Annotated in this window: 57 protein-coding genes and 1 tRNA gene (1 of these 58 only partly in view); 45 read left to right on the top strand and 13 right to left on the bottom strand. The window is 41.2% G+C overall.

From position 1 onward, the window contains the following. Positions 1-50: 50 nt before the first annotated feature. From A0765_RS06175 to A0765_RS06165, 3 genes are all read left to right on the top strand, one after another. Positions 51-2,015 carry a peptide ABC transporter substrate-binding protein gene (locus tag A0765_RS06175; RefSeq protein WP_062005339.1) on the top strand — a complete coding sequence of 655 codons (1,965 nt, stop codon included), beginning with the start codon at positions 51-53 and terminating at the stop codon, positions 2,013-2,015. 124 nt (positions 2,016-2,139) lie between these two features. Then, positions 2,140-2,211 (top strand) — tRNA-Arg (locus A0765_RS06170). A 57-nt stretch (positions 2,212-2,268) separates the two neighbouring features. Then, a complete protein-coding gene (locus A0765_RS06165) occupies positions 2,269-2,691 on the top strand; it encodes an NUDIX hydrolase (protein WP_062005337.1) in 423 nt (140 codons plus the stop codon). Between the two features lie 42 nt (positions 2,692-2,733). On the opposite strand, the gene A0765_RS06160 is transcribed toward A0765_RS06165, so the two are convergent. Further along, positions 2,734-3,720, bottom strand: coding sequence for an L-lactate dehydrogenase (locus tag A0765_RS06160; RefSeq protein WP_005591942.1), 987 nt, complete (start codon positions 3,718-3,720; stop codon positions 2,734-2,736). A gap of 206 nt (positions 3,721-3,926) precedes the next feature. On the opposite strand from A0765_RS06160, the gene gyrA reads away from it, so the two are divergent. Then, entirely contained in the window at positions 3,927-6,377 is a 2,451-nt protein-coding gene (gene gyrA / locus A0765_RS06155; RefSeq protein ID WP_062005335.1) for a DNA gyrase subunit A, read from the top strand. A gap of 7 nt (positions 6,378-6,384) precedes the next feature. Further along, positions 6,385-7,131 carry a class A sortase gene (locus A0765_RS06150; protein WP_062005332.1) on the top strand — a complete coding sequence of 249 codons (747 nt, stop codon included), beginning with the start codon at positions 6,385-6,387 and terminating at the stop codon, positions 7,129-7,131. Between the two features lie 623 nt (positions 7,132-7,754). On the opposite strand, the gene A0765_RS06140 is transcribed toward A0765_RS06150, so the two are convergent. Continuing rightward, the gene (locus A0765_RS06140) at positions 7,755-8,579 is read right to left on the bottom strand and encodes a hypothetical protein (RefSeq protein WP_062005329.1); all 825 of its coding nucleotides are present in this window, start codon (positions 8,577-8,579) and stop codon (positions 7,755-7,757) included. Positions 8,580-8,846: 267 nt separating this feature from the next. On the opposite strand from A0765_RS06140, the gene radC reads away from it, so the two are divergent. Beyond that, positions 8,847-9,530, top strand: a complete 684-nt coding sequence (gene radC / locus A0765_RS06135) for a RadC family protein (protein ID WP_062005327.1) — start codon at positions 8,847-8,849, stop codon at positions 9,528-9,530. On the opposite strand, the gene A0765_RS06130 is transcribed toward radC, so the two are convergent. From A0765_RS06130 to A0765_RS06105, 6 genes are all read right to left on the bottom strand, one after another. After that, the gene (locus A0765_RS06130; RefSeq protein ID WP_048764348.1) at positions 9,527-10,219 is read right to left on the bottom strand and encodes a gamma-glutamyl-gamma-aminobutyrate hydrolase family protein; all 693 of its coding nucleotides are present in this window, start codon (positions 10,217-10,219) and stop codon (positions 9,527-9,529) included. The genes radC and A0765_RS06130 overlap by 4 nt on opposite strands. A 24-nt stretch (positions 10,220-10,243) precedes the next feature. After that, positions 10,244-10,891: a redox-sensing transcriptional repressor Rex gene (locus A0765_RS06125; protein ID WP_062005325.1), complete on the bottom strand. Its 648-nt coding sequence runs from the start codon at positions 10,889-10,891 to the stop codon at positions 10,244-10,246. A gap of 133 nt (positions 10,892-11,024) precedes the next feature. Further along, positions 11,025-11,372 carry a DUF1831 domain-containing protein gene (locus A0765_RS06120; protein WP_005590386.1) on the bottom strand — a complete coding sequence of 116 codons (348 nt, stop codon included), beginning with the start codon at positions 11,370-11,372 and terminating at the stop codon, positions 11,025-11,027. A gap of 1 nt (position 11,373) precedes the next feature. Further along, complete coding sequence (locus A0765_RS06115; protein ID WP_062005323.1) at positions 11,374-12,486, bottom strand: cysteine desulfurase family protein; 1,113 nt, start codon at positions 12,484-12,486, stop codon at positions 11,374-11,376. 11 nt (positions 12,487-12,497) lie between these two features. Next, positions 12,498-13,454 carry a ribose-phosphate diphosphokinase gene (locus tag A0765_RS06110; RefSeq protein WP_081105361.1) on the bottom strand — a complete coding sequence of 319 codons (957 nt, stop codon included), beginning with the start codon at positions 13,452-13,454 and terminating at the stop codon, positions 12,498-12,500. A 78-nt stretch (positions 13,455-13,532) separates the two neighbouring features. Beyond that, positions 13,533-14,093 carry a CYTH domain-containing protein gene (locus A0765_RS06105; RefSeq protein ID WP_062005321.1) on the bottom strand — a complete coding sequence of 187 codons (561 nt, stop codon included), beginning with the start codon at positions 14,091-14,093 and terminating at the stop codon, positions 13,533-13,535. A 95-nt stretch (positions 14,094-14,188) separates the two neighbouring features. Between A0765_RS06105 and yjbM the strand changes: the two genes are divergently transcribed. The 5 genes from yjbM to mutY are packed head-to-tail and all read left to right on the top strand — an operon-like array spanning position 14,189 to position 18,765. Beyond that, positions 14,189-14,860 (top strand): GTP diphosphokinase, encoded by a 672-nt coding sequence (gene yjbM / locus A0765_RS06100; RefSeq protein WP_048764356.1) that lies wholly within the window; start codon positions 14,189-14,191, stop codon positions 14,858-14,860. Continuing rightward, positions 14,844-15,662 carry an NAD kinase gene (locus tag A0765_RS06095; protein ID WP_048764358.1) on the top strand — a complete coding sequence of 273 codons (819 nt, stop codon included), beginning with the start codon at positions 14,844-14,846 and terminating at the stop codon, positions 15,660-15,662. Before yjbM ends, A0765_RS06095 begins: the two co-directional genes overlap by 17 nt. Continuing rightward, a complete protein-coding gene (locus A0765_RS06090) occupies positions 15,659-16,552 on the top strand; it encodes an RluA family pseudouridine synthase (RefSeq protein ID WP_062005319.1) in 894 nt (297 codons plus the stop codon). The genes A0765_RS06095 and A0765_RS06090 overlap by 4 nt, the downstream gene beginning before the upstream one ends. 18 nt (positions 16,553-16,570) lie before the next feature. Further along, positions 16,571-17,545: a phosphate acetyltransferase gene (gene pta, locus A0765_RS06085; protein WP_062005318.1), complete on the top strand. Its 975-nt coding sequence runs from the start codon at positions 16,571-16,573 to the stop codon at positions 17,543-17,545. A 56-nt stretch (positions 17,546-17,601) separates the two neighbouring features. After that, entirely contained in the window at positions 17,602-18,765 is a 1,164-nt protein-coding gene (mutY, locus tag A0765_RS06080) for an A/G-specific adenine glycosylase (RefSeq protein WP_062005316.1), read from the top strand. Between the two features lie 790 nt (positions 18,766-19,555). Here mutY and A0765_RS06070 read toward each other — a convergent pair. From A0765_RS06070 to A0765_RS06050, 5 genes are all read right to left on the bottom strand, one after another. After that, entirely contained in the window at positions 19,556-19,903 is a 348-nt protein-coding gene (locus tag A0765_RS06070; RefSeq protein WP_062005312.1) for a DUF6568 family protein, read from the bottom strand. 116 nt (positions 19,904-20,019) lie between these two features. Further along, complete coding sequence (locus A0765_RS06065) at positions 20,020-21,738, bottom strand: phospho-sugar mutase (protein WP_062005310.1); 1,719 nt, start codon at positions 21,736-21,738, stop codon at positions 20,020-20,022. Positions 21,739-21,932: 194 nt separating this feature from the next. Then, on the bottom strand, positions 21,933-22,496 hold the full coding sequence (locus tag A0765_RS06060; RefSeq protein WP_062005308.1) for an ECF transporter S component: 564 nt from the start codon (positions 22,494-22,496) through the stop codon (positions 21,933-21,935). Next, the gene (coaC, locus tag A0765_RS06055; RefSeq protein ID WP_062005306.1) at positions 22,480-23,031 is read right to left on the bottom strand and encodes a phosphopantothenoylcysteine decarboxylase; all 552 of its coding nucleotides are present in this window, start codon (positions 23,029-23,031) and stop codon (positions 22,480-22,482) included. Before coaC ends, A0765_RS06060 begins: the two co-directional genes overlap by 17 nt. Continuing rightward, the gene (locus tag A0765_RS06050) at positions 23,028-23,720 is read right to left on the bottom strand and encodes a phosphopantothenate--cysteine ligase (RefSeq protein WP_062005304.1); all 693 of its coding nucleotides are present in this window, start codon (positions 23,718-23,720) and stop codon (positions 23,028-23,030) included. Before A0765_RS06050 ends, coaC begins: the two co-directional genes overlap by 4 nt. A 207-nt stretch (positions 23,721-23,927) precedes the next feature. Between A0765_RS06050 and A0765_RS06045 the strand changes: the two genes are divergently transcribed. The 34 genes from A0765_RS06045 to lplA all read left to right on the top strand — a co-directional run. Further along, positions 23,928-25,598: a formate--tetrahydrofolate ligase gene (locus tag A0765_RS06045; RefSeq protein ID WP_062005302.1), complete on the top strand. Its 1,671-nt coding sequence runs from the start codon at positions 23,928-23,930 to the stop codon at positions 25,596-25,598. Between the two features lie 133 nt (positions 25,599-25,731). Next, positions 25,732-26,274, top strand: coding sequence for a hypothetical protein (locus A0765_RS06040; RefSeq protein WP_062005300.1), 543 nt, complete (start codon positions 25,732-25,734; stop codon positions 26,272-26,274). Next, positions 26,271-26,882 carry a DUF5052 family protein gene (locus A0765_RS06035; RefSeq protein ID WP_142325644.1) on the top strand — a complete coding sequence of 204 codons (612 nt, stop codon included), beginning with the start codon at positions 26,271-26,273 and terminating at the stop codon, positions 26,880-26,882. Before A0765_RS06040 ends, A0765_RS06035 begins: the two co-directional genes overlap by 4 nt. A 3-nt stretch (positions 26,883-26,885) precedes the next feature. Beyond that, positions 26,886-27,539 carry a DNA alkylation repair protein gene (locus A0765_RS06030; RefSeq protein ID WP_062005296.1) on the top strand — a complete coding sequence of 218 codons (654 nt, stop codon included), beginning with the start codon at positions 26,886-26,888 and terminating at the stop codon, positions 27,537-27,539. Further along, entirely contained in the window at positions 27,536-28,060 is a 525-nt protein-coding gene (locus A0765_RS06025) for a GNAT family N-acetyltransferase (RefSeq protein WP_062005294.1), read from the top strand. The genes A0765_RS06030 and A0765_RS06025 overlap by 4 nt, the downstream gene beginning before the upstream one ends. 649 nt (positions 28,061-28,709) lie before the next feature. Then, positions 28,710-29,786 (top strand): aspartate-semialdehyde dehydrogenase, encoded by a 1,077-nt coding sequence (locus A0765_RS06020; RefSeq protein ID WP_062005292.1) that lies wholly within the window; start codon positions 28,710-28,712, stop codon positions 29,784-29,786. Positions 29,787-29,865: 79 nt separating this feature from the next. After that, the gene (dapA, locus tag A0765_RS06015; RefSeq protein ID WP_062005290.1) at positions 29,866-30,801 is read left to right on the top strand and encodes a 4-hydroxy-tetrahydrodipicolinate synthase; all 936 of its coding nucleotides are present in this window, start codon (positions 29,866-29,868) and stop codon (positions 30,799-30,801) included. A gap of 53 nt (positions 30,802-30,854) precedes the next feature. Continuing rightward, positions 30,855-31,454: a hypothetical protein gene (locus A0765_RS06010; RefSeq protein ID WP_062005289.1), complete on the top strand. Its 600-nt coding sequence runs from the start codon at positions 30,855-30,857 to the stop codon at positions 31,452-31,454. 237 nt (positions 31,455-31,691) lie between these two features. Beyond that, positions 31,692-32,192 (top strand): GNAT family N-acetyltransferase, encoded by a 501-nt coding sequence (locus A0765_RS06005; protein ID WP_062005287.1) that lies wholly within the window; start codon positions 31,692-31,694, stop codon positions 32,190-32,192. A 15-nt stretch (positions 32,193-32,207) separates the two neighbouring features. Beyond that, positions 32,208-32,546, top strand: coding sequence for an ATP cone domain-containing protein (locus A0765_RS06000; RefSeq protein WP_005590355.1), 339 nt, complete (start codon positions 32,208-32,210; stop codon positions 32,544-32,546). A gap of 301 nt (positions 32,547-32,847) precedes the next feature. After that, entirely contained in the window at positions 32,848-34,056 is a 1,209-nt protein-coding gene (gene fadE / locus A0765_RS05995; RefSeq protein ID WP_062005285.1) for an acyl-CoA dehydrogenase FadE, read from the top strand. Positions 34,057-34,150: 94 nt separating this feature from the next. Beyond that, complete coding sequence (locus A0765_RS05990) at positions 34,151-34,999, top strand: 3-hydroxybutyryl-CoA dehydrogenase (RefSeq protein WP_061908982.1); 849 nt, start codon at positions 34,151-34,153, stop codon at positions 34,997-34,999. A 17-nt stretch (positions 35,000-35,016) separates the two neighbouring features. Next, positions 35,017-36,195, top strand: coding sequence for an acetyl-CoA C-acetyltransferase (locus A0765_RS05985; RefSeq protein ID WP_062005283.1), 1,179 nt, complete (start codon positions 35,017-35,019; stop codon positions 36,193-36,195). A 287-nt stretch (positions 36,196-36,482) separates the two neighbouring features. Next, the gene (locus A0765_RS05980) at positions 36,483-37,262 is read left to right on the top strand and encodes an enoyl-CoA hydratase/isomerase family protein (protein WP_015604980.1); all 780 of its coding nucleotides are present in this window, start codon (positions 36,483-36,485) and stop codon (positions 37,260-37,262) included. 16 nt (positions 37,263-37,278) lie between these two features. Beyond that, on the top strand, positions 37,279-38,004 hold the full coding sequence (locus A0765_RS05975) for a CoA transferase subunit A (RefSeq protein ID WP_005590349.1): 726 nt from the start codon (positions 37,279-37,281) through the stop codon (positions 38,002-38,004). A gap of 1 nt (position 38,005) precedes the next feature. Beyond that, positions 38,006-38,659 (top strand): 3-oxoacid CoA-transferase subunit B, encoded by a 654-nt coding sequence (locus A0765_RS05970; protein WP_061422823.1) that lies wholly within the window; start codon positions 38,006-38,008, stop codon positions 38,657-38,659. 183 nt (positions 38,660-38,842) lie between these two features. Beyond that, on the top strand, positions 38,843-39,757 hold the full coding sequence (locus tag A0765_RS05965; protein WP_166492635.1) for a LysR family transcriptional regulator: 915 nt from the start codon (positions 38,843-38,845) through the stop codon (positions 39,755-39,757). A gap of 12 nt (positions 39,758-39,769) precedes the next feature. Further along, on the top strand, positions 39,770-40,882 hold the full coding sequence (locus tag A0765_RS05960) for an acyl-CoA dehydrogenase family protein (protein WP_062005281.1): 1,113 nt from the start codon (positions 39,770-39,772) through the stop codon (positions 40,880-40,882). Positions 40,883-40,885: 3 nt separating this feature from the next. Then, positions 40,886-41,800: an MBL fold metallo-hydrolase gene (locus A0765_RS05955; RefSeq protein ID WP_062005278.1), complete on the top strand. Its 915-nt coding sequence runs from the start codon at positions 40,886-40,888 to the stop codon at positions 41,798-41,800. Positions 41,801-41,905: 105 nt separating this feature from the next. Beyond that, entirely contained in the window at positions 41,906-42,757 is an 852-nt protein-coding gene (gene ylqF, locus A0765_RS05950) for a ribosome biogenesis GTPase YlqF (RefSeq protein WP_045497395.1), read from the top strand. After that, a complete protein-coding gene (rnhB, locus tag A0765_RS05945; protein ID WP_062005276.1) occupies positions 42,744-43,511 on the top strand; it encodes a ribonuclease HII in 768 nt (255 codons plus the stop codon). Before ylqF ends, rnhB begins: the two co-directional genes overlap by 14 nt. A 28-nt stretch (positions 43,512-43,539) precedes the next feature. Further along, positions 43,540-44,103 carry a sugar O-acetyltransferase gene (locus tag A0765_RS05940; RefSeq protein ID WP_062005274.1) on the top strand — a complete coding sequence of 188 codons (564 nt, stop codon included), beginning with the start codon at positions 43,540-43,542 and terminating at the stop codon, positions 44,101-44,103. Between the two features lie 105 nt (positions 44,104-44,208). Then, positions 44,209-45,051 carry a DNA-processing protein DprA gene (gene dprA / locus A0765_RS05935; RefSeq protein WP_062005272.1) on the top strand — a complete coding sequence of 281 codons (843 nt, stop codon included), beginning with the start codon at positions 44,209-44,211 and terminating at the stop codon, positions 45,049-45,051. Between the two features lie 84 nt (positions 45,052-45,135). Beyond that, a complete protein-coding gene (topA, locus tag A0765_RS05930; RefSeq protein ID WP_142325643.1) occupies positions 45,136-47,229 on the top strand; it encodes a type I DNA topoisomerase in 2,094 nt (697 codons plus the stop codon). Between the two features lie 41 nt (positions 47,230-47,270). Then, on the top strand, positions 47,271-47,762 hold the full coding sequence (locus A0765_RS05925; RefSeq protein ID WP_062005268.1) for a hypothetical protein: 492 nt from the start codon (positions 47,271-47,273) through the stop codon (positions 47,760-47,762). Positions 47,763-47,858: 96 nt separating this feature from the next. Then, positions 47,859-49,193 carry a methylenetetrahydrofolate--tRNA-(uracil(54)-C(5))-methyltransferase (FADH(2)-oxidizing) TrmFO gene (gene trmFO / locus A0765_RS05920; protein ID WP_062005266.1) on the top strand — a complete coding sequence of 445 codons (1,335 nt, stop codon included), beginning with the start codon at positions 47,859-47,861 and terminating at the stop codon, positions 49,191-49,193. 115 nt (positions 49,194-49,308) lie between these two features. Beyond that, the gene (locus A0765_RS05915; RefSeq protein WP_062005264.1) at positions 49,309-50,133 is read left to right on the top strand and encodes an alpha/beta hydrolase; all 825 of its coding nucleotides are present in this window, start codon (positions 49,309-49,311) and stop codon (positions 50,131-50,133) included. A 26-nt stretch (positions 50,134-50,159) separates the two neighbouring features. Next, positions 50,160-50,900: an esterase family protein gene (locus A0765_RS05910; protein WP_062005262.1), complete on the top strand. Its 741-nt coding sequence runs from the start codon at positions 50,160-50,162 to the stop codon at positions 50,898-50,900. A 27-nt stretch (positions 50,901-50,927) separates the two neighbouring features. After that, positions 50,928-52,094, top strand: a complete 1,167-nt coding sequence (locus A0765_RS05905; RefSeq protein ID WP_062005260.1) for an ATP-grasp domain-containing protein — start codon at positions 50,928-50,930, stop codon at positions 52,092-52,094. A 391-nt stretch (positions 52,095-52,485) separates the two neighbouring features. Then, positions 52,486-53,454, top strand: coding sequence for a thiamine pyrophosphate-dependent dehydrogenase E1 component subunit alpha (locus A0765_RS05900; RefSeq protein WP_062005258.1), 969 nt, complete (start codon positions 52,486-52,488; stop codon positions 53,452-53,454). Positions 53,455-53,473: 19 nt separating this feature from the next. Further along, positions 53,474-54,466, top strand: coding sequence for an alpha-ketoacid dehydrogenase subunit beta (locus A0765_RS05895; protein ID WP_048764424.1), 993 nt, complete (start codon positions 53,474-53,476; stop codon positions 54,464-54,466). Between the two features lie 337 nt (positions 54,467-54,803). Next, a complete protein-coding gene (locus A0765_RS05890) occupies positions 54,804-55,847 on the top strand; it encodes a dihydrolipoamide acetyltransferase (protein WP_062005256.1) in 1,044 nt (347 codons plus the stop codon). Between the two features lie 45 nt (positions 55,848-55,892). Next, positions 55,893-57,596 carry a dihydrolipoyl dehydrogenase gene (gene lpdA / locus A0765_RS05885; protein WP_142325642.1) on the top strand — a complete coding sequence of 568 codons (1,704 nt, stop codon included), beginning with the start codon at positions 55,893-55,895 and terminating at the stop codon, positions 57,594-57,596. A 14-nt stretch (positions 57,597-57,610) separates the two neighbouring features. Continuing rightward, positions 57,611-57,671, top strand: the start of a protein-coding gene (gene lplA / locus A0765_RS05880) for a lipoate--protein ligase (protein WP_062005254.1). The gene runs 929 nt beyond the window's last position; 61 of the gene's 990 nt are visible here — the first part of the coding sequence; the start codon lies at positions 57,611-57,613; its stop codon lies off the right edge, out of view.

The raw sequence follows: 57,671 nt of genomic DNA, 5'->3' as shown, positions 1-57,671 counted from the left end.
TTTTTACTTCTCTTATTCTTAGGCTTCTCTCGATTTTTGGAGGTGTATTTATGAAAGTATCAAAAATGCTTTTAGCTACTGGAGTGGTACTTAGTGCAGGCGTGTTCTTGTCAGCTTGTGGCAAATCCTCATCTAGTACATCAACGTATTCTTATGTTTATGCCAGCGATCCTGATAGCTTGAACTACCTGACAGCCAACCGTGCTACCACGTCAGACGTTATTACAAACCTTGTTGATGGTCTTTTAGAAAATGACGAATATGGAAATTTAGTTCCCTCTCTTGCAGAATCATGGACAGTTTCTCAAGATGGCCTGACCTATACATATAAGCTCCGTAAGGACGCTAAGTGGTTCAATGTTGATGGCGAAGAAGTTGCAAATGTGAAAGCTCAAGACTTTGTGACTGGACTTAAATATGTGGCTGACCAGAAGTCTGAAGCCCTTTACTTAATTCAGGACTCGATTAGTGGCTTGGATGCCTATGTCAAAGGTGATGAAAAAGACTTCTCCAAAGTCGGAGTAAAGGCAGTGGATGATTATACGGTTCAATACACGCTGACACGCCCAGAGCCTTATTGGAACTCTAAAACGACGAATAATATCTTGTTCCCTGTCAATGAAGAATTTTTGAAATCTAAAGGAAAAGATTTTGGTTCTGTTGATCCATCAAGTATTCTTTACAACGGTCCTTTCCTTTTGAAATCCTTGACCTCTAAGTCTTCTATGGAATTTGTTAAAAATCCAAATTATTACGATAAAGACAAGGTCAGTCTAGAACATGTTAAATTAACCTACTATGATGGATCAGACCAAGAATCTTTAATTCGCAACTTCAGTGATGGTGCTTATAGTGGTGCTCGTCTCTATCCGAATACTTCAGGATACGCGGCAGTTAAAAAGAAATATGCGGATAATATCCTTTATAGCCCACAGGATGCGACCTCATATTACTTTAATTTCAACTTCAACCGTCAATCTTACAATCACACTTCCAAAACAAGTGATGCTCAAAAGAATGCAACAAAAGAAGCAGTTTTAAATAAGGACTTCCGTCAGGCCGTCAATTTTGCCCTTGACCGGACTTCTTATGGTGCGCAAAGTAATGGTAAAGATGGAGCTACCAAGCTGTTGAGAAATACGCTTGTCCCTCCAACATTTGTTCAAATTGGCGATCAAACTTTTGGCCAAGTAGTTGCTTCTAAATTAGTGAATTATGGTACAGAATGGGAAAATATCGATCTGACAGATGCTCAAGATGCTTATTATAATCCAGAAAAAGCCAAGGCAAGATTTGCTAAAGCTAAGGAAGCTTTAGAGTCTAAGGGAGTTCAATTTCCAATCCATTTAGACCTTCCTGTGGACCAGGCTGACAAGGTGGGCATCCAATGGGCAAGCTCAGTGAAACAATCTATCGAATCAACCTTGGGTGCAGAAAATGTAGTGATTGACCTGCAGAAGATTAGTGTGGATGATTTGAACAACATCACCTATTTTGCAAATACTGCAGCTCAAAAGGACTATGACTTCTATACAGGGGGCTGGTCAGCTGACTATCAAGACCCATCTACCTACTTAGATACTCTAAATGTAAATAATGGCGCTAGCTTGCAAAACTTTGGTTTTGAGCCAAGCCAAGATATGGACAAGATGAAAGAGTTGGGCTTGGACACTTATACTAAGATGTTGGAAGAAGCAAATGCTGAAACGACAGATGTGAAAGTTCGCTATGAAAAATATGCGGATGCACAAGCTTGGTTGCTTGATAGTGGGATTATCATGCCGACCATTTCAGGAGGCGGTAGTCCTTCTGTAAGTAAGTCCAAACCTTTCAGTCGTGCCTATTCACTCGTTGGAATCAAGGGATCTGGCTTCAACTTTAAATACACAAAACTCAGAAGTGAAATTGTAACGACCAAAGAATATGAAGAAGCTAAGAAGAAATGGCAAGAAAAAACCTTAGAATCTAACAAAAAAGCCCAAGAAGAGCTAGCAGATCATATCGAAAAGAAATAAAATATATAAAAGATTAACTTTCTTTGAGAGTTAATCTTTTTGATTTGATCTACATTAAGAATTTTATAAAAGGAGCTATTTAGGCTTGTTTTTTTATGAAAAATTAGTTATAATGAATAAGTTGCCACCCTTAGTGTAATGGATATCACGTAAGATTCCGGTTCTTGAGATGGGAGTTCGATTCTCTCAGGGTGGATGACTTAAGCTTGGACTCAAGAGAGTCCTTTTTTATTTTCTAAGAGAGGAGACAGCTATGGTGGTGAAGTTAATCGCCCATACCTTGATTGAGAAAGACGGAAAGTATTTGCTGATCAAACGCTCAAAAATAAAGCGCGGCCTTCCTAATGTCTATCCATGCTATTGGGATATTCCTGGCGGAAGCGTAGAAGAGAGCGAACTACCCAGAGAAGCAGCTCTACGCGAGGCTATGGAGGAGGTTAATCAAAAGATTCGGATTGATAAGATTATCCATGAAGATAGTCAGTTTGACACAAGTAAAAATACTGTTTTTACACGCTTGGTTTATGGGGCTAGGATTATAGATCAGCGCGATATCCTATTGGATCCAGAAGAGCATACAGACTTTATTTGGCTTTCTTCTTTGGAGGACTTAGAGGGAGAGCTGATTGTTCCTTATTTAATTGATATTTTTTCTGATAGATTCCACATAAGATAACAAAAAAACATCCCCTTTTTTATCAGGAGATGTTTTTTCTGATTAGTTTTTAGATGCTTCTTGGAATTCTGGATTTTTCCAAGCTTCGTCAATAATTGCTTGCAATTCTTTAGCAGATGCTTGCATTTTTTGAGTTTCTGCATCGTTCAATGGGATATTTACTGGACGAACGATACCGTGAGCACCAACAACTGCTGGTTGACCGATGAAGACATCTTTCACACCGTATTGGCCTTCTTGGAAGACTGAAAGTGGAAGTACGGCATTTTCATCGTCAAGGATAGCTTTTGTGATACGAGCAAGGGCTACAGCGATACCGTAGTATGTAGCACCTTTCTTGTTGATGATTGTGTAAGCAGCATCACGAACACCTTCGAACAATTCGATCAATTCAGACTCTTGAACATTTTGAGTATCTTTAAGGAATTCTTCAAGGTTTACCCCTGCGATGTTGGCATGTGACCAAACGGCGAATTCTGAATCACCGTGCTCACCCATGATGTAGGCGTGAACTGAACGAGCATCAACATCCAATTTTTCAGCAAGTGCTTGACGGAAACGAGCTGAGTCAAGTGAAGTACCTGAACCGATAACGCGTTCTTTAGGGAAGCCTGAGAATTTCCAAGTTGAGTAAGTCAAAACGTCAACTGGGTTAGCAGCAACAAGGAAGATACCATCGAAACCTGATTCAACAACTTGTGTTACGATTGATTTGTTGATGGCAAGGTTCTTACCAACGAGGTCAAGACGAGTTTCACCTGGTTTTTGAGGCGCACCCGCAGTGATAACAACAAGGTCAGCGTCTGCACAGTCAGAGTATTGAGCTGCGTAGATCTTTTTAGGTGAAGTGAAGGCAAGGGCGTGGCTAAGGTCAAGCGCATCACCTACAGCTTTTTCGTGTAATTGTGGAATTTCGATAATTCCAAGCTCTTGTGCAATTCCTTGGTTAACAAGCGCGAAAGCGTAAGATGAACCTACGGCACCGTCACCAACAAGGATGACTTTTTTATGTTGTTTAGTAGCAGTCATTTCTAAACATCTCCTTATTATTTTTGGGGTTTTCCCCATACAATTACATTCTACCACTTTTGATACAGTTTGTCACGGCTCACCGTGGTATTTTGACCCCTAAAAGGCTATGTAAACGTTTTTATATTCGGTTTTAAATACTGAAAATATAGCTAAAATGTGATATAATGAGATAGTGATTTAATATTGAAATGAGGCATTGTTTAATGCAAGATAGAAACTTAGTAGATGTCAATTTGACCAGCGAAATGAAGACCAGTTTCATCGATTATGCAATGAGTGTTATCGTGGCTCGGGCTCTTCCAGATGTTCGCGATGGTCTTAAGCCGGTTCATCGCCGGATTCTTTATGGCATGAATGAGCTAGGCGTTACGCCTGATAAGCCTCACAAGAAATCAGCTCGTATCACAGGGGATGTCATGGGTAAATACCACCCGCATGGCGATTCCTCTATTTATGAAGCGATGGTGCGGATGGCTCAATGGTGGAGCTATCGCTATATGCTTGTAGATGGCCATGGAAACTTCGGTTCGATGGACGGAGACGGGGCCGCTGCCCAACGTTATACAGAAGCACGTATGAGCAAAATTGCTCTTGAGATGCTTCGTGATATTAACAAAAATACTGTTGATTATATTGACAACTATGATGCCAGCGAGAGAGAGCCTATGGTTCTTCCTGCTCGCTTCCCTAACTTGCTTGTAAATGGAGCGACAGGGATTGCAGTTGGGATGGCGACTAATATCCCACCTCATAATCTTGGTGAGTCTATTGATGCCGTTAAGCTTGTCATGGACAATCCAGAAGCAACGACTCGCGATATCATGGAAGTCCTGCCTGGACCAGATTTCCCGACAGGAGCACTGGTGATGGGGAAATCTGGTATTCACCGGGCTTATGAAACAGGTAAGGGATCAATTGTCCTTCGTTCTCGCACTGAAATCGAAGAGATGAAAAATGGCCGTGAGCGAATTGTTGTAACCGAGTTCCCTTACATGGTGAATAAGACTAAGGTCCATGAGCATATTGTTCGTTTGGTGCAGGAAAAACGCATTGACGGTATCACAGCTGTTCGTGATGAGTCCAACCGTGAAGGGGTCCGTTTTGTCATTGAGGTTCGTCGTGATGCTTCTGCTCATGTCATTCTAAATAACCTTTTCAAGTTGACTCAGATGCAGACCAATTTCAGCTTCAATATGCTGGCCATTCAAAATGGAGTACCGAAGATTCTGTCTCTGCGTGAGATTTTGTTGGCCTACATTGAACACCAAAAAGAAGTGGTGACTCGACGGACTGCCTTCGATAAAGAAAAGGCGGAAGCTAGAGCACACATCTTAGCTGGTTTGCTAATTGCGCTGGATCATATTAATGAAGTGATTCGCATCATCCGTAATAGCGAAACAGATGCAGAAGCTCAGGCTGAATTGATGGCTAAGTTTGAACTGTCTGAGCGCCAGAGTCAGGCTATCCTCGACATGCGTCTGCGTCGTCTGACTGGTTTGGAACGCGATAAGATTCAGTCAGAGTATGACGAGCTGATTGCCTTGATTGCGGACTTAGCTGATATCTTGGCTAAGCCAGAGCGCGTTGTCGCTATTATCAAGGAAGAGTTAGACGAGGTCAAGCGTAAATTTGCGGATGACCGCCGAACTGAGCTGATGGTGGGAGAAGTTCTTTCTCTTGAAGATGAAGATTTGATTGAAGAAGCGGATGTTTTGATTACCCTGTCTAATAAAGGCTATATTAAACGTCTGAATCAGGCAGAATTCACTGCTCAGAAACGTGGTGGCCGCGGTGTTCAAGGAACGGGTGTCAAAGATGATGACTTCGTTAAAGAGCTGGTTTCAACAAGTACCCACGATAGACTGCTCTTCTTTACCAATAAAGGCCGAGTCTATCGTCTCAAAGGATATGAAATCCCTGAGTACGGCCGGACAGCCAAGGGCTTGCCAGTGGTCAATCTCTTGAAGCTGGATGAAGGAGAGAACATTCAGACCATTATTAACGTCCAGCAGGACAGTAGCGATCATTCCTACCTTTTCTTTACAACCCGTCTAGGTGTGGTTAAACGAACCAGCGTAACAGAATTTGCTAATATCCGTCAAAACGGTCTCAAGGCCTTGAATTTGAAGGATGAAGACGAGCTTATCAATGTCTTTCTGACGGACGGTGCTGCAGATGTTATCATTGGTACTAAGTTTGGTTATTCGGTCCGTTTCAATGAGACAGCTGTTCGGAGTATGAGCCGTAGTGCGACTGGTGTTCGCGGAGTCAATCTGCGGGACGGCGACCAGGTCGTTGGAGCAGGTGTGATTGCTGAGGGAGACGAAGTGCTTATCATCACTGAAAAAGGCTACGGTAAGCGAACTCTTGCCAGTGAATATCCAACCAAGGGACGTGGCGGTAAAGGTATTAAAACTGCCAATATCACTGATAAGAACGGACCTCTGGCAGGTTTGATGACTGTTACTGGCGAGGAAGATTTGATGATCATCACTAATACAGGCATCATCATTCGGACCAGTGTGGCCAATATTTCTCAGACAGGTCGTTCCACCATGGGAGTTAAGGTTATGCGTCTGGATCAAAATGCCCAGATTGTCACCTTTACAACGGTTGCGCCTGACGCAAAAGATGATGAGGAAGAAGTAGAGTAAGAGGAGGATGAATGTGAAGAAATCTAAGAAGAAATTCAAGCTCAGAAATTTCATCATTAACTGTGCAGTTTTCCTTTTATTTCTAGTTGCCCTAGCTCTGATTTTTAACTCCTCTATCCGAAATATGATCATGGTTTGGCACACAAACCAATATCAGGTTAGCAAAGTTTCCAAAGAAGAAATCAAGCAAAATAAGGCAGTCGAGTCGAGTTTTGAGTTTAGTGAAGTCCAATCTCTTTCGACAGAAGCGGTCATCAATGCTCAGTGGCAGGCTCAAAAACTACCAGTTATCGGTGGTATTTCGATTCCTGAAGTGTCGATGAATCTGCCAATTTTCAAAGGTTTGGATAACGTTGGCCTCTACTATGGTGCTGGCACTATGAAAGAAGATCAACAGATGGGACAAGGGAATTACGCCTTAGCCAGCCACCACGTCTTTGGAATTACTGGAGCTAGTGACATGCTCTTTTCACCGCTAGATCGTGCCAAAATAGGGATGAAAATCTATATCACGGATAAGGAAAAAATTTATACCTATACGATTTCTAGTATAGAAAGTGTCGCACCAGAGCGCGTGGATGTCATCAATGATACGGAGGGGGTTGCTGAGATCACTTTAGTCACATGTGAGGATGCAGCAGCAACCAGTCGAACTATTGTTAAAGGTACGCTTGAAAGTACGATTGACTATGACAAGGCACCAAAAGATATTTTAGATGCTTTCAGTCGATCTTATAATCAAATGCAGCTATGATAAGAAATATTGTAAAACGAAGTAACAAGAGTTACTTCGTTTTTTGGTTGAAGATAGCTATAATAATACTTGAAAGACAAAATTTAAGGAGAGAGCGAGTAAGCACTTTATTCATGGGAAAATTATCAAAGGAAAATTATCAAACTAACTGTCTTATATATCAAGATGAGACGGGTTTCGATTGTGTTAGTAAAATTGGTTCATGCTCGTATCCAAGGGGCTATCGTCCTCATGTAGCCGGTCAGCATATTCGTGGGTTTCGCTATTATTATGGAATTGTGGATATCCAAACCTTGAATATCACTGAAAATATAGAATTTACCTCCATTCCACCTTAGATACCTGAATGAACCCTATTGAGCAAGTCTGGGTTGAAATTTTAAAACGTGGGTTTAAGAAAGAAGTATATAGAAAATTGAATGAGCACATTAATAAATTCAAGAGAGTATTCAAATCTCATCTTCTTGTCAACTCAAATTGATTGTATGTAGAGAATGGACTTCAGCCATTCATGATTTTTTTGATAATGATTTCAAACTTAATTTTTAAATTTAAGCAATTTATATTAAAAAGACCGTTTCTACGGTCTTAGCTTGTAATTGATTATAATTCAAAATGAACATCTACTCTTTAATTTCAGAAAACTCAGCGTCAATTATTTCGCTGTCATTTAAGCTATCTTTGAATTCTGGATTTAACTCATCTTCAATACCAAGATCTAGTTTATATTCTCCCTTTAACATTTTTTCAAATGTGTCAGCAAGTCTTGTTCCCATCGGCTTAAATGTAAGGTAAGTAATTCCTCCTGAAGCTAATCCTCCTAGAATTGGAACTGTCTTTGTAATTATAGAACCAACTGATTTTTTTGTAATGTTTACGCCAATAATTGTTCCGACTTTTTTCACAAGAGGATACCAAGCTGTTTTAGTTAATGCTTGTTTAGCTACCATTTTCCCAAGATTCTTTCCTGCTGTCTTAGAAACATTTGCAATCAATGCAGTTGCTCCACTTGCGCCGAACATTATTCCAAGGTAAGAGATGATTCGTATTTGTACTTCTTCAGGTAATTCCTTATAGTTTCCTTTATATAAATCGTCTTCTCCAAATAAATAAGCAATTTGTTGAGCTAAATTTAGAGCAAAGCCCATATATTGAACAATATCTGCTCCACCAGCAACTACAGCAGTAACTGGATTTGAAGGTAATCCAGCAACAAAAGAAGTGAAAGAGGTTTTGGCGGTGCTATCTTTGATTATTTTTTCAGCCCTTTTTCTCAATGCCTCTGGTGTGAAAACTATTTGAGGACCATGTTCCAAAATACTATCAAGGTATCTACTATCTTTAAATTGATTACGAAGGAATTCTTCTCTATCTACCTTCACGACTGGAAGTTGGCTAGCCGCATTGATTGTCTGTATAACTACAGAATAAGCATCATTTTGCTTCATAAAAATTCTCCTTTTAAATAGTATCTATATTATATATATATATATATATATAATGTCAAGTATTTTGTTCTGATTTATTATTGAGTTTCTTTAATAATTTTGTACAGAAAATTGTTGCCTTTTCAATATTTAGTAATTAAGAATAAAATAACCTAAATAAGTAAGCTACCTCAATTGATAAATATATTATCAAACGTTTGGTATGTAGTTCATTTATTTAGGCTCTTTTTTTCATTTAATCTCGAATTAATAGGTAAGGAGGTTGATATGTATCGTATTTCATTGCAGGATGACATAAGTATGATGCCGCGTGAACGGCTGATAAGAGAAGGAGCGGATAAACTTAGTAATCAGGAATTGCTATCTATATTTTTGCGAACAGGCAGCAAAAAAGAAACTGTTTTTCAAGTTTCTCAAAGGATTTTATCATCGATTTCTAGTTTGAATGATCTGAAATATTTGACTTTACAGGAATTACAGACAATTTCAGGAATTGGGCCTGTGAAGGCTGTTGAGTTGCAGGCCATTATTGAGCTCGGATGCCGTATCAATAAGGCTGAAGTGCTGGAGAGGGAGCAAATTCTTGGAAGTCAAAAACTAGCTCGCAAAATGCAGGTTGAATTGGGAGATAAAAAGCAGGAATGTTTGGTTGCTATTTATCTCAACAGTCAAAATCAGATCATCCATCAGCAGACAATCTTTGTAGGAACGGTAACTAGAAGTATGGCTGAGCCGCGCGAGATTTTGCATTATGCGCTCAAACATTTGGCGACATCTATTATACTTGTACACAATCATCCTTCTGGAGTGACTTTACCAAGTAAGAATGACGACGAGGTCACCAAACACATGAGAGAAGCTTGTGAACTAATGGGGTTGGTTCTTTTAGATCATTTAATCGTTTCAAAAAATAATTATTATAGCTATCGTGAAAAAACGGATTTGATCTAAAGTTTGTGAACCACATAATCAAACAAGGCTAAATCCCCCGTTCTTGTGGGAAATAGAAATTCTGGATGCCACTGCACACCAAGAAATGGACTTCCATCAGTCGAGGTAACAGCCTCAATGACCTTATCCCGAGGATCGTAGGCTATAACTTCTAGATTTTTCGCTAGATCCTTGATACTTTGGTGATGGAATGAGTTGATTTGGCAAGTAGGTCCGTATAATTCATGGAGGATGGAGCCATTTTTAGTGACCATAGTCTGTGTAGTGTATTGAGCAGTGCTATCTTGCCAGTGATTCTCGATGTCTTGGTGAAGTGTGCCACCCATGGCGACGTTGTAAAGCTGAGTACCACGACAGACACCAAAAATAGGCTTGTTTTGCTTCCGTGCTTCTCGGATGAGAGCCAGTTCAAATAGATCTCTTTGAAGCAGATAATCATCGCTTTCGATAGTCTGTTCTTCTCCGTAGAAATGAGGCTGGACATTTTGTCCACCAGTAAGGATCAGTTTATCGATCATAGTGATATAGGTGTGAGCTAAGGCTTCATCACCAATTGGTAAGATAATTGGGATTCCTCCAACTTTATTGACTCCCTCGATAAAGCCAGTTGAAGTATAACTAATATGGATAAATTGATCGTTAGGAATATCCCTTTGGTTTCCTGTTATACCTATAATCGGTTTTTTCATAAAGTGTCTGTTTCCTTTCTTACCTTACTCATCATCTTTTCTCATGAAATAGAGTAAGGTTTGGAGTTCGCTGGTTAGGTCCACATATTGTACAACCACATCTTTAGGGACAGATAGGTGCACTGGGGAGAAGCAAAGAATTCCCTTGATACCAGCATCAACCAAGACGGATGCGACTTCTTGTGCCTTAACGCTCGGCACTGTCAGAATGGCAGTCTTTACGTTTCCTTCTTGGATCTTTTCTTTAATTTGAGAAATTCCATAAATAGGAATTCCATCATTTGTGGTGGTCCCGACGTCAGAATAATCATCTGTATCAAAGGCCATTACAATCTTCATTTTATTCCGTTCATGAAAGCGGTAGTGTAAAAGAGCACGGCCCATATTTCCGACACCAACAATCATGACATTTGTAATCGAGTTGTCATTGAGAAGATTGGCAAAGAAATTCATTAGTTTCTTGACATCGTAGCCAAAACCTCTACGACCTAACTCACCGAAGTAAGAAAAGTCACGCCGAACAGTCGCAGAGTCGATTCCAATCGCCTCTGCGATTTGTTTTGAATTGGCCTTTTCAATATTTTCTGCATTAAATCGCTTGAAAATTCGGTAGTAGAGGGAGAGCCGCTTAGCAGTAGCACGTGGAATAGAATTGCTTTTTTCAGTTTTCACAAAATCACGACCTTTCTATCTTCTATTCTATAGAAAGCTTGTGAAAAAATCAACTAATTTGATGAACAAAATATTATTATACTAATAAAGATAGATAAAATAATAGAAATAAGCAAAATTCTTAGAATTTCGCTTATTGGGGTGTTTTTTCAAAAATATCTCTTTCAACTAAACTATCCATCAGGAAATAGAATTTTTGTTGAATAATATGGTGTTTTTCTGATTTGAAGATATTAACCAATCTTAAACCAGACTTGTCCGTAATATTTATTTTAACTCCGCTTAGATCTTTATTGACGATAATCTTAAGCAAGAAACCATCGCCACTATTGGGAACAGCTTCGAGTAAACGAGAAAGCTCGTAATTACCAACTTTTGTTTCAGCAAATGTATTGTCCCGCAAGGTAAATTTCTTAACATTTGGATGGAGTGAGTAGGTGAAGTCGCAGTTTGCTAAGCTAACAGAAGTTTGAAAAGCCATCTTATCCTCCTAGTATTTCTTTTAGTTTTTGGCTGAATAGTTTGATTTCTTGGATGCCAGTTTGATCTGATACACTGATGCGAATGGATTCTTTTAAGCGCTCAGAGTTTTGGCCATATAAGGCTTGAAGGACATGGCTGGGCTGAACAGCACCAGCTGTACAAGCAGATCCAGTCGAGATTGAAAAGCCATTAAGGTCCATTTGAAGCAAGATAAGATCATTCTTTTGGTTTGGAAATCCAATATTGACAACATAAGGCAGGCTAGGCTGACTTTCGTTTAGGTAGAAGTCTATATCTGCTAGGTTGTCCAGTAAAGTATCTTTTAACTGCTGGGCATGCTCAAGATTTTCCTCTAAGTGGGCAACATTTTCAGAAAGGGCAGTTGCCATACCGACAATGGAAACGAGGTTTTCTGTACCCGCTCGATGCTTGTTTTCTTGATCGCCGCCATGCATGAAATTATCAAAATCCATCTGGTCAGCGTAGAGAAATCCCACCCCTTTTGGACCGTGGAATTTATGAGCTGATGCACTCAGGAAATTGATTCCCCATTCTTCAGGATAGATGGGGAGCTTGCCGACGGCTTGGACTGCATCAACGTGAAAGGCAGCAGGATGATCTTTTAGCAATTTACCAATTTCTTGAATCGGCAAAATATAGCCTGTTTCATTGTTGACAGCCATGACTGAGACAAGGATAGTATCTGATCTGAGAGCATTCTTGATATCTTCAGTTCGGATTTGCCCATCCACTGGCTGAATAATAGTCGCTTCAAAGCCAAAATGCTCCACTAAGTATTCAACAGGCTCTAAAACAGCATGGTGTTCAATGGCCGTAGTGATAATATGCTTGCCTTGATTCTGATGGCGTAGGGCATATCCCTTGATTGCAGTGTTATTACTTTCAGTAGCACCTGAGGTGAAGAGGATATTTTTGCTCTGTGTGTGTAGAACTTTAGCAATATCTTCGCGAGCTTGTCGGAGCAGTTTTTTAGCTTCTCGACCGTGGCTGTGGGTACTGGATGGATTGCCGAAGACTGTCATTGCCTGAGTCATGGACTCAATCGCAGCAGGCGATAAGGCAGTCGTAGCAGCATTATCTAAATAAATCACAAATTTATCCCCTATTTCTTTTGAAAAGCAAAAAGTGGGCTGACTGGTTTTCTCTCTTGAATACGGACGATAGCATCACCAATCAACTCGCTGGCTGTGATGTAGTGAACATTCTTCGGAGTCTTTTCTTTGGTATCAACAGAGTCAGTCACCAAGATTTCTCGGATAGGAACACTGTCTAGTAAGTCTGCAGCTTCATCTGCAAATAAACCATGACTTGAGACAGCATAGATTTCGACAGCTCCTTCACGTTCAACGATTTTAGCAGCTTCTGAGAAGGTACGACCGGTATTCAAGATATCGTCAATCAAAATCGCTTTTTTACCTTCAACTTCACCGATGATATAGCCTTCAGAGCGTCCTGCTTCATCTTCACCGTAGTCGATGATGGCGATTGGAGCATCGAGATATTCTGCCAAGCTACGAGCGCGTTTCACGCCAGAATTTTTCGGGCTAACGACGACAACATCCTCGCCAGTTAATCCCATATTGCAATAATGCTCAGCAAACAATGGAATAGTGAAGAGATTATCGACAGGAATATCAAAGAAGCCTTGTACTTGGACAGCGTGAAGGTCAAGTGAGATGACTCTGTCTACGCCAGCTCCAACAAGCATATTGGCAACGAGTTTTGCAGTGATTGGCTCGCGAGGAGCAGCTGTCCGATCTTGGCGAGCATAACCAAAATAAGGCATAACCACAGTTACGGTATTGGCACTTGCTCGTTTACAAGCGTCAACCATTATCAATAGCTCCATCAAGTGATTATTGACTGGGAAGCTGGTAGACTGGATGATATAGATATCATAGCCACGAACACTCTCCTCAATGTTAATCTGAATCTCTCCATCAGAAAATTGGCGGGAAGAAAGCTTGCCTAAAGGTACTCCGGCAGCTTCAGCAATCTTCTCAGCAATTGAGTGATTGGAATTGAGGGAGAAAAGCTTCATATTTTTTTTGTCTGACATTAGAATGACCATCCTCTTTTTGTCTCTTTAGATTTATAATTATTATTCTACCAAAAAAATGAGATTATTTCAGCATTTTTACAAGTTTTCGGCAAATCTGGCAATCTTACTTTTACCAGACTTGTATTGGATCTGATTTTCTTTTAAAAAGTCTTTGAACTTTTGTTCTCCCTCTTCAATATCGTTGATCTCTAATTCTAATTCGAAATCTTTTTTACCAAAGTAACGACTTTCGTCCAAGGCAAAAAGGCCAATTATATCTTGTTTTTCATAGCGAATATTTTCAAGGGTTCCGAGTATTGTTAGTTTATCAACGGGGATTTTTTTCTCTTGAAGTTTGTCTAGGATTTCTCCCTGAGGAAATTGCAAATTTTCTGTAATTTCCTTAAATTCATCTTCGGACAAGGCTTGGTTGTATTCGAAATTTCCAAGTTTTTGAGGAATTTTTAGAGTAAACTCAGCAGCGTCAGGAGTGGTTCGGACTCGCAGAGCCATACGAGCTTCACGAAGAGCAAAGTCAGCCGAATCAATATAATAGTTGACTTGGAAAATTGGCTGGACATGATCAAAGAAGGTCAGAAGTCGTTTATGTTCGTCTTCTGTTAGCATTGTTTTGTATTCAATTTCTAAATGGTTCATTTTTAAATCCTTTTCTTTATCTGAAAGCGATTTTATGTTATAATAACAACTGTGTTTATTTTATACAAAAAACGAATAGATGACAAGGTATGTATATGACAATAGATTGGGAAGATTTTCTGGATCCATATATTCAGGCAGTTGGCGAGTTGAAAATCAAGCTTCGTGGCATTCGCAAACAGTATCGCAAACAGCAACGCCATTCACCGATCGAGTTTGTAACTGGTCGCGTAAAGCATATTGAAAGCATCAAGGAAAAAATGGAACTTCGCGGGATTACTGAGGAAAACTTAGCCCAAGAGATGCAGGATATTGCTGGTTTGCGTGTCATGGTTCAATTTGTAGATGATGTGGATGAAGTTTTAGAAGTTTTGCGAAATCGGACAGATATGCGTATCGTTCAGGAGCGTGATTACATCAAAAACAAAAAAGATAGTGGTTACCGTAGCTACCATGCCATCGTTGAATATCCGGTAGATACGATTAATGGAAATAAAGTTATCTTGGCAGAAATTCAGATTCGTACCTTGTCCATGAACTTTTGGGCAACGATTGAGCACTCTTTAAACTATAAGTATAAAGGAGAATTTCCAGAGGAGATCAAGAAACGCTTGGAGATAACGGCCAATCTGGCCTACCAGCTAGACGAAGAGATGGGAGCCATTCGTGATGCCATCCAAGAAGCACAGGCGCTCTTTGATCCTCTGCACCGTAAGCTAAATGACGGTGTTGGAAATAGTGACGATACAGATGAAGAATACAGGTAAAAAAATTGCGATTATCCGCAATCGCAAAAGGCAGAGTGAGGAAGTATTTCAAACTCTGATGCAAAAATTGCGGAAAGCAGGCTTTATCCTGACACCCAAAAATCCAGATATCGTGATTTCTGTTGGTGGTGATGGGATGCTGCTATCAGCCTTCCACAAGTATGAAGATCAGCTGGATAAGGTTCGCTTTGTTGGTGTCCATACAGGACATTTAGGATTTTATACGGATTATCGAGACTTTGAGATCGACAAATTAGTGGAAAATCTGAAATTGGACACAGGTGCCAAGGTCTCTTATCCGATTTTAAATGTCAAGCTGATCTTTGAAAATGGCGAAACGCGAACTATTCGAGCGCTCAATGAAGCAACGATTAAACGCTCCGATAGAACCATGGTAGTTGATGTGATCATCAATAATGTTCATTTTGAGCGTTTTAGAGGCGATGGGATTTCTGTCTCAACGCCTACTGGAAGCACAGCCTACAATAAATCACTGGGAGGAGCTGTTCTGCACCCAACGATTGAAGCCTTGCAAGTGACAGAAATTGCTAGTCTGAATAATCGTGTGTATCGCACTTTGGGTTCCTCAGTTATCGTTCCTAAAAAAGATAAGATTGAGCTGCTGCCGACACGCAATGATTACTATACCATAGCGGTCGATAATCAAACGTTTTCTTATAAAAATATTGTCCGTATCGAGTACCAAATCGATAATCATAAGATTAACTTTGTAGCTTCGCCTAGCCATACCAGCTTTTGGAATCGCGTGAGAGACTCCTTTATCGAGGAGTGCCAAGAATGAGATTTGAATTTATTGCGGATGAGCATATCAAAGTCAAAACATTTTTGAAAAAGCATGAAATTTCAAAAGCCCTTTTGGCCAAAGTGAAGTTTGCAGGTGGAAATATTCTTGTCAATGGTCAATCTCAAAATGCCATTTATTTGCTGGATATTGGCGATAAGGTGACAGTAGATATCCCTTCTGAGAAATGCTTTGAAAGCCTAGAAGCCGTGGATCGTGATCTGTCGATCGTATATGAAGATGAGCACTTTCTAGTTTTAGATAAACCTGCCGGAGTAGCTAGTATCCCTAGTGTCAACCATTCGAATACGATGGCAAACTTTGTTAAGGCTTACTATATTCGGCAAGATTATGAAAATCAGCAGGTTCACATTGTGACGAGATTGGATCGCGATACTAGTGGACTCATGCTCTTTGCAAAACATGGCTATGCTCATGCAAGACTGGATAAGCAACTGCAGAAAAAAATGATTGAGAAGCGCTATTACGCGCTCGTTCAGGGGAGCGGTGAGCTTAAATCAGAGGGCGATATTATTGCACCAATTGGCCGTGACCCTGATAGCATCATCACCAGATGTGTGACAAAGGATGGCAAGTATGCTCATACCAGCTACAAGGTTGTGGAGCAGTTTGGCAATATCTATTTGGTAGATATTCGCTTGCACACTGGACGAACCCATCAAATTCGTGTGCACTTTGCCCATCTTGGCTTTCCTCTCCTTGGAGATGATCTCTATGGCGGGACTTTAGAAGCGGGAATTAACCGTCAGGCCTTGCATTGTCACTCTTTATCTTTTTATAATCCATTTTTGGAAAAGCAGCTCCAATTGGAATCCCAGTTGCCGATTGATTTCCAAAACACCATTACATCGTTAACAAAAAATAATTAATTTTTAAAGGAGAAACTCATGGAAGTTTTTGAAAGTCTAAGAGACTCAGTTGTTGGTAAAAATGTTCGTATTGTATTGCCAGAAGGACAAGAACCACGTATTCTTCAAGCGGTTAAACGCATAGTAAAAGAATCAGAAGTTACACCAGTTCTTTTGGGAGATCCAGATAAAATTCGTATTTACTTGGAAATCGAAAATATCATGGACGGATATGAAGTCATAGATCCTAAAAACTATGACAGAATGGAAGAAATGGTAGCTGCTCTTGTGGAACGTCGTAAGGGCAAAGTCAGTGAAGAAGAAGCTCTTGAGCTTTTAAGAACAGACGTTAACTATTTTGGGGTGATGCTGGTTTACCTCGGTATCGTAGATGGTATGGTTTCTGGCTCTATCCACTCTACAGCTGCCACAGTGCGTCCAGCCTTGCAAATCATTAAAACACGTCCAAATGTAACCAGAACTTCGGGTGCCTTCCTCATGGCGCGTGGTTCAGAACGTTATCTTTTCAGCGACTGTGCCATTAATATCAATCCTGATTCAGAAGCCTTGGCAGAAATTGCGATTAACTCAGCGGTGACAGCTAAAATGTTTGGCATTGATCCTAAGATTGCCATGCTGAGCTATTCAACTAAAGGATCTGGCTTTGGAGAAAGCGTTGATAAAGTGGTTCAAGCGACTAAGTTGGTCCATGACTTGCGCCCAGACTTAGAAGTTGACGGGGAATTACAATTTGACGCTGCCTTTGTACCAAGCACAGCAGCCTTGAAAGCTCCAGGAAGCAAGGTTGCAGGTAAAGCGACTGTCTTTGTCTTCCCAAGTATTGAAGCTGGAAATATCGGCTATAAAATGGCAGAGCGTTTAGGTGGATTTTCAGCTGTCGGTCCAGTCCTTCAAGGCTTGAACAAGCCAGTAAACGACCTTTCACGTGGATGTAATTCAGATGATGTCTATAACTTAACACTGATTACAGCTGCACAAAGTGTTGAACAATAAAATAACTAAAAAAGATGAGTAATTCATCTTTTTTAGTCTGTTTAAGTATGAGAGAAATGTTAGATTTAAAAAAATTTGGAATTGAAATGTGGGAAGAGGAGAAAATTGTCTCTTTTCGCAAGAAATTATTGACTTGGTATGATAAACATAAACGTGATTTGCCTTGGCGCCGAACAAACAATTCTTATCATATCTGGGTTTCTGAGATTATGTTGCAGCAAACACGTGTGGATACGGTGATTCCTTACTATGAGCGCTTTCTTGACTGGTTTCCAACTGTGGCTGACTTAGCTCAAGCGCCAGAGGAGAGACTGCTCAAAGCTTGGGAAGGTTTGGGATATTATTCGCGGGTGCGAAATATGCAAAAAGCAGCCCAGCAGATAATGACGGATTTTGATGGAAAATTTCCTGATAGCTATGAGGGAATTGCTAGCCTCAAAGGGATTGGGCCTTATACGGCTGGTGCTATTGCTAGTATTGCCTTTGGTCTAGCTGAGCCTGCAGTGGACGGCAATGTCATGCGGGTGCTGAGTCGATTGTTTGAAGTGGATTTAGATATTGGTCAACCCAGCAATCGGAAGGTCTTTCAGGCTATGATGGAGATTCTGATTGATCCAGACAGGCCCGGAGATTTCAATCAAGCACTGATGGATCTGGGGTCAGATATCGAAGCTCCTCTTAATCCTCATCCAGAAGACAGTCCTGTAAAAGAGTTCAGTGCAGCCTATTTACATGGAACTATGGATAAATATCCTATTAAAGCCCCTAAAAAGAAGCCAGTTTCGGTCTATCTGCAGGGCTTGATTATCGAAAACGAGCAGGGACAATTCTTGCTTGAAAAGAATGAAGCTGCTGGCTTGTTATCAGGTTTTTGGCATTTTCCCTTGATTGAAGTTGAGGAATTTCAAACTGAAAATCAGATGTCCCTCTTTGAGATAGCTGAAAATCAGCCCAATCTGGATCTGTCTCCTCAAGAAAGTTTTGAACAGGATTATGATTTGATTGTCGATTGGCAGCAGGAGTCTTTTCCAAAGGTGCAACATGTCTTCAGCCATCGCAAGTGGCATATCCAGCTAGCTTATGGCCGAGTTAATGATAGCCAGATCGTAGCTGATGGAGAGGTCATGTGGCTACATCCAGATGAATTTGAGAAGTATCCTTTTGCCAAACCCCAGCAGAAGATGTGGGAGGCTTTTAGAAACGTAAAAGATGGAGACTAAAGTCAATAGTCTGTTGTACTCGATTAAATTTACGAAGAATAGGAAATCATTAAAATATGTCCCCTACCTCCAGTCCTCCAGATAAAACTTTTATTGGACGTCGTAGCAAACTTGCTGGTGTCATTTATTTTATATTAGGCGCTTTGAATTTCTTACATTGCCTTCTTTATTTTCAGTGGGTATTTTCTCCAACGGTGAAACCTGACTTCGTCATTATTCCAATTTTTATAGGCTTAAATATTTATTTTTTGACTCGCGAGTTCATCTATAAATGCTTCCATTGGTGTGGCTATCATGCCTTACCTGAGTTAGTTGAGTTCGGGAGCGGACGTTATTCCTTTCACTTGCCTGTCTTCGAAAGACATACCGAAAACTATAAAGTCTATTACAGTAAAAGATCAAAGAAACATCAATTTCTCTTCTTTGTAAGCTATATTTTATATGTGAATTTAATTTTAGGAGTTCTTTTGCTCTTCTCATGTGTATACTGGGCTATGTTTATTGAAAGTTCCTCGAAATTTCAAGATTGGCACGCTTTTCTATTTATTTTTTTACTAATCATCCTGTATATCTGTATTGAAGCTTTATTTAAAAAATATAAACATTGGTTTAAAAATTATTTTAAACTAGATGATAAAATAGTAGAACACGGCTTTCCGATATATACTTTAAAAGAAAAATAAAAGACAAACAATATAGTTTGTCTTTTTCGCTTTTAAAATAACTTATATTCCTTCTCGCTCTGTAAGGAGAGAGGCTAATAAACTAGCCTTTAGATGGATATTCGTGCTTAAATCCCGGCAAAAGCTTTAATCTCATCTGCAGTCATAGAAGAATCACAACGAACAGAGACTTGGCCGTCTTGAACATGAACAAAACCAGGAACAGTCGGAATACTATATTCAGAGCGGAAGGCTTGCAGTTTCTCTAATTCGCTAGCTTCTTCGCTATTGATAAAGAAAATATGCGCCTTGGTATCAGCGACAACACCTGCAAGAGTAGCAGCGAATTTACGGCAGTAAGGGCAAGTTTTGCGACCGACGAAGAAAGTTGCTGTCTCTTTGTCAGCAATTGCTTGACGAGCACGATCAACAGTTGTGACTTCTAAGTCTTTAATATTTTGAGCAAATTGTTCCATAAATCATCCTCATTTCTTTTGATAAAACTAGTATGCCATAAAAAGCAGAAAAATGCTTGATTTGGAAACGAAAAACCAGAGAATCTGAACTTTATTCTCTGGTTAATAAGATTATTTTATTTGATAAAAGCATTAATCTCTGCTTCAATAGCAGCAATTTTTGATTGAGCGTCTTCATTGCTGTCACCGACAACGGCAATGTAGAACTTGATTTTTGGTTCTGTTCCGGATGGCCGGACAGCAATCCATGAGCCATCAGCCAAGGTGTATTTCAGCACATCGCTTGGAGGAGTTGTCAAGTTTGTAACAGTACCATCTGCAGCAGTAGCAGTTTGAGCCTTAAAGTCTTCTACGACAGTAATAGCTGTTTGGTTCCATTCTTTTGGAGCATTGTTGCGGAACTTAGCCATGATTGCTTTGATTTGCTCAGCACCATCGACACCAGAAAGAGTCACAGAGATAGTCTTTTCAGCGTAGTAGCCATATTCTTTGTAGATTTCTTCGATACCGTCAGCTAGAGTCAAGCCACGTGAGCGGTAGTAGGCAGCAAGTTCAGCTACAACCAAAACAGCTTGGATAGCGTCTTTATCACGTACGAATGGTTTAATCAAGTATCCGAAGCTTTCTTCAAATCCCATCATGTAGGTGTGGTTGTGTTTTTCTTCGAATTCTTGGATCTTCTCAGCGATAAATTTGAAACCAGTCAAGACGTTGAACATAGTTGCGCCGTAACTTTCAGCAATCTTAGTCACCAAGTCAGTAGAAACGATAGACTTACAGAGAGCAGCGTTAGCTGGCAGAGTTCCTGCACTCTTGTGAGCTTCCAAGATGTATTTAGCCATGATAGCACCGATTTGGTTACCTGAAAGGTTGAGGTAGCTACCATCTTTTTGAAGAACTTCCACACCAACACGGTCAGCGTCTGGGTCAGTTGCAACCAAGACATCTGCACCAACCTTGCGACCCAATTCCTCAGCTAAAGCAAAGGCTGCTTGGCTTTCAGGGTTTGGAGACTTAACAGTAGAGAAGTCTGGATCAGCTACAGCTTGAGCTTCAACGACTTGCACAGAGTCAAATCCAGCTTGTGCCAAAGCGCGACGAGCCAGCATTTCACCAGTACCGTGAAGAGGAGTATAGACAATCTTCATGTCCTTGCCGTATTCATCAATCAGTTTTTGGTTGATATTGACATCTTTAACTTCTTTGAGGTATTCAGCATCAACAGCATCGCCAATCACTTCAATCAAGCCAGAAGCTTTTTCAGCTTCCACATCAGCAACCTCGATAGCAAAAGGATTTTCAATCGCACGGATGTAGTCTGTCAATGCATCGGCATCATGAGGAGGCATTTGTCCACCATCTTCGCCATAAACCTTGTAGCCGTTAAATGGGGCAGGGTTATGGCTGGCTGTAATCATGATACCAGCAAAAGTTCCCAAATGACGTACCGCAAATGAAAGTTCTGGAGTTGGGCGTAGGCTTCCAAATACATAAGACTTGATGCCGTGCTTAGCTAAAACAGCAGCAGATTCAAAGGCAAATTCTGGTGAAAAATGACGAGAGTCGTAAGCAATCGCAACACCGCGTTTTTTGAACTCATCACCTTTTTCTTCAATCAAGCGAGCCAAACCTTCGGTTGCCTGACGGACAACATAGATATTGATACGGTTGGTACCAGCGCCAATTAAACCACGCATACCAGCAGTACCGAATTCAAGGTTTGTATAAAAGGCATCTTCCTTAGTTTTTTCGTCCATACCTTCTAAATCTTTCCGAAGATAATCAGGAAGTTCAGCAAAATCAAGCCATTTTTGGAAGTTATCTTGATAGGTCATAGGTAGAGTCTCCTTTATATTTAAGATAGAAAATCACTGTGTGTTTTTAAGAAAGGGCACAAGATTTCCTTGTTTGTTCAATCGCTTTCATTGTAACATATTTTCATATTTTTTGAAAGTACCGACCTAAAAAATAGTGAAATACTTTGAAAAAATGAACATGCTTGGATCAAAAAAATAATCACGCTAGGTGATTATTTTTTAAGTTTTTCAAGTGCTGGAACGATTGCAACTGTAAGGATAGCAGAAATAACCATTTCTGAAATTGCATTAGCTGAAAAAATCAATGCAAGCATGGCTTTGATATCTCCATTGTAAACAGATGAAAATAGAATGAAAATTCCTCCGAGAACGAAGATGGTGTTGGTCATTGAGCCTACGGCACCAGCTAAAACTAAACCTGGCTTGTTTTTCATCCATTTGTAGACAAAATACGGAGTAATTCCGATTAGAATACGTGGAACCATAGCAATTATCAATGAATTGATACTACCGTTTTCTACAAAAGGACTGAAGAGGTAGCTAGTTGGTAGCAGGACAACGGTATTAGTTACAACACTAATTATTCCCATTAGAGCTCCTAAAATAGCTCCGATTCGTGGTCCGTAGATAATACTAGCGATAATGACTGGAATATGAATAATGGTCGGTTTAATCGGAACCGGTAGTAGGTTGAAAATAACAGAGCTCAGCAGATGGAGCACTAACATAATAGCAAAAAAGATAGCAATTTGCGCGATACTAGATTGTTTTCTCATTTATAATTTCCTTTACTTTTTCTATAATAATATTGACATCAGCTAGAGCGCCAGTCCCATGATCTCCGCAAGCTAGAACAGCTTCACGCGGTTCGATAATCTCCCAGCCAAATTTTTTTAATCTTTCCAAATTGTGCTGAGTTAGTGGATTTTCATACATCTTGGTATTCATGGCTGGCGCGATGGCTTTTTTGACATGAGATGGGAGAGCAAGAGCTGTAGCGGTTACCATATTGTCTGCCAGACCATTAGTCAGTTTGGCGATGGTATTGGCTGTAGCAGGAGCGACTAAGAAAAGATTTGTTTCTTTGCCGATCTCAATATGGTTGACCTTGTCTGGCCTCGGCTCGCTCATGAGGTCAAGGGAAACAGGATTCTTTGATAAAACCTGTAGGGTCAGCGGGGTGATAAAGTGACTGGCAGCTTCCGTCATGAGAACAGACAAACTGTAGCCTAGCTTATCCAGCTGGCTCGTAATATCTGCTGCCTTATAGGCCGAAATACTGCCCGTGACAGCGAGAGTAATATGGGTCATGAACTGTCTCCTTTCTGGATATGGCTTAACAATTGTTCAGCAATTTCTTCCTTGGAGAAAGCTTCTGAGACAGTGTTGACTCCAAGGAGATAAGCATGGTGTTGCCCACTAGAAATTTCAGTCAAATCGTTGGCTACAATTAATTCAGCTTGATTTTTTTCAAGGCTGGCTCTAGCAGTAGTCAGTAACTCTTCTTTAGAAACGCCAACTAAGAGCTTAAAGCCAATCAATCGAATATTGGGATTCCATTCCTTGACCTTGCTGATGATTTTAGGATTTTTCTTGAGGAAAAGTACCTGATAGTCATCAGCAGACGAAATCTTACTTTCAGAATTAATTTTTCCAAGAAATTCAGCCAAATCTGAACTGGCAAGAACCTCCTCAAATCCTGCCATATATACTGGTTTATAGTCAGAAACAGCCATCGAATGAATGAGTACGTCATGAGCTGGCACCAGCCCTTCCATAGCTGTCAGGAGCTGCTCCGTATCTTCAATGATCTTAATCGTTAGGTTTTCATGTGGATCCGGTTTAACAGCTTTTGCCGTTGTCAGCAGAGTCACCGAAGCACCCTCGGCCAAGCAATGCTCGGCTATCATTTTTCCAAGTTGACCCGTCGAATGATTAGTGATAGAGCGGACTTGGTCGATTTTTTCACTCGTTCCGCCAGAGGTAATCAATATATTCATAGCTCTATTCTACAAGAAAAAATGAATTTAGTAAAATAAAATTAACTTAATACTCAATTTAGCCAAACTTATTTTTTTACTAGAAAAGATGCATCATGCAAAAATATTTAAAGTAATTACCGAACGTTATGTTGCTATTGGAGTTTAAATGTGCAGTTTTGTATCATATTTGTTATAATAGTTTTATCAAATTAGAGGAGTTCCTTAATGAAAACAGATATCGAAATTGCTCAGAGTGTTGAATTACAGCCCATTGTGGATGTGGTAAAAAAGATTGGCATTGATTATGACGATTTGGAGTTGTACGGAAAGTACAAGGCCAAGCTCAGTTTTGACAAAATTCGTGAGGTAGCGAAAAATCCTGTCGGCAAGCTGATTTTGGTAACAGCAATCAATCCAACGCCAGCAGGAGAAGGTAAGTCTACCATTACTATTGGACTAGCTGATGCGCTCAATAAAATTGGTAAGAAAACGATGATTGCTATCCGCGAACCGTCTTTGGGGCCAGTGATGGGTATCAAAGGAGGAGCAGCTGGTGGCGGTCACGCGCAAGTTCTACCGATGGAAGACATCAACCTGCATTTTACTGGTGACATGCACGCCATTACGACTGCGAATAATGCTCTGTCTGCTCTTATCGACAATCATCTGCATCAGGGAAATGCTCTGGGAATCGATCAGCGTCGCATTATCTGGAAACGTGTTGTGGACCTAAATGATCGAGCACTGCGCCATGTGACGATTGGATTGGGAAGTCCAGTCAATGGTATTCCGCGCGAAGATGGTTTTGATATCACGGTTGCTTCTGAAATCATGGCGATTCTTTGCTTGGCAACAGATATTGAAGATTTGAAAAATCGCTTGGCAAATATTGTCATCGGCTATCGCTATGACCGCACACCAGTTTATGTTCGTGACCTTGAGGTAGAAGGGGCTCTGGCTCTGGTCTTGAAAGATGCGATTAAGCCAAATCTGGTTCAGACTATTTACGGGACACCAGCCTTTGTTCATGGCGGACCATTTGCCAATATCGCCCACGGCTGTAACTCTGTTTTGGCGACTAGCACAGCGCTGCGCTTGGCCGATTATACTGTGACGGAGGCAGGATTTGGTGCAGACCTTGGCGCTGAGAAATTCCTCGATATCAAGACTCCGAACTTACCAACTTCTCCAGATGCGGTAGTGATTGTGGCAACCTTACGCGCCCTCAAGATGAATGGTGGTGTGGCTAAGGATGCACTTACTGAAGAAAATGTCGAGGCGGTACATGCAGGCTTTGCAAATCTTAAACGCCACGTTGAAAATATCCGCAAGTTCGGTATTCCAGCAGTAGTAGCCATCAATGAATTTGTCTCTGACACGGAAGCTGAAATTGCTACACTCAAGGAACTCTGTGCAGAAATCGGGGTACCTGTTGAGCTGGCTAGTGTCTGGGCTGATGGCGCTGAAGGCGGTGTGGCTCTGGCTGAAACTGTTGTCAAAACTATTGACGAAAAACCAGCACACTACACTCGTCTTTATGGTAATGACTCAACTATCGAAGAGAAGATCGAGAAAATTGTCACTGAAATCTATCGCGGTTCAAAAGTAAACTTTGAGAAAAAAGCGCAAACTCAGATTCGAGAAATTGTCAAGAATGGCTGGGACAAGCTGCCAATCTGTATGGCCAAAACACAGTATAGCTTCTCAGACAATCCTGCTGCTTTGGGCGCGCCAGAAAACTTTGAAATTACCATTCGTGAATTGGTACCAAAACTTGGAGCAGGCTTTATCGTGGCTTTGACAGGAGATGTCATGACCATGCCAGGTCTACCAAAACGTCCTGCAGCACTCAATATGGATGTGGCAGCAGACGGTACAGCGATTGGTTTGTTCTAATTGAATTTAAAATATAAGAAGAGGTTGGGCTGAACAGAGTCTGGCCTCTCTTTTTTAGACTTAAATTCCAGATATTTTGATATAATAAAGCCATATTCCCATCACCTAGTTTTTGCTCATAGGAGGATGAATATTGAAAAAAAGAAGTCTCAAACAGGAATTAATTTATTTGGCCTCAGGGGAATCGATAAGTGTCGTGTTGTTCTGTATCGTGTATGTTCTGTATACGAAACCAGAGACTCGATTTGCTACATCCAGTGCCGTCCTTTATTTCCCACTGTTAATTCTTAATCTGATATTGGTTCAAGGTTCCATCTATTGGCTTAACTGTTTAAGACGAATCCAAAAGAAGAAGTCCTTGGAAACTCAACTACTTGCACCTCTTTATAAAGGACTAAAAGTTCTGAATTTTATGATGCTGCTTGCATATATACCGATTTGGATCTGGTCTTTTAGAGTGAGTAGTAGCAGTAATATCATTATTGGAGTTTTACTTTGGTTGTTTGCCATCATTGAATTTGTTAATTATTTTTACTATCGCCTGTCTTACTATACAATGGGTGGCCTAGGACTGCAAGTGATGAGGCCTCTCAAGTTATTATTGACGGGAAAAGCAACCAAATCACAAATTTCAAAAGAAATTTCCCTATACGAAAAAAATATGGAGCATAAATAATGAAAAAGAAATACCTATTAATAACTCTTCTAAGCATTGCACTTTTGACCTTGACTGGTTGTCAGTCTGTTGAAAAGTGGTTTAAAAATGCCAAGGAAGAATGGCTGGGGCTGGAGATGACGGTTCGCACCTATGATGAGAATTCCCAACTCATCGACCAGATGTCGGGCAAATCCTTATCCATCTCGCGTAACGAGGAATTTGACTCAGTTGATGCGGAAGGAAATTCCAAGGAAGATTCTTCTGTGCTCAAAATTACCTTGGGTAAGTATGAGATTGACCATGTGGGCTCTTCCTTGATTGCAGAAGAAAAGGGCTTGAAAGATGTCTTTACCCAGTATCAAAAGACTGCAGATGTTGAGGAGAACAGCCATTCTGTCCCCGTTTTAAATCGCATGATTTCAGCTTTTAAAAACGATTTTACCGGCAAGAAAAAGGTCATTCTGATTCGCTCTCAAAATGGCACTCCACTGGCAGCTTATGCTGGGGATCGTGTCTCTCTTGATAAATCTGATGCCCCCAAAACTTCTGAGTTGCTGATTGATGGCAAGCGCCTCGTGATTTACCGCTGCGACTACACTATTTATGACCGTGAATTGCTGGAGTAAGCTATGAATGTAGAGGAATTACTTGAAAATCTAAAAGCTGCAGCTACCCCTGACGATGTGCCAGCTATGAAAGCCTATATGAAAAACAAATTTGAGTTTCTAGGAGTCAAGACTCCAGTCAGACGGAAGCTCACAAAGACTTTTTTCAAACAGCAGACTGACTTAGTCATTGACTGGAATTTCATAAATGAAGCTTGGAATTATCCCTATCGAAAACTGCAGTACACTGCGCTAGATTATCTGGAGATTCGCAAGAAACTATTGACACCATCTGACTTGCCACGTTTGAAAAAGCTTGCCCAAACAAAATCTTGGTGGGATACCATTGACTTTTTGGACCGCTTGGTCGGATCCATCATTGCCCGATTTCCAGAAACTAAAGGGATTATTTTAGTTTGGAGTCGTGATGAGGATATCTGGCTGCGGCGCTTGGCTATTGATCATCAGCTGTTGCGAAAAGAGGAAACAGACACGGAGCTGTTGGAGAAAATTTTAGTGAATAATCTTGGTCAAACAGAATTCTTTATTAACAAGGCCATCGGCTGGGCGCTGAGAGATTATTCCAAAACCAATCCAGACTGGGTCAGAGATTTTATTGAGCGGCATCAGGCAGAAATGGCTGCACTTAGTATTCGAGAGGGAAGTAAGTATTTATGAAACATATTTATTTAAAATATCTGGAAGAGAAGGATTACTCAGTTTGGCTGGAAGGATTTTCAAATAGACTACCATCCCAATCACCATTTGATGATGGACTTTTAGATATGACAATTTGTACAGAAAGTTGGTTTGCGGATTTGGTAGCTAAGCACCGCGATTTTCGAGAGAAAGACCAACAGTATATTTGGGGAATTTATGACGCAAAAAGCGGAAAACATGTAGGTATGGTTAATTTATTTGTGCTAGCTAGAGATGATTTTCAATGGGCAGAAATAGGTTATACGATACATAATCAATTTTGGCGTCAGGGCTACGCCAGAGCAATGTTAGAAGAACTCAAGAAAGTCAGTCGCGAACTAGGATTTCATCGTTTAGAAGCACATGTTGATCTACAGAATATCCCTTCGCAAAAATTACTAGAGCAAGCTGATTTCTATCGTGAAGGAGTACGGAAACAATTCCAAAAAGAAGGTCAGGAGTGGAAGGATAGACAAGTTTTTGTTTATATTTTAGATTAAACACCTTGACAAAACGGAAAAAGATAAGGTAAACTATATCTCGTGCGATGAGTCGATATGCAGATTTTCTGCAAATTGAAGCATGGGAGGTCATAAACGCAGGAGCGGACCTTGATCAGTTGTGTGAACCTGCTGATCACACGAAAGTGCCCTTATCCCCAGTCTACGGATTGGGGATTTTCTATTGCTCTTGACGAAACCAGTCCGCAGGACGAAGTCAAGTCTTAGAGCAATGGATGCAGTTTTGTTCGTGAGAACAAAATCTGTAAACCTTGGAAGTTCTCATAGAGAGGCAAGATCGCTGGTCGAAGCTGATCCTAGAGACATTGATACTGAGACGGTCGTCGTCGTGAGTGCTATTGCTCTTGACGAAACGAGACCGTAGGACGAAGTCAAGTCTTAGAGCAGTGGATACAGTTTTGTTCGTGAGAACAAAAGCTATAAACTTTGAAACCTCTCTTTAGAAGAGCGGTAAGACCATTGGTCGAAGCTGATCCTAGAGACATTGATATTAAGAGGATCAGCATTGTGAGAGCTGCATATTTCGACAAAATAAGGACATAATCCTTTAGAAATATTTGCATTTTTCCTTAAAAATAGTATAATACTAGAATATACAAAATTTTTAGAAAATTCAGAGGTGGATTGTATGGGATATACAGTTGCTGTAGTTGGTGCCACTGGTGCTGTTGGCGCTCAAATGATTAAAATGCTGGAAGAATCAACACTTCCAATTGATAAGATCCGTTATTTGGCTTCTGCTCGTTCAGCTGGTAAGGTTCTTCAGTTCAAGGGACAAGATGTTACCATCGAAGAAACAACAGAAACTGCCTTTGAAGGTGTAGATATCGCTCTTTTCTCAGCTGGTGGCTCTACTTCAGCAAAATATGCTCCGTATGCAGTCAAAGCTGGTGCAGTCGTAGTGGACAATACCTCATATTTCCGCCAAAATCCTGATGTGCCTCTGGTTGTTCCAGAAGTCAACGCCCATGCCTTAGATCAGCATAAAGGAATTATCGCTTGTCCTAATTGCTCAACTATTCAGATGATGGTGGCCTTAGAGCCAGTCCGTCAGCAATGGGGCTTGGAGCGTATCATCGTCTCAACTTATCAAGCTGTTTCAGGTGCTGGTATGGGAGCCATTCTTGAAACGCAACGTGAGCTTCGTGAAGTGTTGAATGATGGTGTGAATCCTCGTGATTTGCATGCGGAAATCCTACCTTCAGGTGGTGACAAGAAACACTATCCTATCGCTTTTAACGCTCTTCCACAAATCGATGTCTTTACTGACAACGACTACACTTACGAAGAGATGAAGATGACTAAGGAAACTAAGAAAATCATGGAAGATGATAGCATTGCAGTATCTGCAACATGTGTGCGTATTCCCGTCTTGTCAGCTCACTCTGAGTCTGTTTACATTGAAACGAAAGAAGTGGCTCCAATTGAAGAAGTCAAAGCAGCCATTGCAGCCTTCCCAGGTGCTGTTCTTGAGGATGATGTAGCTAACCAAGTCTACCCACAAGCTATCAATGCTGTTGGTTCACGTGATACCTTTGTTGGACGTATCCGTAAGGACTTGGATGCTGAAAAAGGAATTCACATGTGGGTTGTTTCAGACAACCTTCTTAAAGGAGCGGCATGGAATTCTGTCCAAATCGCTGAAACTCTTCATGAGCGTGGTTTGGTCCGTCCGACGGAAGAAGTTGTTTTTGAATTAAAATAAACTGTCTGAAAATACGTGACAGGTCGAGGATTGAATTTCTGTCATTCAATCCTCTTTTCATACAAAGAGAGGTAAGTTTATGGCATACGTAGATTTGAAGAATTGTAAAATGATCACCGCTTTTATCACTCCTTTTCATGAAGATGGCTCCATCAATTTTGAGGCCATTCCAGATTTGATTGAGCACCTTTTGGCTCACCATACGGATGGGATTTTGCTAGCTGGAACGACTGCAGAGAGTCCAACCCTGACCCACGATGAAGAGTTGGAATTATTTGCGGCAGTTCAAAAGGTTGTCAAGGGGCGCGTTCCTTTGATAGCTGGTGTCGGTACCAACGAAACGCGCGACTCCATCGAATTTGTCAAAGAAGTAGATGCATTTGGTGGTTTTGCGGCTGGTTTGGCCATCGTTCCCTATTACAATAAACCGTCTCAAGAAGGCATGTATCAGCACTTTAAAGCCATTGCGGATGCTTCAAACCTGCCGATCATTATCTACAATATCCCAGGACGGGTAGTGGTTGAAATGACGCCTGAGACCATGTTAAGACTGGCAGAACACCCAAATATTATCGGTGTGAAAGAATGTACCAGTCTGGCTAATATGGCCTATTTGATTGAGCATCGTCCAGAGGAGTTCCTGATTTATACGGGTGAGGACGGCGATGCCTTTCATGCTATGAATCTGGGGGCTGATGGAGTTATTTCAGTTGCTTCTCACACAAATGGTGATGAAATGTTTGAAATGCTGGATGCTATTGAGCACAATGACATCAAAAAAGCAGCAGCTATCCAACGGAAGTTCATCCCTAAAGTCAATGCCCTTTTCTCTTACCCAAGTCCAGCTCCAGTCAAGGCTGTCCTCAATTACATGGGATTTGCAGCAGGTCCAACCCGCTTGCCGCTTGTGCCAGCTCCTGAAGAAGATGCCAAACGCATTATCAAGGTCGTGGTTGATGGCGACTATGAAGCGACTAAAGAGACTGTTAAAGGTGTCTTGAGACCAGATTATTGATCGGCAATTTTGTCTTAGAGCATACAGGTATAAGTGAGGTGTGATTAAATAATATGACAGAAAATCATAGTCAACGAATCGAAGAGTACAAGGCAAAGCGCAGTCTGGAAAAGCTTGAGGGGAAGAGAGTTTACGACAAGCCAATTATTCGAACTGGTGATAAGGCAAGTTTTTATGGTGCAGGTCTAATTTTGTTAGGGTTTGGTTTGGGGGCTCTTTATCTACTTCTTAACCTTATAACAGATTGGGATTTAAAACTTTTCTCTCTCATCTGGGAAACACTTGCTGGATTAGGGATTGTTTTCAGTCTTTTTGGAGCGTTTAAAATTGGTCGATTAGAGTTACATACTGTGTCAATGATAGCAGACAAAGAGAAGAATTTTGACATTAAAAGAGCTTTCAATCTTTATAATGTCATCTACAAACCGACTAAGAAAGTTTTACTTCAATACGATAGTGAGGATGATAGTTTGATTTCTCTAAACGCTGGGGGTGATTTATTAGTTGAGCTCCTAAAGAAAGTTGAGGAAGAGAAATTGCCTTTTAATAAGATTAACAAAACTCTGAAATTAGAAGAAGTATCTGAAAATCATTGGAAAATGCAATATCGTTACAAGAAACAAGATATTGTATTAGAGCAAAGTAGTATATAGTATATGTCTTATTGCCTAGTCCTATTAACTTGATCTAGAAGGACTAATCTTTATAATTCTCTGAAAAATATTTCAAAAGGATTGCAGTTGAATGGTGCCTCGAAAGTTAGATAGAATTCTAAGGATAGAGGCTCGGCTCATCTCTGCAGTCTTTTTCTAAATGTTTCATTCTTTTTGAAAAAAACAAGAAAAAATTGTATAATGATAGGGTAAGTTATCTCTTGAGAGGTGATGATAATGCAGGTTCGTAAGGCAAGTAAGGATGATTGGCAACTAATCAAAAAAATATGTAGAGAAACTTGGTTGACTACCTATAAAGATATTTATTCCTCTTCCTACATAGAGCGAGTGTTTGACATTTTTTATAGCCAGGAACGTTTATATAAGGACTTGACTGAACTTTCTCCTGAATGGAATGGTTATTGGCTGGCAGAAATGAATGGGCAGGTGCTTGGTTGTATTGGTGGTGGAATGAGTGAGGACGGCAGAGCCAATGTTTATGTTCTCTACGTCTTGCCGCAGGCTCAACGTTTGGGAATCGGCCATGCATTACTGGAGACCTTGACAAGTTATCAAAAATCACAATATCAGGCTAGAGAGCAAGCCGTTACAGTAACGGAAGGAAATGTTGTCGGTCTTCCATTTTATGAAAAAGAAGGCTTTGTCTTTGAGTCTGCCACTGAAAATTGGATTGATAGCAGTCAAGCCAGAGATTTACACTATATCAGAAATATATAAATAAAGGAGTATTTTATGAAAGTCATTAAACGCAGTGGGGAAGTCGTTGACTTTGACCCAGATAAAATCTATCAAGCGGTATTAAAAGCAGCTCAAACCGTTTATGTCTTGACAGACGACCTCCGTCAAAATCTGGCCTTGGTGACAAAAAAGGTCGCATTAGATCTGGAAGAAGCCAAGGTTGAGCGTGCCACTATCAGTATGATTCAGTCTATGGTTGAAAACCGTCTCTTGGGAGCGGGCTATATCACTATTGCTGAGCATTATATTTCCTACCGCTTGCAGCGTGATTTGGAACGCAGTGGTTACGGTGACCATATCGCTGTCCATTTGCATTTTGAGCAAATTCGATAAAAATGCTGAGAGGCCCAGATGGGCTTTTTCGTTTGCAAAACTCAATTTATAAAGTCAGTGTAAAGGAGATTTTTCTTCAAAAGTTGTAATCGCATTCAAAATTTTTCCTTGTTTTTATTAGAAAAAGGCCTTTCAAAGCCAGTAAAATCAATATGTATAATCTGGACTTATGCTCTTCTTAATCTTTCTTAAGTAGACACTAGGACATATTAGATATAAAATGAAAGCGTCAACAAATACTGAGCTATAAAAATGAAAGCGCTCTTATACAAATAAAAACTATACAAAAGGAGTCAATAAAATGGCAACTAAAGAAGAAATTTTACGTGAACTATACCCTGAGGATCTTTTCCACTATGCTGATGGCTTGACATTGGGAGAAGCGGAAGTATTACAAGAAACTCGTCGTTTGATTGAAAAGCATCTTCGTCCAGTCATTAATGAATATTGGGAAGCACCTGATTTCCCATTTGAAGAATTCTATGCAGTTGCTAAAGGCGCTCAAATCATGAACAACCCTAAATTGTTCGAAGGTCGCGAAGGCAAGTACAAACCATCAGAACTTTACATCGCATTCTTGTATTTAGAATTAGGCCGTTTCGATGCGTCTATAGCGACTTTCTTCACAGTTCATGGTGGACTTTGCTACAACACAGTTTTGCTTGGTGGTGACGAGCGCCAACAAAAAGAATTCCTTCCTAAATTAGCTGCATTTGACTGGCAAGGATGTTTCGCTTTGACTGAGCCGTTGTCAGGTTCTGACATTGCTGGAGGTCTTGCGACAACAGCTGAGCGTGTTGGCGATAAATGGATTTTGAACGGAGAAAAACGTTGGATCGGTGGATCAGATACAGCTGATGTGGTTCCAGTATTTGCTCGCGACGTTGAAGATGGAAAAGTAAAATGTTTCATCGTTCGTAAAGGCGCTCCTGGATATCATGCAGAACCAATCCCTCACAAAACAGCTCTTCGTTGCGTACGTAATGGCCACATTACTATGAAGAATGTGGAAGTTCCAGATTCAGACCGTTTGGTAAACATCAATGGATTTGGCGATGTAGCTCGTATCTTGACATTCACTCGTGCTGACGTTGCTCACATTGCAACTGCTATCACTTGTGGCTCATACGTAGCAGCTCTTAAGTATGCTAAAGATCGTCAACAATTCAAACGTCCAATTGCTGCATTCCAAATCGTACAAGAAAAATTGGCTAGAATGCAAGCTAACGCAGTGGCAGTACTTTCATATTCAGCTCGTATTGCAGAAATGCAAGAAGCAGGTAACGAATTGATGTTGAACTCTGCACTTGCTAAGATGCACAACTCATTGGTAATGCGCGAAACAGTTGCACTTGCTCGTGAAACATGTGGTGGTAACGGAATCACTCTTGAAACTGATGTAGCTCGCTTCTTTGCAGATGCTGAAGCAATCTACACCTATGAAGGTTCTCATGAAGTGAATGCTTTGATTGTTGGTCGTGAAATTACTGGTATTGGAGCATTTGTATAATAATGAATTTGGAACGATTGCTCAGCATTTGCTAGTAATCGTTCCGATTCTTTCTTTTTGAAGTTTATATTTTGATAGTAAATAGGAGAAAAAAATGAGTATTTCAAAAGTGATGATTATCGGATCAGGTCAAATGGGAAGCGGTATTGCACAAGTCTTTGCTCAATCAGGTTTCACAGTTTACCTCAATGATATCAAGGAAGAGTTTGTTCAAAGAGGGCTAGATGGTATTACTAAGCAATTGTCTCGTTCTGTTGAAAAAGGTCGTTTGTCAGAAGAAGATAAAAACAGCATTTTGGCAAATCTGATTCCTTCTACATCTTATGAAGATGCTAAACATGTTCAATTGGTTATTGAAGCGGCTACTGAAAATCGCGACATCAAATTGAGCATTTTTAAACAGTTGGATGAGTTGACTGACCCTCAAACTATTTTGGCTTCAAACACTTCATCTCTATCTATTACTGATATTGCAGCTGCGACAGTTCATCAAGAACGTGTTATTGGTATGCACTTCTTCAACCCAGCACCAGTTATGAAATTGGTTGAAGTTATCCGTGCGCTTCAAACGTCAGATGAAGTTGTCAAAGCTGTTCGTGAATTGACTGAAAAAATCGGTAAAACAGCTGTAGACGTGAAAGATTCTTATGGTTTTGTTGTGAACCGCGTCTTGATTCCAATGATCAATGAGGCTATTTTCATCTTAGGAGAAGGAATTGCTTCAGCGGAAGAAATTGACGAAGCAATGAAACTAGGTGCTAATCACCCAATCGGCCCATTGGCATTGGCTGACTTGATCGGTCTTGATGTCTGCTTGGCTATCATGGGAGTGTTAAACAATGGATTTGGAGATCCTAAGTATCGTCCTGCTCCACTTCTGAAGAAGATGGTTGAAGCTGGTAAGCTTGGTCGCAAGACTAAAGAAGGATTCTTTAAATATTAAGATATAAGGAGCAAGAAATGAAAGAAGCAGTTATTGTAGCAGCAGTCCGCACACCTTTAGGTTCTTTTGGTGGAACTTTAAAAAATGTTTCGGCTGTTGATCTAGGTAGTTTAGTTATTAAAAGTGCTATTGAACGAGCAAATTTGAAACCAGAACAAGTTGATGAAGTTATCATGGGGAATGTTCTGGGTGCAGGTCTTGGTCAAAACGTAGCTCGTCAAATGAGTGTCAACGCAGGTGTCCCAGTAACTTCTCCAGCTTTCACTATTAATAAAGTTTGTGGCTCTGGTTTGAAAGCAGTTCAATTGGCGGCTCAAGCTGTATTGTGTGGAGATGCTGATATCGTTGTAGCCGGTGGGGCTGAAAACATGAGCCAAGCTCCTTATGTCCTTCCAAACCAACGTTGGGGCGCCCGTATGGGAGACTCCCAAGTAGTAGACACTATGCTTCGTGATGGCTTGACAGATGCCTTTGGATCCTTCCATATGGGAATTACAGCTGAAAACGTTGCTGAACAATATGGTATTACACGTGAAGACCAAGATAATTTTGCTGTGCAATCTCAAAAACGTGCAGTTGCAGCTATCGAAGCTGGTCGTTTCAAAGAAGAAATTGTTCCTGTTGAAATTCCGCAACGTAAAGGCGATCCTATCGTATTTGATACAGATGAATTCCCAAGAAAAGATGCTTCTCTTGAAGGATTGGGAAAATTGCGTCCAGTGTTCAAGAAAGATGGTACTGTGACTGCTGGTAATGCCTCAGGTATTAACGACGGTGCGGCAGCAGTAGTTGTTATGAGTGCTGATAAGGCTAAAGAATTGGGCGTTCCAGTTTTGGCAACGATCAAATCTTACGCAAGCGCTGGACTAGATCCAAAAATTATGGGTTGTGGCCCGATTTACGCAACTCGCAAAGCCCTTGAAAAAGGTGGATTTACAGTGGAAGATTTAGATTTGGTTGAATCCAATGAAGCATTTGCAGCGCAAGCATGTGCCGTTGGTAAAGAACTGAATCTTGATCCTGAAAAAGTCAATGTAAATGGTGGTGCGATTGCTCTTGGTCACCCAATCGGTGCTTCAGGCTGCCGTATTTTGGTAACACTTTTGCACGAAATGCAAAAACGTGATGTTAAACGTGGCCTTGCTACCCTTTGTATCGGTGGCGGTATGGGTACAGCGGTCATCGTAGAACGCTAGAATCTAGTTCATTTTTGAAGTTTTCCATTTATTTGCTTCTACTATATAAACAAGTCCTATCGATGAGCTGTTTTTTGCAAGCAAGCCTTGATAGGGCTTGTTTTATTTTTTAGAAAATTAATTTGGATATCAAAGCTATAAGCTTATCTTATTGATACATAAATAATGATTAAGTAGACGAAGTGTGAGAAATGGTATATCATAAGAATGTAAGCTCTTACATTTTTGGTTTAAGTATTTGTTGACACCATACTTAGTCATTCAATTTTATAAGTAGGAGCATAAAAATGAGTAAAACTGTTTTATTAGAAGTTAAAAATGGGATTGGATATATCACTATCAACCGTCCTGAAGCTTTGAACGCCTTGAGTTCTCAAGTTTTGGCTGATTTGAATGAAGTTCTTGATCAAGTTGAGAAAAGCGAGGAAATTCGCGTTGTCATCGTAACTGGAGCAGGAGAAAAAGCATTCGTCGCTGGAGCAGACATCAAGGAAATGGATTTGATGTCACCTATTCAAGCATTTGAATACATGACATTTGCAAATGATACATTTACTCGCCTTTCAGATTTACGCCAACCAACGATCGCAGTCCTCAATGGTTATGCACTCGGTGGTGGTATGGAGCTAGCACTTTCAACAGATATCCGTATTGGATTTGAAAAAACAGTGGTTGGCTTCCCAGAAGTTGGCTTGGGTATTATTCCAGGATTTGCTGGTACTCAACGGATGTCTCGCTTGATTGGAACTAGCCGTGCCAAAGAACTTATCTTCACTGCTCGTACAGTGAAAGGTCAAGAAGCCTATGACTTAGGTATTCTTAACAAACTGGTTCCTGCTGAAGAATTGTTGTCTTCAGCTGAAGAATTAGCCGCAGCCATCATGAAGAATGCACCGTTAGCTGTTGAAAAAGCAAAACATGTCATTCAAGTTGGTGCGGAACTTCCTCTTAAAAATGCAATCCGTCTGGAAACAGAAGCAGAAGCCTTGCTCTTCTCTACAGAAGACAAACTAGAAGGAATGCGTGCTTTTGTTGAAAAACGCAAAGCTGTTTTCAATCGTAAGTAAAAGAGGAGGTATCAGCATGAAATCAGTTGTATCATTATCAGACGCTATTTCTAAGGTCAAATCGGGTGATATCGTTGGAATTTCTGGATTCCTCGGTGTCGGTGAACCTTTTGAATTGATTGAAGAATTAGTAAAACAAAACCAGCAAGACTTGACTTTGGTATCGGTGGTAACATCTCATCCTGGTAAAGAAGTTGGGGTTGGACGACTTTGTGAAAATCACCAAGTGAAAAAATATATTGCAGCCCACGTAGGAACATCTGCAGCAGCTCAACGTGAGTATTTTGAAAAGAAGATGGAAGTCGAATTTACACCGATGGGAACTGTTGTCGAGCGTCTCCATGCAGCTGGAGCTGGCTTAGGAGCTGTTTTGACTCCGACAGGAGTCGGAACAATCTTAGAAAAAGATTATGAAAAAGTAGAACGTAATGGCCGTGAATACTTGGTCTATGATCCACTTAAAATCGATGTTGCCTTAATCAAAGCGACTAAAGCTGACAAATACGGCAACTTGTATATCGATGGTACTACGAAAAACATTTCCTTGCAATTAGCTCTCGCAGCAGATACTGTTATCGTTGAAGCGAATGAAATTGTTGAAGCTGGCGAAATTCATCCGAATGATATTTATATTCCGGGCATCCTTGTTGACTATGTCGTCCAAAGCTTGACTCCAGAAGAACACCATAAAATGATGGGTGATCTTTGGACAGAGACTAAAAAATTGGCGGGGGTGAACTAATATGAAAGCAAAAGAAATTATTGCAAGACGTGTTGCACAAGAATTTAAAGATGGAGATGTTGTCAATCTAGGATTTGGTATTCCAAACGCATCTGCTGACTATATTCCTGAGGGAGTAAACGTTATTCTTCAGGCTGAAAATGGAGCGCTTCGCTTTGGTGAAACACCAACGAAAGATACTTACAATCCAAACCTAGCAAACTCTGGCGGAGCGCCAATTACTCTCTTACCTGGAGCAGCATTGTTTGACTTGCAGACTTCCTTCGCGATCATCCGTGGTGGACACGTTGATGCGACCGTGCTAGGAGCTTTGGAAGTAAGCCAAGATGGTAGTATCGCCAACTGGATTATTCCAGGTAAGTTTGCCCCAGGAATGGGTGGAGCGATGGACTTGTTGGTTGGAGCGAAGCGTGTTATCGGTGCAATTCAGCATACTACTTCAGACGGTGAATCTAAACTCTTGCCAGAGTGTACTTTGCCACTTTCTGCCAAAGGAGTTCTTGATTTAGTCATTACAGAGTTGGCTGTCTTTGGTTTCCAAGATGGTAAGTTCCTCTTGAAAGAGCTTGCTCCCGGTGTTACCCTAGAGGAAGTTCTTGAAAAGACAGCAGGAGAAGTAATTGTTTCAGAAGACTTGAAAACGATGTCAATCTAATAAGGTTAGTAAGCAATTAATCTCCTCTTTCTCTGAAAGTGTGTTACTATGTGTTTATAACAACTTGAGCGATGATTAGTTTTTAATCAGAATACTAGCAACTGGTCATCATGGTTCGAGGGCCAGTTGCTGTTTTATTTATGGCAAATTACCTCGTGAAATTTGAAAGATGGGAGACGAAAAGTGGATATAATTCAAATGACTTACTTTATCAATATCGTCGAATGTGGATGCAATCTTTCTATCGCAGCTAAGAAAATTCATATCAGCCAGTCAGCCTTGAGTCAGTTTGTTACAAATTTTGAATCAACGGAAGGAATCCAGCTCTTCAATCGCAGAAATGGAAGATTAGAGAGTCTGACGGAAGCTGGTGGTAAGATTTACCGTTTTGCCACAGAGATTGTCAACCGGCATGAAGAGATGCAGTCAATGATTCATATGGAAGCTCTTAAACAAAAAGGTACCTTTAACTTGGGCATTCCGTCATTGATTTTACGTGTATATTTTTCTAGTATTTTACCAAAATTTTTACAAGACAATCCGCAAGTCAACATTCAGGTTACTGAGGATGGAAGTAATGAATTACGTCAAAAGCTGGTTGCAGGGGATCTGAATTTTGCAGTATTAATCGAACCTACCAATCTGGATCCAAAAAAATATGAACAGTATATCATTCAAGTTGATGAATACGTGGCCTATATGGATAAGAATCATCCCTTGGCAAACAAAGAATTGTTGAAATGGAAAGATATCGCTCAGTACGGTTTAGCGACCTTTAATAAATCATTTACAACCTACGATTTAATCACTGAAAAATTAAAGAGTAAAAAGATAAAAGCAAATTTTGCCTATTTATCATCGACATGGGATTTCTTGATAGAGTCAACTTATCAAAACGATATGATCGCACTGTTACCTCGTCCTTTAGAGTATTTTGTCGATAAGAATAAATTCAAGGTTGTGCGCTTTAAGGATCCGGTGCCTTTCAATATTTGGTTCTGCCGGCCTTATAAAGCAAGCTACAATGAGGTAGAAGCATACGTATATGAGGAGCTTTTAAAAGGTTATTATCAGCCTCTTTCTGAGCCACATCCATAGAGGGGAGAATTGATGATGAAGTCCAGTACCAAAACAGCAGCATTGAGTTCATATGTAAATACAGCTATTAGAGACTACATGAAAAATCATGATGAGTCAGTCGACTTTCCTCAGGAGATTTGGGAAGTAATGACGACGGATTTGGATATTTTTTCACCGATTTTGTCAGAAGGCGATCAGGCTTTGGCTTCTGATTTTATCAGCTCTATTCGAATGATTTCGAATGAATTTCCAGCTCTTTCAACTATATTGCTGACCCAAGGTTGTTATGGTGTTTATCCGATTTTGAAGTTTGGTACGGGGCAACAGAAAGAGCGTTATCTGAACAAGTTGGTAAAGGGAACTTGTAAAGCAGGTCTTGGATTTTCTGAGTCTAAGCATCTAAATAGTTTGGCAGATTTGGAGACCTATGCGATTAAGACAGAGACAGGGTGGCAACTTTCGGGAGAAAAAGCCAAAGTGTCGAATAGCAGCATTGCGGATATTCTCTTGGTATTAGCTAAAGTAAGTGAAACTGGAAAGCCTGATTCTTACGGCTTCTTCATTGTGGAGACGAAAGCTTCGGGTGTGCTCATTGGTGAGCAGATAGAAAAGCAAGGTTTACTAGGACTTCCACTAAGTTCTGTTACCTTAGATAATGTACACCTGCCGGAAACTGCTTTATTAGGCGGAGTCTTGGCTGGAAATGAGCAATTTAATGATATCATAAAGAATATGCAACTTGGCTTGAGTGCGGTTGCTTTAGGAGTTGCCGAAGGTGCTTTTCATAAGGGTCTTGAGTTTGCACGTGTAAAAAGAGGATTCGGCAAGCGACTGATGGATGTTGAGTTGCATCAGTACAAGTTTGCAGATCTGTACAATAAAATTTGTGCTGCAGATGCTTATTTCTCATCCTATCCTAATCAAATAGAAGAAGATTCCAAGTTTGTTGCACGGATAAAGCTATATATGACTAAGGTAGCGCTAGAGGTTACAGATGAAATTCTCCGTCTTATCGGGCCTTTACAAAAATTTGATCATGTGAATATCAAACGCTATTTTAAAGATGCTGAAATTATTGAGAATTATGGACGGTCAGGGAATTCGATCAGAAAAGAAATCGCAGAAAGATGGTTAAAGGAGTAAAAGATGACAGAACTCAAATTACAAGAGTATCAGTTTGGGGAAATGAAGCTGACTTGGTTGCGTGGAGCGGATAAGCTCACAGATGCAGGCACCTTGTTTGGCCCGGTACCAAAGGTTGTTTGGTCACGTTATTATCCAACAACAGAAGAAAATATGATGGCTGAACTGACAGATCCGATTTTGATTCAATACAAGGGGCAAAATTATTTAATAGATGCTAGTTTTGATACGGCTAAGCTGTCTGATAAACAACACCGCAATCTCGGTATTCTTTCTGAGAGCCGCGTTGAAGAAAGCTTGGCACTCTTGGGATTAAAGCCAGAAGATATTTCCCATATTTTAATGACGCACATGCACCATGATCACTCTGGCGGTTTGACTAGACTAGATGAAAACAATCAGCTTGTTTCAAAATTCCCAAATGCAAAGATTTTTGTAAATGAGATAGAATGGTACGAAATGCGAAATCCCAATAGTCGGACAAGGGGAACTTATCTGAAGGAAAATTGGGAGCCAATCCAGGATCAGGTTGAAACTTTTACTGAATATCTGAACGTCATTCCAGAAATTCAAATGGTTCATACAGGCGGTCACAGTAATGGTCACAGCATCATCTTGCTCAAACAGGGCGAGGAAACCATGATTCATATGGCTGATTTGGTGCTGACTCATGCTCATCGGAAACCTCTGTGGGTTGCTGCAGTAGATGATTATCCGATGCGCTCAATTGTTGCCAAAGACAAATGGCTCAAAGAAGCTTTTGAAAACCACTATAAGTTTTTCTTTTACCACGATCAATTTTTCGCAGTTGCTGAGTTTGACCAGACTGGCGAGGAGTTTGTTGATTATGTGACTAGGATTCGTGAACCGCGAGTTCCATTCACAGATAAACAGGATCGCAAACCATCATTTTTATAAGAATAGAGAATCGCTTCTATCAGTTCGAGGGAGCGATTTTACTATTTTATTCTCTATTTTTTTGGTATAATGAGATACTAGAAGATTGTAAGAAAGAGGTTTTTAATGGCAACGATTCAATGGTTTCCGGGGCACATGTCCAAGGCTCGGAGACAGGTTCAAGAAAGTATTAAATTTGTAGATTTTGTGACGATTTTGGTGGATGCGAGGCTGCCTCTATCCAGTCAAAATCCTATGTTGACTAAAATTGTTGGGGACAAGCCCAAGTTATTGATTTTAAACAAGGCTGACCTAGCGGATCCAAATTTAACAAAGGAATGGCAGGCCTATTTTGAAAGTCAGGGAATCAAAACCTTGGCTATTAACTCTAAGGAACAATCTGCAGTTAAAAAAGTGACCGAAGCAGCTAAGAAATTAATGGCTGATAAGCTAGCTCGCCAGCGGGAAAGAGGAATTCAAATCGAAACCTTGCGGACCATGATTATCGGGATTCCCAATGCTGGAAAGTCAACGCTGATGAACCGACTGGCTGGTAAGAAAATCGCGATAGTCGGCAATAAACCAGGGGTCACCAAAGGTCAGCAGTGGCTCAAGTCCAATAAGGATTTGGAAATTCTAGATACACCGGGTATTCTTTGGCCAAAATTTGAAGATGAAATGGTGGCTTTGAAACTCGCTTTGACGGGAGCTATCAAGGACAATTTGCTGCCCATGGATGAGGTCACGATTTTCGGACTCAATTATTTCAAAGAGCATTATCCCAAGGCACTGCAGGAGCGTTTTAAGCAGCTGGATTTAGAGCTGGAAGCGCCAGACATGATTATGGATATGACCCAGAAATTGGGCTTCAGAGAGGACTATGATCGTTTTTACAGTCTCTTTGTCAAGGAAGTGCGTGATGGGCGCTTAGGTCGCTATACATTGGATACATTGGAGGAATTGGATGGCCACGATTAAGGAAATCCAAGAGCAACTGGCTCAAGTTTCTGACTTGCAAGATCCGCTTTTTCAGGCTTTAAAGCAGGATGAGCGAAGCGGTGTTCAAAAGCTATTACTCAAGCGCCAAAAAGAAATCCAAGCAGAGCTAGATGAAGACTTACGTCTAGAGTACATGCTGCGCTATGAAAAAGAACTCTATAGTCTAGGATTTCAGGCGATTGCTGGCATTGATGAAGTCGGACGAGGTCCCTTAGCTGGTCCAGTGGTTGCAGCAGCAGTCATTCTGCCTCCTAACTGCAAAATCAAAGGGCTGAATGACAGTAAAAAGATTCCTAAGAAAAAGCATGAGGAAATTTATCAAGCAGTACTAGATCAGGCTTTGTCCGTTGGCTTGGGCATTATGGATAATCAAACGATCGACCGAGTCAATATCTATGAAGCGACCAAGCTAGCCATGACAGAAGCGGTAGGTCAGCTCAAGATAAAGCCGGATTATCTCTTGATTGATGCGATGAAGTTAGACTTGCCCTTGCCCCAGCAGTCTCTTATCAAGGGCGATGCCAATTCCCTATCCATCGCTGCGGCTTCTATCGTAGCCAAGGTGACGAGGGACAAGATGATGGCGGAATTTGATCAGGTTTATCCAGGCTATGACTTTGCCCAAAATGCCGGCTATGGCACTAAGCTGCATCTGGAAGGACTGGACAAATACGGTGTCACACCGATTCACCGCAGAAGCTTTGAACCGATTAAATCCATGATAAATTCATAAGAAATCCTAATCTTTTGAGGAGACAAGTGTGACTAGCGAATACCAAAAAATGATTGCAGGAGAGAACTACAGCCCTCAAGATCCTGAATTGAGAGCATTGGCTGCTCGCTCGCGAGATTTTCAGTATCGTTTTAACCAAGAACGAGATGTTGAAAAACGCAGTGCTATTGCCAAGGAGTGGTTTGGCAGTACAGGGGAGAATCTGTGGTTGCATCCAGATTTGGTCTGTGATTATGGAGTTAACATTCACTTGGGGGAGAATTTCTATTCCAACTGGAATTTGACCATGCTGGATGTCTGTCCTATTACCATTGGAAAGAATGCCATGCTGGGGCCCAATTGTCAGTTTTTGACACCGCTCCATCCGCTTGACCCAGTGGAAAGAAATTCCGGTATTGAATACGGGGCGCCGATTAAGATTGGTGATAATTTCTGGGCTGGTGGCGGCGTAACGATTCTGCCTGGAGTGACCCTAGGAGATAATGTCGTAGTTGGAGCTGGTGCAGTGGTGACTAAATCATTTGGCGATAACCTAGTCCTAGCCGGCAATCCTGCTAAGATTATTAAGGAAATTCCTGTTCATGAAGAATAGAAGAACCCAACAATTTTCTCAAGCATTAATCGAATAAGAAACAAGGAACTGTATTGCAGTTCTTTTTTTGAACTTTTTTACGAATAAGAAAGTGAGGTGATAAAAATGAATAATTTTGAAATTTATAAAATGAAAAAAGCTGGCTTGACCAATCAACAGGTCTTAAATATCTTGAGGTATGCAGAAAATAAAGAAGGAGAGCTATCTTTACGAGACAAGGCCGTCGTCTCTGAGTGTCGCAATCCCGCACTCTTTACGGAAAAATACAAGCGACTTGATCTACCAGCTTTGAAAGAAGAATTTGAACGTTTTCCGTCCTTTTCAATCTTGGATGATGTGTATCCTTGGGATCTATGCGAGATTTACGATGCACCGACTTTGCTATTTTATCAAGGAAATCTAAACTTGCTAGAAATGCCCAAGATAGCCATTGTCGGTAGTCGAGACAGCAGTAAGCAGGGCAATGCTGCTGTGCAGAAAATCATCAAGGAGTTGAATAATGAGCTGGTTATCGTTAGCGGGCTGGCTCGTGGGATTGATACCGTGGCCCACATGGCTGCCCTGCAAAATGGTGGCCAAACTATTGCTGTCATTGGGACGGGACTAGATGTCTTCTATCCCAAGGCCAATCAAAAACTGCAGGCTTATATTGGCAAAAATCATCTATTGCTGACGGAGTATGGTCCGAGTGAACAGCCATTGAAATTCCATTTTCCAGAGCGAAATCGTATCATCGCAGGTCTTTGTCGAGGCGTCATCGTGGCAGAAGCCAAGATGCGCTCAGGCAGTCTGATTACCTGTGAGCGGGCAATGGAAGAGGGGCGGGATGTTTTTGCCATTCCAGGGTCTATTTTAGATGGAAAATCTGACGGTTGTCATCATTTGATTCAAGAGGGCGCAAAGTGCATCACATCAGGCTCTGACGTTATATCTGAGTTCCAATTCTAAAACAAGTTTTCCTATAGAGAATGTTGTGAGTTGACATCTATCAAAAAATAGTTTACACTCTATAAGATTTATTTCTTATAGAAGGTGTCTAATTTGGTAACAAAAACAAAGAAAAAGTCTACGACCAAGAAAAATCTTGTCATTGTAGAGTCGCCTGCCAAGGCAAAAACAATAGAAAAATATCTGGGACGAAACTACAAGGTTCTAGCCAGTGTCGGGCATATCCGTGACCTGAAAAAGTCTACGATGTCCATTGATTTTGAGAACAACTATGAGCCTCAATACATCAATATTCGTGGTAAAGGTCCCTTGATTAATGACTTGAAAAAAGAAGCGAAGAAAGCTAAGCAAGTCTTTCTGGCAAGTGACCCGGACCGCGAAGGAGAAGCTATTTCTTGGCATCTGGCTCACATTCTCAATCTGGATGAGAAAGAGAAAAACCGTGTCGTCTTCAATGAAATCACCAAGGATGCGGTCAAGAATGCTTTTAAAGAGCCGCGTCAGATTGATATGGATTTGGTAAATGCCCAGCAAGCTCGTCGGGTTCTGGACCGTTTAGTTGGTTATTCCATTTCTCCGATTCTTTGGAAGAAAGTCAAAAAAGGTCTGTCAGCTGGTCGAGTGCAGTCTGTCGCTCTCAAGCTGATTATCGACCGTGAAAATGAAATCAACGCCTTCAAACCGGAAGAATATTGGACAATTGACGGAACCTTTAAGAAAGGGACTCGTCAGTTCCAGGCAAGCTTCTATGGCATGAATGGTAAGAAGATGAAGCTGACCAACAACGAGGATGTCAAAGAAGTCTTGTCTCATCTTAAGGGAGATGACTTTACAGTCGACAGTGTTGAAAAGAAAGAGCGTCGACGCAATGCTCCGCTGCCATACACGACTTCCTCTATGCAGCAGGATGCCGCTAATAAGATTAATTTCCGGACTCGTAAGACCATGATGGTAGCTCAGCAGCTCTATGAGGGTATTAATATCGGTTCTGGCGTACAAGGTCTGATTACGTATATGCGTACCGACTCGACTCGGATCAGTCCAGTAGCGCAAAATGAAGCGGCAAGCTTTATCACGGATAAATTTGGTGCCAAATATTCCAAACATGGCAGCAAGGTGAAAAATGCTTCGGGTGCTCAAGATGCCCACGAGGCCATTCGTCCTTCCAGCGTTTTCAATACTCCAGAAAGCATTGCAAAATATCTGGATAAGGATCAGCTTAAGCTATATACGCTAATCTGGAATCGCTTTGTAGCCAGCCAAATGACAGCAGCGGTCTTTGACACCATGAATGTCAAATTAGAGCAAAACGGTGTCCAATTTGCAGCTAACGGTAGTCAAGTTAAATTCGATGGTTATTTGGCTATCTATAATGACTCTGACAAGAATAAAATGCTGCCGGACATGGAAAAAGGTGATACCGTCAAGAGTGTCAATACGTATCCAGAACAACACTTTACCCAGCCGCCAGCTCGCTATTCTGAAGCAACGCTCATCAAGACTTTGGAAGAAAATGGCGTTGGTCGTCCATCTACCTATGCACCGACCATTGAAACCATTCAGAAACGCTACTATGTTAAATTGGTTTCCAAGCGCTTTGAACCGACAGAATTGGGTGAAATAGTCAATGCGCTGATTGTCGAATTCTTCCCAGGCATCGTAAATGTGAAATTTACAGCCGAAATGGAAGCAAAACTGGATGATGTAGAAGTTGGCAAAGAGCAGTGGCAGAAAGTTATTGACGAGTTTTATCGACCTTTTGAAAAGGAAGTCGCTAAAGCCGAGACTGAAATGGAGAAAATCCAAATCAAGGATGAGCCAGCCGGTTTTGACTGTGAAGTCTGTGGCAGTCCAATGGTCATCAAGTTGGGTCGGTTTGGCAAGTTCTATGCCTGCAGCAATTTCCCAGACTGTCGTCATACCCAAGCTATTGTCAAGGAAATCGGCGTGACCTGTCCACAGTGTCAGAAAGGTCAAGTTATCGAGCGTAAGACTAAGCGAAATCGTATTTTCTATGGCTGTGATCGTTATCCAGACTGTGATTTCACATCTTGGGACAAGCCTGTTGGGCGTAACTGTCCAAAATGTGACCATTATCTAGTTGAAAAGAAAGTTCGTGGGGGCGGCAAGCAAGTGGTCTGCAGCAATGGCGACTATCAAGAGGAAAAAGTGAAATAAGTTGTATTGTTCAATCTATTTAAAAAAATAAGGAACAGGCTATGACAGATAAATTTGCAGAATTTCTAAAAATCGCGTCTCAACTGAACAAGATGGGAATCGTTCCACTGCTGATGGGTTCTCTAGGTCTGGAGCAGGTTACTGGTCAGGACTGGCAGGCGCGTGATATCGACATTCACGTTCACGGTGATGAGCGTGGCTGGGAAGCACCTGATGAAGAGCGTATTTACGATATGGATAAGATTGAACCCATGATGGAGCGCTTGGGCTATCGTTTGGTCGACCTGCACGAGCATGAATTCCAAAAAGAAGGTTTGTCTATTGAATTCGGGGTCATGGAAACGCTAGAGGCATTTTCAGGTGTACCAATAGCTGAACTAACTCGAAAAGAAGTTGATGGTATTGAGTTTTTACTGCCAACTGCAGAGCAATTTTTAGCTATCTACCGCGCCTCTTCCCAAGATTCTTACCGAAATGATAATAACAATCATAAAGATTTTGCTAAGATTGCTTATTTAGAAAAAATGACATAATAATGGACAGACGGGAATCCTCCTGTCTGTCTTTTTTACTATCTTTTTGTTATAATGGTCAGAGTGAAAATCTAGAAATATCCAAGGGAGAGTATCATGTCATCATCCTATATCAATGTTATCGGTGCTGGTCTTGCTGGCAGTGAAGCGGCTTACCAGATCGCTAAGCGCGGAATCCCAGTCAAACTTTATGAAATGCGAGGTGTGAAATCAACGCCTCAACACAAGACTGCAGATTTTGCAGAATTGGTCTGCTCTAATTCTCTGAGAGGAGATGCGCTGACCAATGCAGTTGGCCTCCTCAAAGAAGAAATGCGACGGTTGGACTCGGTCATTTTAAGAGCTGCAGAAGCGACTCGGGTGCCGGCGGGTGGCGCTCTAGCGGTTGATAGAGAAGGTTTCTCGCAGATGGTGACTGAGCTAGTATCCAATCATCCACTGATTGAAGTCATGCGCGAGGAAATCACCGAAATTCCAGAGGAGGCCATTACAGTCATTGCGACAGGTCCGCTGACTAGCGATGCTTTGGCAGAAAAAATCCACGCGCTCAATGGAGGCGACGGTTTTTATTTCTACGACGCAGCAGCGCCAATCATCGATGTCAATACCATTGATATGACCAAGGTTTATCTCAAATCTCGTTATGACAAAGGCGAAGCGGCCTATCTCAACGCGCCGATGACCAAGCAAGAATTTATGGATTTCCATGAAGCTTTGGTCAATGCGGAGGAAGCACCGCTTAATTCCTTTGAAAAAGAAAAATACTTTGAAGGCTGTATGCCTATTGAAGTTATGGCCAAGCGAGGCATTAAAACCATGCTTTATGGTCCGATGAAGCCGGTTGGCTTGGAATACCCAGATGATTATCAAGGACCTCGGGATGGTGCATATAAGACTCCATACGCTGTGGTGCAGCTTCGTCAGGACAATGCAGCAGGCAGTCTTTACAACATTGTCGGCTTCCAAACTCATCTCAAGTGGGGAGAGCAAAAGCGTGTCTTTCAAATGATTCCTGGCCTTGAAAATGCAGAATTTGTCCGCTATGGTGTCATGCACCGTAACTCCTATATGGACTCTCCAAATCTGCTGGAACAGACTTTCCTCTCTAAGAAACAGCCCAATCTTTTCTTTGCAGGTCAAATGACAGGTGTTGAAGGTTATGTCGAATCAGCAGCTTCTGGGCTGGTTGCTGGTATCAATGCCGCTCGACTCTTCAATGGAGAAGAAGCACTTGTTTTCCCAGAAACAACAGCAATCGGCAGTCTGCCGCATTATATCACTCACGCTGATAGCAAGCACTTCCAACCGATGAATGTCAATTTCGGTATTATCAAAGAGCTAGATGGCCCTCGGATTCGTGATAAGAAAGAGCGCTATGAGAAGATTGCTGAGCGTGCCTTGCAGGATTTACAGCCTTATTTGGATAAATAATCTATTTTCTATCATTATCTAATAAAAATCATTAAAAAGTTAGGAAATTCCTAACTTTTTTGCTTAATTTGTGTTATAATAAATAAAAATTTTGAAAATAGAAAGTTTTCTGAAAATGAATAAATCCTATTTCTATCTTGATATGAAAACTCATGAGTTGGTGGTTCCTTACACCAAACAAAAGCGGCGCGTGCGAGTGCTGCTCCCTAAAAATTATGAACAAGATACTAAAAAGACCTATCCTGTCGTCTATTTTCATGATGGACAAAATGTCCTCTATAGCAAGGAGTCTTTCAGTGGGCATTCTTGGAAAGTGATTCCGACAATCAAGCGCAATCCTGATATTGAAAAAATGATAGTCGTAGCAATTGACAATGATGGACCACGACGGATGGATGAGTATTCCGCTTGGAAGTTTCAGGAGTCCAATATTCCTGGTGTCCAGTTTGGCGGCAAGGGCACAGAGTACGCAGAGTTTGTCATGGATGTCGTCAAAACTTTTATCGACGAAACCTATCGGACTAAGGCTGACCGCCAGCATACAGCTATGATTGGTTCTTCATTGGGGGGCAATATTACCCAATTTATCGGCATTGAATATCAGGATCAGGTCGGCTGTCTAGGTGTTTTTTCATCGGCCAACTGGCTCCACCAAGAAGCTTTTGACCGCTACATAGAGCGTCAGAAGTTACATCCAGACCAGCGAGTTTTCATCTATGTTGGAACAGAGGAAGCTGATGATACAGATAAGACTCTCATGGCAGGCAATATCAAGCAAGCCTATATTGATTCTTCGCTCAGTTATTACCGTCAGCTGATTGCTGCTGGTGTGGTGCTGGACAATCTGCACATCAAAATCCAATCTGGAGCGATTCACAATGAAGTGGACTGGGCGGAAAATCTACCTGACTGTTTCCGCTTTATCAGTGAAAAGTGGTAGGAAAAGAAGCTAAAAGGAGAAAACAAATGCATGTAGAATTTTTAAGTCATTGGAGCGGTCATTTGAACCGTGAAATGTATGTCAATCGTTACGGTCATGCTGGCATTCCAGTGGTAGTATTTGCCTCGTCAGGCGGTTCTCACAATGAATATGCTGATTTCGGCATGATTGAAGCCTGCTCTTGGTTCATCGAGACAGGGAAGGTGCAATTTTTTACCTTGAGCAGTGTGGATAGCGAAAGCTGGCTGGCGAACTGGAAACATCCCCATGACCGCGCTGAGATGCACCGTGCTTATGAGCGTTATGTTATTGAAGAGGCGATTCCTTTTATCAAACACAAGACAGGCTGGTTTGACCCAATGATGACGACAGGCTGCTCTATGGGCGCTTATCATGCTGTCAATTTCTTCTTCCAACATCCAGATGTTTTCAATAAAGTAATCGCCCTCAGTGGTGTCTATGATGCACGTTTCTTTGTCGGTGACAATTTGAACGACGAAGTGATTTATCAAAACTCTCCAGCAGACTATATCTGGAATCAAAATGATGGTTGGTTTATTGACCGTTATCGACAGGCTGATATTATCGTTTGTACCGGTTTGGGCGACTGGGAGCAGGATGGGCTTCCTTCATTTTACACACTGAAAGAAGCCTGCGAACACAAAAATATCCCAGCCTGGTTTGCTGAATGGGGACATGATGTGTCTCATGATTGGATTTGGTGGCGCAAGCAGATGCCTTATTTCTTGAGCCAGTTAAATCTCTAAAATGTTAAGTAGAAAGGAAGTCTTACTATGAATTATATTGTTATTTCACCTTATTATCCAGAAAATTTCCAGCAGTTTACGATTGAGCTGGCTAACAAGGGTATTACAGTGCTTGGTATCGGACAGGAACCCTATGAGCAATTGGGCCCAGGTCTCCAGAACGCTTTGACAGAGTATTTCCGTGTTGACAATTTGGAAAATCTGGATGAAGTTAAACGTGCGGTAGCCTTCCTTTTCTATAAACATGGACCGATTGACCGCATTGAGTCACACAATGAATACTGGCTGGAGCAAGATGCCCAGTTGCGGGAACAATTTAACGTTTTTGGAGCCAAACCGAATGACCTGAAAAAGACCAAATTCAAGTCTGAAATGAAGAAACTCTTCCAGAAAGCTGGTGTGCCAGTCGTTCCAGGTCAGGTTGTTAAAAAACTATCGGATGTAGATCAGGCTGTCAAAAAAATCGGCCTTCCTCTGATTGCCAAGCCAGATAATGGAGTGGGAGCAGCAGCCACGTTTAAAATTGAAACAGCTGCAGATGTCGAGCATTTTAAAGAAGAATGGGATCAGGAGACTGTCTATTTCTTTGAAAAATTTGTGACTTCTAGTGAGATCTGCACATTTGATGGACTGATTGATTCCGAGGGGAATATTGTATTTTCAACCACTTTTGACTACGCCTACACACCGCTAGACCTCATGCTTTATAAAATGGATAATTCTTACTATGTCCTCAAGGAGATGGATCTAAAACTTCGTGCTTATGGAGAAGCTATCGTCCAAGCATTTGGCATGAAAGAGCGCTTTTTCCATATCGAATTTTTCCGCAAAGACGATGATTACATAGCTATCGAATACAATAATCGTCCAGCAGGTGGTTTTACCATCGATGTTTATAATTACGCTCACTCAATCGATCTCTATCGTGGATACGCGAATATTGTTGCGGGGGAACCTTTCCCCGAATCAGACATGGAGCCATTATTCTGCTTGGCAACATCTCGTCGCGCAAGCTCACATTATGCCTATTCAGAGGCGGAGTTGCTAGAGAAATATCGTGATAACTTTAAAGTCAAAAAAGATATGCCAGCGGCTTTCGCAGAGTTGCAAGGTGATTACCTCTACATGCTGACCACCCCAAGTCGGGAGCAGATGGAAGAGATGATTGCGGACTTTGGAAAGAAAGAAGAATAATTTTTTATAGTAAATAGCTTCCTTACAGCGATGAACATCCAGTCAGCATTTATAATAGTGTTGCGGAAATAGAATGAGAATCTAGTTTTGAATCTATTGAACTATTCAAAAAATCTAAGAATGATAGTTTGTGAAATATTTATTTTTGTTTTATCAATCAGCGTATCTATGCGATATGCTGATTTTTATTTGTGAAAAAATTTGAGCAAAAACTTTGACAGTGCTTTCAATATTCGCTAGAATAGAAGAGAAATAAATAATGCTTATACCCTGTATCATTCGGAATGATAGGACAGTTAAACTCTCAGGATATTCATAATATCCTAGTACAACTTAAATAGTTGCAGCTGCCCGTACACTCGATTGAATGGGGTTTTAGAAAGGCAAAGAAATGGCAACCTTAGATAAATCTCTCTTATTAGAGATGTTTCGTAAGATGGAAGAAATCCGTCGTATGGACTTAAAAATTGCACAACTTGTAAAAAAAGGGAAAGTTCCAGGCATGACTCACTTTTCAGTGGGTGAGGAAGCGGCCAACGTTGGTGCAATGTTAGCTTTGAATCCGGATGATTTAATCACTTCTAATCACCGTGGACATGGTCAAGCCATTGCCAAGGGCATTGACCTAAATGGTATGATGGCCGAGATCCTTGGTAAGTACAATGGTACTTGTAAAGGGAAAGGCGGCTCTATGCATATTGCCGATCTGGACGCTGGAAACCTTGGTGCTAATGGTATCGTAGGTGGCGGTATGGGGATTGCTGTCGGTGCGGCTCTTACTCAGCAAATGCAGAAGACAGGCAAGATTGTTGTCTGCTTCTTTGGTGACGGTGCGACCAACGAAGGTGTTTTCCACGAAGCAGTGAACATGGCTTCTATCTGGAATCTGCCAGTTATTTTCTACTGCATCAATAATGGCTATGGAATTTCTGCTGACATTAAGAAAATGACCAATGTAGAACATATCCATCAACGTAGCGCCGCATATGGTATTCCAGGCATGTTCATCGAAGACGGAAATAATGTTCTGGATGTCTATGAAGGCTTCCAAAAGGCTGTCGAGCACGTTCGTAGTGGTAAAGGACCAGTCTTGATCGAAAGTATCACTTATCGCTGGCTTGGTCACTCATCATCTGACCCTGGTAAATATCGTACTCGTGAAGAAGTGGAATTGTGGAAACAAAAAGACCCAATCGAAAATCTTCGCAACTACTTGCTAGAAAATGACATTGCAAGCGAGGAGGAGCTAGAAGCTATTCAAGCTAGTGTCAAAGAAGCGGTAGAAGCATCTGTCAAGTTTGCAGAAGAAAGCCCATTCCCACCGCTTGAATCTGCTTTTGAAGATATTTACGCAGACTAAAGAGAGGAGAAAAAAGAAAATGGAAACTAAAACAATGTCATTTCGTGACACCATTATCCTCGCTATGTCTGAGGAAATGCGTCGCGATGAAAATGTACTCTTGATGGGAGAGGATGTCGGAGTTTTCGGTGGAGATTTCGGAACATCTGTTGGTATGCTGGAAGAATTTGGACCTGAGCGTGTACGCGACTGTCCGATTTCAGAAGCAGCGATTTCTGGAGCAGCAGCAGGAGCAGCCATGACAGGACTTCGCCCGATTGTTGATATGACCTTCATGGACTTTGCTGTGATTGCCATGGATAATATCGTCAACCAAGCGGCTAAAACGCGTTATATGTTTGGTGGTAAAGGACAAGTTCCAATGACCATTCGTTGTGCAGCTGGTAATGGAGTAGGTTCTGCAGCGCAGCACTCACAATCTCTAGAGTCTTGGTTTACGCATATCCCTGGACTTAAGGTTGTGGCACCAGGTACACCTGCGGATATGAAAGGACTGCTCAAGTCTTCTATCCGCGATAACAACCCTGTTATCATTCTTGAGTACAAGTCAGAATTTAACCAAAAAGGGGAAGTGCCAGTCGATCCTGAGTATGTTATTCCGCTTGGCGTTGGCGAAATCAAAAAAGAAGGTACTGATGTAACAGTTGTTACCTACGGAAAAATGCTGCGCCGTGTCATGCAGGCAGCTGAAGAATTGGCAGAAGAAGGTATCTCTGTAGAAGTCGTTGACCCACGTACATTGGTACCGCTTGATAAGGATATTATCATCAATTCTGTTAAGAAGACTGGTAAAGTCGTTCTGGTCAATGACGCCCACAAAACTAGCGGTTTCATTGGTGAAATTTCAGCAATTATTGCTGAATCTGAAGCTTTTGATTATCTAGATGCGCCAATCCGCCGTTGTGCTGGAGAAGATGTACCAATGCCATATGCACAAAACTTGGAAAATGCAATGATTCCGACTGTTGAAAGCATCAAAGACGCTATTCGGAAGACATATCATAAAGAATAAGGTATAATAAAGAAAAGGCTTTCTCATGGATTAGATTACATAGATTATTTTATGTAATCTAATCTTGTGTAGAGGTCCTAATAAGTACTTTTAATATTTATATTTAGTGTGGGCTAAGAGCTCAGAAAAAAGATAATTTACCTTGGTTTCATCGAAGCCAGTGTCGATTTCCTATTTTTCAATCGCTTTTAATGCCTTTTGTATCATGTAATTGAATTCGGACGGAGGTCTGCGAAAAAAAGATAGATTTCCTTGTGTTCATCGAACACATCGTCAATCTCCTATTTTTTCCTTGCCCTCTTCGTCCTTAATATCTTAGTATAGAATTGGAGAGGTCATGGCTGATGATAAGCTAAGAGCGACTCCTGCGGCTAGAAAGTTAGCGGATGATCTAGGGATCAACCTCTACGACGTTTCTGGCTCAGGTGCAAACGGTCGTGTCCACAAAGAAGACGTGGAAACTTATAAAGACACAAACGTGGTTCGCATTTCGCCACTTGCAAAACGAATTGCTCTCGAACATAACATTGCTTGGCAGGAAATCCAAGGAACAGGTCATCGTGGTAAGATTATGAAGAAGGATGTTTTGGCCTTGCTTCCTGAAAATATCGAAAACGATACCATCAAGTCTCCTGCTCAGATCGAAAAAGTGGAAGAAGTTCCAGACAATATCACTCCTTATGGTGAGACTGAGCGTATTCCAATGACACCAATGCGTAAGGTTATCGCCCAACGTATGGTTGAATCTTACTTAACTGCGCCAACCTTCACGCTCAACTACGATGTCGATATGTCAGAAATGTTGGCGCTTCGTAAGAAGGTTCTTGAGCCAATCATGGAAGCAACTGGTAAGAAAATTACGGTTACTGACTTGCTTTCTCTCGCTGTTGTTAAGACACTGATGAAGCACCCATACATCAACGCTTCATTGACCGAAGATGGCAAGACCATTATCACTCACAACTATGTCAACCTTGCTATGGCTGTGGGAATGGATAATGGCTTGATGACACCTGTTGTTTACAATGCTGAAAAAATGAGCTTGTCAGAGTTGGTTGTAGCCTTTAAAGATGTGATTGGACGTACCTTGGATGGCAAATTGTCTCCAAATGAACTACAAAACTCAACCTTCACAATTAGTAACTTGGGAATGTTTGGCGTTCAGTCCTTTGGTCCTATTATTAACCAACCAAACTCAGCTATCCTCGGGGTTAGCTCAACAGTTGAGAAACCTGTAGTTGTCAATGGTGAGATTGTCATTCGCCCTATCATGAGCCTAGGATTAACCATTGACCACCGTGTTGTAGATGGTATGGCTGGTGCTAAGTTTATGAAAGACTTGAAAGCCTTAATTGAGAACCCAATCTCAATGTTGGTTTAAAAATACAGTATTTATTTTTAGAGATATAGATAAAGGAAGTAAGACATGGCCTTAGAAGTAATTATGCCAAAAGCCGGCGTGGATATGACAGAAGGACAAATCGTCCAATGGAATAAAAAAGTCGGAGAATTTGTAAAAGAAGGAGAAATCCTTTTGGAAATCATGACTGACAAAGTCAGCATGGAATTGGAAGCCGAAGAAGATGGATACTTGATTGCCATCCTCAAAGGAGATGGTGAAACTGTCCCTGTAACGGAAGTTATCGGTTACCTTGGAGAAGAAGGGGAAAATATCCCAACAGCTGGAGCGGCTGCGCCAGAAGCTAGCTCAGCGCCTGCAGTTAGTACTTCAAACGACGACGGTAAGAGTGATGATGCCTTTGATATCGTTGTGATTGGTGGTGGTCCTGCTGGTTATGTGGCAGCCATTAAAGCAGCCCAACTCGGTGGTAAGGTTGCCCTTGTTGAGAAATCAGAACTCGGTGGAACGTGCTTGAACCGTGGATGTATCCCAACTAAGACCTACCTTCACAACGCTGAAATCATCGAAAACATCGGTCATGCAGCAAACCGTGGTATCTTGATCGAAAATCCTAACTTCACTGTAGATATGGACAAACTCCTTGAAACCAAGTCTAAGGTTGTAAACACCTTGGTAGGTGGTGTTGCTGGTCTCCTTCGTAGTTACGGAGTTACTGTACATAAGGGTGTTGGTACTATTACTAAAGACAAGAATGTCTTGGTAAATGGTTCAGAATTGCTTGAAACCAAGAAAATCATCCTTGCTGGTGGTTCAAAAGTCAGCAAGATCAACGTTCCTGGTATGGAATCATCACTCGTGATGACAAGTGATGACATTCTTGAAATGAAAGAAGTGCCAGAAAGCCTCGTTATCATAGGCGGTGGAGTTGTCGGTATCGAACTTGGTCAAGCCTTTATGACATTTGGTTCAAAAGTGACCGTTATCGAAATGATGGATCGTATTGTACCAGCTATGGATGCGGAAGTATCTAAGAACCTTCGCTTGATTCTTGAGCGTAAAGGAATGACCATCTTGACAGGTACAAAACTGCAAGAAATCATCGAGGAAAATGGTCAACTTCGTATCAAGGTTGAAGGAAAAGACGATATCATCGCAAATAAAGCCCTTCTTTCAATCGGTCGTGTTCCAGACCTTGAAGGAATTGGCGATGTTGAGTTTGAATTGGATCGTGGACGTATCAAGGTCAATGAATACATGGAAACTTCAGTTCCAGGTATCTACGCACCAGGTGACATCAACGGTACTAAGATGTTGGCGCACGCAGCCTTCCGTATGGGGGAAGTTGCCGCTGAAAATGCCCTTAAAGGAAATCATGCTGTTGCCAAATTGAACTTGACTCCAGCAGCTATCTACACTCTTCCTGAAGTAGCAGCAGTAGGTTTGACAGAAGAACAAGCTCGTGAAAAATACGATGTAGCCATCGGTAAATTCAACTTTGCTGCTAACGGTCGTGCCATTGCATCGGATGCTGCTCAAGGTTTTGTTAAAGTTATCGCTGATAAGAAGTACGGAGAAATCCTTGGTGTTCACATCATTGGTCCTGCAGCTGCAGAATTGATCAACGAAGCATCAAGCATCATCGAAATGGAAATCACTGTTGAAGAAATGCTCAAGACTATCCACGGACACCCTACATATTCTGAAGTGATGTACGAAGCGTTTGCGGATGTTTTGGGAATGGCTATCCACTCACCTAAGAAAAAATAAAGGATGTCTCGTCAATGAAATATATCATTAACAATAGCAATGATACTGCCTTTAATATCGCTCTCGAGGAGTATG

Origin of the sequence: Streptococcus cristatus, from assembly GCF_001588905.1 — a bacterium.
Taxonomy (GTDB): Bacteria; Bacillota; Bacilli; order Lactobacillales; family Streptococcaceae; genus Streptococcus; species Streptococcus cristatus_N.
The sequence above is the reverse complement of the archived record's forward strand: the minus strand, read 5'-3'. Positions and strand labels throughout refer to the sequence as shown.

Bases quoted from the DNA above. Each gene is read 5' to 3' on its own strand.
- A0765_RS06175 (WP_062005339.1), top strand. From the start codon at position 51: ATGAAAGTATCAAAAATGCTTTTAGCTACTGGAGTGGTACTTAGTGCA.
- A0765_RS06165 (WP_062005337.1), top strand. From the start codon at position 2,269: ATGGTGGTGAAGTTAATCGCCCATACCTTGATTGAGAAAGACGGAAAG.
- A0765_RS06160 (WP_005591942.1), bottom strand. From the start codon at position 3,720: ATGACTGCTACTAAACAACATAAAAAAGTCATCCTTGTTGGTGACGGT.
- gyrA (WP_062005335.1), top strand. From the start codon at position 3,927: ATGCAAGATAGAAACTTAGTAGATGTCAATTTGACCAGCGAAATGAAG.
- A0765_RS06150 (WP_062005332.1), top strand. From the start codon at position 6,385: ATGAATGTGAAGAAATCTAAGAAGAAATTCAAGCTCAGAAATTTCATC.
- A0765_RS06140 (WP_062005329.1), bottom strand. From the start codon at position 8,579: ATGAAGCAAAATGATGCTTATTCTGTAGTTATACAGACAATCAATGCG.
- radC (WP_062005327.1), top strand. From the start codon at position 8,847: ATGTATCGTATTTCATTGCAGGATGACATAAGTATGATGCCGCGTGAA.
- A0765_RS06130 (WP_048764348.1), bottom strand. From the start codon at position 10,219: ATGAAAAAACCGATTATAGGTATAACAGGAAACCAAAGGGATATTCCT.
- A0765_RS06120 (WP_005590386.1), bottom strand. From the start codon at position 11,372: ATGGCTTTTCAAACTTCTGTTAGCTTAGCAAACTGCGACTTCACCTAC.
- A0765_RS06110 (WP_081105361.1), bottom strand. From the start codon at position 13,454: ATGTCAGACAAAAAAAATATGAAGCTTTTCTCCCTCAATTCCAATCAC.
- A0765_RS06105 (WP_062005321.1), bottom strand. From the start codon at position 14,093: ATGAACCATTTAGAAATTGAATACAAAACAATGCTAACAGAAGACGAA.
- yjbM (WP_048764356.1), top strand. From the start codon at position 14,189: ATGACAATAGATTGGGAAGATTTTCTGGATCCATATATTCAGGCAGTT.
- A0765_RS06095 (WP_048764358.1), top strand. From the start codon at position 14,844: ATGAAGAATACAGGTAAAAAAATTGCGATTATCCGCAATCGCAAAAGG.
- A0765_RS06090 (WP_062005319.1), top strand. From the start codon at position 15,659: ATGAGATTTGAATTTATTGCGGATGAGCATATCAAAGTCAAAACATTT.
- pta (WP_062005318.1), top strand. From the start codon at position 16,571: ATGGAAGTTTTTGAAAGTCTAAGAGACTCAGTTGTTGGTAAAAATGTT.
- mutY (WP_062005316.1), top strand. From the start codon at position 17,602: ATGTTAGATTTAAAAAAATTTGGAATTGAAATGTGGGAAGAGGAGAAA.
- A0765_RS06070 (WP_062005312.1), bottom strand. From the start codon at position 19,903: ATGGAACAATTTGCTCAAAATATTAAAGACTTAGAAGTCACAACTGTT.
- A0765_RS06065 (WP_062005310.1), bottom strand. From the start codon at position 21,738: ATGACCTATCAAGATAACTTCCAAAAATGGCTTGATTTTGCTGAACTT.
- A0765_RS06060 (WP_062005308.1), bottom strand. From the start codon at position 22,496: ATGAGAAAACAATCTAGTATCGCGCAAATTGCTATCTTTTTTGCTATT.
- coaC (WP_062005306.1), bottom strand. From the start codon at position 23,031: ATGACCCATATTACTCTCGCTGTCACGGGCAGTATTTCGGCCTATAAG.
- A0765_RS06050 (WP_062005304.1), bottom strand. From the start codon at position 23,720: ATGAATATATTGATTACCTCTGGCGGAACGAGTGAAAAAATCGACCAA.
- A0765_RS06045 (WP_062005302.1), top strand. From the start codon at position 23,928: ATGAAAACAGATATCGAAATTGCTCAGAGTGTTGAATTACAGCCCATT.
- A0765_RS06030 (WP_062005296.1), top strand. From the start codon at position 26,886: ATGAATGTAGAGGAATTACTTGAAAATCTAAAAGCTGCAGCTACCCCT.
- A0765_RS06025 (WP_062005294.1), top strand. From the start codon at position 27,536: ATGAAACATATTTATTTAAAATATCTGGAAGAGAAGGATTACTCAGTT.
- A0765_RS06020 (WP_062005292.1), top strand. From the start codon at position 28,710: ATGGGATATACAGTTGCTGTAGTTGGTGCCACTGGTGCTGTTGGCGCT.
- dapA (WP_062005290.1), top strand. From the start codon at position 29,866: ATGGCATACGTAGATTTGAAGAATTGTAAAATGATCACCGCTTTTATC.
- A0765_RS06010 (WP_062005289.1), top strand. From the start codon at position 30,855: ATGACAGAAAATCATAGTCAACGAATCGAAGAGTACAAGGCAAAGCGC.
- A0765_RS06005 (WP_062005287.1), top strand. From the start codon at position 31,692: ATGCAGGTTCGTAAGGCAAGTAAGGATGATTGGCAACTAATCAAAAAA.
- A0765_RS06000 (WP_005590355.1), top strand. From the start codon at position 32,208: ATGAAAGTCATTAAACGCAGTGGGGAAGTCGTTGACTTTGACCCAGAT.
- fadE (WP_062005285.1), top strand. From the start codon at position 32,848: ATGGCAACTAAAGAAGAAATTTTACGTGAACTATACCCTGAGGATCTT.
- A0765_RS05990 (WP_061908982.1), top strand. From the start codon at position 34,151: ATGAGTATTTCAAAAGTGATGATTATCGGATCAGGTCAAATGGGAAGC.
- A0765_RS05985 (WP_062005283.1), top strand. From the start codon at position 35,017: ATGAAAGAAGCAGTTATTGTAGCAGCAGTCCGCACACCTTTAGGTTCT.
- A0765_RS05980 (WP_015604980.1), top strand. From the start codon at position 36,483: ATGAGTAAAACTGTTTTATTAGAAGTTAAAAATGGGATTGGATATATC.
- A0765_RS05975 (WP_005590349.1), top strand. From the start codon at position 37,279: ATGAAATCAGTTGTATCATTATCAGACGCTATTTCTAAGGTCAAATCG.
- A0765_RS05970 (WP_061422823.1), top strand. From the start codon at position 38,006: ATGAAAGCAAAAGAAATTATTGCAAGACGTGTTGCACAAGAATTTAAA.
- A0765_RS05960 (WP_062005281.1), top strand. From the start codon at position 39,770: ATGATGAAGTCCAGTACCAAAACAGCAGCATTGAGTTCATATGTAAAT.
- A0765_RS05955 (WP_062005278.1), top strand. From the start codon at position 40,886: ATGACAGAACTCAAATTACAAGAGTATCAGTTTGGGGAAATGAAGCTG.
- ylqF (WP_045497395.1), top strand. From the start codon at position 41,906: ATGGCAACGATTCAATGGTTTCCGGGGCACATGTCCAAGGCTCGGAGA.
- rnhB (WP_062005276.1), top strand. From the start codon at position 42,744: ATGGCCACGATTAAGGAAATCCAAGAGCAACTGGCTCAAGTTTCTGAC.
- dprA (WP_062005272.1), top strand. From the start codon at position 44,209: ATGAATAATTTTGAAATTTATAAAATGAAAAAAGCTGGCTTGACCAAT.
- A0765_RS05925 (WP_062005268.1), top strand. From the start codon at position 47,271: ATGACAGATAAATTTGCAGAATTTCTAAAAATCGCGTCTCAACTGAAC.
- trmFO (WP_062005266.1), top strand. From the start codon at position 47,859: ATGTCATCATCCTATATCAATGTTATCGGTGCTGGTCTTGCTGGCAGT.
- A0765_RS05915 (WP_062005264.1), top strand. From the start codon at position 49,309: ATGAATAAATCCTATTTCTATCTTGATATGAAAACTCATGAGTTGGTG.
- A0765_RS05910 (WP_062005262.1), top strand. From the start codon at position 50,160: ATGCATGTAGAATTTTTAAGTCATTGGAGCGGTCATTTGAACCGTGAA.
- A0765_RS05905 (WP_062005260.1), top strand. From the start codon at position 50,928: ATGAATTATATTGTTATTTCACCTTATTATCCAGAAAATTTCCAGCAG.
- A0765_RS05900 (WP_062005258.1), top strand. From the start codon at position 52,486: ATGGCAACCTTAGATAAATCTCTCTTATTAGAGATGTTTCGTAAGATG.
- A0765_RS05895 (WP_048764424.1), top strand. From the start codon at position 53,474: ATGGAAACTAAAACAATGTCATTTCGTGACACCATTATCCTCGCTATG.
- A0765_RS05890 (WP_062005256.1), top strand. From the start codon at position 54,804: ATGGCTGATGATAAGCTAAGAGCGACTCCTGCGGCTAGAAAGTTAGCG.
- lpdA (WP_142325642.1), top strand. From the start codon at position 55,893: ATGGCCTTAGAAGTAATTATGCCAAAAGCCGGCGTGGATATGACAGAA.